Here is a 57,671-nt window from a genome sequence, read left to right as displayed (position 1 = left end):
AAGTAACGAGTCTTGAGGTAGTGCGCTCAGCTTTCCTAAATTATTGGTTGATGAAACACAATCTCCCAAAATTTTTAACTCACCACTAGTTGGCGAAATGAAGCCGCAGAGTAAGTTAAAGAGTGTTGTTTTTCCGGCTCCGTTTGGACCTACAAGTGCAACAGGTTGACCTGACTCAATTTCAAAGCTGACATTATCGAGCGCTAATTTATCACCGTATTTTTTTGTAAGGCCATTACATTGAATGAGACTCATAGCGCTCTCCTTTGCATATAAAGACACCCAAGTGTTAATAACACGACAGTCTGAAAGATTGGGATGAGCGACTGATGTAAGATACTGATACCACTACTGTTCAACATTGTAGGGATTTGTACACCAGGTTTTGCCAATTCTAGTAAAGAAATTTGTGGAACATAGAAACCCAAAATTCCAATAACAATTGTTAGCACTACCCAATAAAAAACAGCGAGCATAGAAGCTTGCCTTGCACCATTTGCATAAAGAGAAAGTAAAGACATCAATGCGGTGTATGGAAGTAAATTTATAAAAAGTGCAAACCAAACTAAAGATGCAGTAATAAAGACGTCGCTGAAAGAAGTCGCTTGGTTATAAATAATCAGACCGATAGTCGCAATAATTGAAATCAAGATGAGTAAACCTTGAATTATCATTTGCGCTAAAAAACGACCAAAAAACAAGCTGTTTCTGTTCGTTCTCAGCAAGAAAAATCTCAGAGTGCCACGTTGTCTATCTGAAGAAAACTGGTCAGCTGTAATAATTAGGCTAAACATCGGGAAAAGGTACAGAGCAAAAAACCAATACACAGCGAATTCAGGAGCATCCCAATTGAGGAGTTCAGCAGCATTAGATGCATTTGCAAAACTATAGACAAATTCTTTAAAGCCCTGAATAGACATTAGCTCGACAGCACTTTTTACTGGATAAGCTAAAATAAGTAACCAGACTAAAGTAAAACAGATTAGAGCGATGATACCCCGTTTTTGGAGCAACACTTTTTGGGTATCATAACTTGCTATGTGTAATAAATTACGCCAAAAATTAAATGGCTGAGTTTGTGTCACAATACATTCCTTGTGCATCTATAATTAAATACACCTTACCTACTTATCTGGATAAGTAGCAAGCAGTAATTTATGGTGGTATGACTATGAATCGTAACTGGATATTATTTGTTCTTTATTTGCTTGTAGTGGCTTGTTCATCCAAAGCGCCCATCAAGAGTAGTGAGTGCGCACCGCTGTCAAAATTGGACTTCTCTAAACAACCCAAAGACATCATGTCGGACTTAAACACCTGCATGAATGCTAAGAAGTTTAAACGAGCTGCAGAGCATTTTTACGCATTAGCAAGTAAGAGTTCAGGTGAGAAAGTATCGAACAACCCAGCTGATGAATTGCGTGAGTTGCAAAATGTGATTAGAAAAAAACACCCACAAGCAGCCGTTGATGCATTAGATAATGAAATTAAGAAGATTCATAAAGATAATGCAGAATTGTGTGCCCGAATGAACTTATTTGGTAATGACGATTATCAGAAAGCGATATCAAACAGCAATGATAAAACACTCATTGACGAGATTAATAAAACATTCGAAAAAGATGATCAGTGGAGAGCATCCTTTAAAAATCTACTCGACTGTAATTAGGCTAAAAAATAACTGGACGTTTAGGTGTTTAGATGGCTAAAATGCTCTCATGAATAATCATTGAGGTCTTTTTATGCCAGTTCGTATTCCAGACAAGTTACCAGCGACACAAGTCCTTGCGTCCGAGAATATTTTTGTTATGTCTGAATCACGGGCTATTCATCAAGATATTCGTCCATTAAAAATTCTTATTCTTAACTTAATGCCTAATAAAATTGAAACCGAAACACAGTTACTTAGGTTATTGGGGAATACACCGTTACAAGTTGAAGTAGATCTTTTACGAATCCATAACCGTGAGTCAAAACACACACCCAAAGAGCATATGGAGTCGTTTTATTCTGACTTCTCACAAATCAAAAATAATAAATATGATGGAATGTTATTTACTGGTGCGCCTTTAGGAAGACTGGATTTTGAAAGTGTACAGTATTGGATATGTATTAAAGAGGTAATGGATTGGTCACAACAAAATGTGACGTCAGTCATGTTTTTCTGTTGGGCTGCTCATGCTGCGTTATTTCATCTATACGGTGTGAAGAGAAAAGTGCTTGAAGAAAAACGGGTCGGTGTCTTTAAGCATAAGATCATAAAGCAACATGAACCGCTAATGCGTGGCTTTGATGAGGAATTTTATGTTCCGCATTCTAGAAATGCTGAAATTGATCTTAAAGGTATTCAAGGTAGTTCTAGTCTTTCTTTGTTAGCAACCTCCGATACAGCTGGAGCATATTTAGCTTCAAATGAAAGCAAAAAGAATATTTTTGTGTTTGGACATCCTGAGTATCAGAAGTATACACTCAGAGACGAATATTTAAGAGAGATAGAGCAGGGGATACAAAGCCCAATGCCTCAAGGGTATTTTCCTGAAGACGACATTGAGTGTGAACCGAAAGTGAACTGGTTTGGACATGGACATTTACTCATCAGTAATTGGCTTAACTATTACGTTTATCAAATGACACCATATAAATTGTAAGTTTTCCGTTTAGGTCAATTTATAGGTATAATGTTAATAATTTACGTTTTTCAGATCGAAAGAAACGATCGGGATCGATTAATTGCAATTTATTTAAGCGTTGATTGCTTGTTTAAGGGCCGTTGCTTAGGTAAAATTCCGCTTCCGTTAATTTCAATGCGATGATTTGAAAAAACACCAAATTGCTTTGTGTGATGCGTGTGTGAAATTTTTCTTTGACTCAAGCGTTATCAAACTATAATATGCGCGCCTTATGCAAACAGTAAAGATACCGGTTTCAATCGATCCGATACGTGCTGCTCAAAGCTGCCTTGATTACCAAGGAACGATTTTGGGAAAGCAGTTAAAAAGATTGAATGAATTATGTGCCGGCGACTGTTCCAATGTATCAGTGTCATTGGAATGTGGTGTAGATATACAGGGGATAGTCTACCTGAAAGGGAAGGCTGTGACGGAGCTCACTCTGGAATGTCAACGCTGCATGACACCTTATAATACAGAGGTTACGGTCGACTTTTGTTTTAGTCCTTGTAGGGCTCAAACAGAAATCGATGAGCTCCCGGAAGCGTATGACCCGATTGAGTGCAACGAAATTGGCGAAATACGGTTACATCAATTGATCGAAGATGAATTGATAACTGCCATGCCTCTCATTCCTATGCATGATGATAAATCATGTCATCAAGGATCGAAAGATGTGGTTGTAGGCGAGATTAAGGTAGTCCAAGAAGAGGAAAAACCAAATCCGTTTGCAGTGTTAGAAAAACTGAAGAGCAAGTAATCTAGGAGACAGGCAATGGCTGTACAACAGAATAAAAAATCACGTTCAAAGCGCGGTATGCGTCGTTCACATGATGCATTGGGCACAGCTCAATTATCAACAGATGCTACTACAGGTGAATTACACCTACGTCACAACGTGACTGCTGACGGTTTCTACCGCGGCAAAAAAGTTATCAACAAGTAATTAGTTGATAACTTATGACTAATCTGACGCTTGCGTTAGATGCTATGGGGGGCGATTTCGGCCCTCAAGTCACAGTGCCTGCAGCAATGCGGGCATTGCGGCAAAATCCTTCTTTAAAACTCATTTTAGTTGGTGATATTGCTAAAATTGAGCCCTATCTTGATAAATCATCTACGCTAGCTTCACAAATAGAGATTCTGCATACTGATGAAATTGTCACTATGTCAGACAGACCTGCTCAAGCTTTACGAACTCGTAAAAAAAGCTCAATGCGTTTGGCGATTGATTTAGTTCGAGATAAAAATGCCGATGCTTGTATCAGCGCAGGTAATACTGGTGCACTGATGGCAATGTCAAAGGTAGTATTAAAAACCTTGCCAGGCATTGACCGTCCTGCATTGATCGGCCGTCTACCTACATCCCTAAATAAACCTGTTTATGTTTTAGACCTTGGTGCCAATGTTTCCTGCTGCTCCGAGACATTATTTCAATTTGCAGTAATGGGTTCTGTAGTGTGTGAAACCGTTGAGAATAAAGCTCACCCACAGGTTTCACTATTAAATGTCGGTATTGAAGAAATCAAAGGTAATGATCAGGTCCAGCAAGCAGGTTTATTGTTGCAACAATCTGCGCAAGTAAACTATTCAGGTTTTGTTGAAGGTCATGATATGTACTCTGGCAGTACAGACGTCATCGTTTGCGACGGCTTTGTTGGTAATATCACATTAAAAACTTCAGAAGGAATAGCTAAACTATTAGTCAGTCGTTTAAGACAGGGACTAACCAAAGGGCTATTCGTTCGAATTCTCTCCAAGTTTCTAAGCTCACGAATCCATTCTGTTTTTAACCAGATGAACCCCGACCACTACAATGGTGCAAGTCTGGTAGGATTGCGTGGTGTTGTTGTTAAAAGCCACGGCAATGCTGATGAAACTGCTTACTTAAATGCAATTAATTTAGCTATCACCGAGGCTCATCGTCGACTTCCAGAACTGATCAATGATAGATTGGAGTCGATTCTTTTAGACATTAATAGTTAGTTTCTATTTTTATGCATACAAAAATTCTTGGTACTGGTAGTTATCTACCCGTACAGGTGCGTAGTAATCAAGATCTAGAGCAGATGGTTGAAACCTCAGATCAATGGATTGTTGAACGCACAGGTATCTCCGAAAGACGAATCGCAGCAACCGATGAATCCGTTGCAACTATGGGTTATCAAGCCGGGCTTAAAGCACTCGAAATGGCAGGTATGTCAGCAGAAGATATTGATATGATCATCTGTGGCACAACCAGTGGTGAGAATGCTTTCCCTGCCTCGGCCTGTGAAGTTCAAGCCATGTTAGGTTTGCACACCATTCCTGCATTTGATGTTGCGGCTGCATGTTCTGGTTTCGTTTATTCTCTTTCAATCGCAGACCAATTTATCAAGGGTGGGGCTTATAAGAACATTCTCGTGATTGGTGCAGACGTATTATCTCGTTTTTGTGAACCAGAAGATCGTTCAACCATAATTTTATTTGGTGATGGAGCTGGTGCTGCTGTAGTTGGTGCATCAGAAGAACAAGGTATCATCAATACTCATATATACGCTGATGGCCGCCAAGGTGATCTTCTTAAATGTGCTTTCCCTGCTCGCCCACACGAAACAGAAAAAGCATTAAGCTACATGACAATGAAAGGTAACGATGTATTTAAGGTCGCCGTAACAAAGTTATCTCATGTAGTACAAGAGACGTTACGACTGAATAATATTGAAAAGTCAGATATTGATTGGTTAGTACCGCATCAAGCAAACTTCCGAATCATCAATGCCACTGCAAAGAAATTAGGTATGAGCCTAGATAAGGTTGTACTTACACTTGCGAAGCACGGAAACACATCAGCAGCATCGGTTCCGATTGCATTAGATGAAGCTGTGCGTGATGGGCGAATTAAGCGTGGCCAAACTCTGCTTTTAGAAGCATTTGGTGCTGGATTTGCTTGGGGCAGTGCACTGGTTAAGTTTTAATTTTCGATTAAACATCTTATAAAAATAATTAGAGGAAATCGCCATGTCTAAAACGGCATTTGTTTTCCCTGGGCAAGGCTCTCAAGCGGTCGGCATGTTGTCTGACCTAGCAGAGCAGTATCCAGTTGTTTCTGAAACCTTTACCCAAGCAAGTGAAGCATTGGGTTATGATCTTTGGAAGCTTGTACAAGATGGTCCGGCAGAAGACCTAAATCAAACCGATCGCACACAGCCAGCATTGCTTGCCGCAAGTGTTGCGATTTGGCGCACATATGTAGCTTCAGGTAAGGAACTTCCGCAAGTTGTCGCAGGTCACAGCTTAGGTGAATACTCTGCATTAGTTTGTGCTGGTGTTCTAGATTTCGTTGAAGCGATTAAACTAGTTGAACTACGTGGTCAACTTATGCAACAAGCTGTTCCATCAGGTACAGGTGCTATGTATGCAGTTATCGGCTTAGCTGATGATGCTATTGCGCAAGCTTGTGAAGAGTCAGCTCAAGGTGATGTAGTTAGCCCTGTTAACTATAACTCCCCTGGACAAGTTGTCATTGCTGGAGAGAAAAATGCTGTTGAAAGAGCTGCTGTAGCTTGTAAAGATGCCGGAGCGAAGATGACAGTTGCGTTGCCTGTAAGTGTGCCTTCTCATTGTGCGTTAATGAAATCAGCAGCAGATAAATTAGCAGAAGCTCTAAATGCTATTGAATTCAAATCACCAGCGATTGAACTCATTAATAACGTTGATGTAGCTTTACCAACCGAACCTGCTGCAATTAAAGATGCATTGGTTCGTCAGTTATACAGCCCAGTTCGGTGGAGTGAAACAGTATCTAAAATGGCTGAAATGGGTGTTGAGAGCTTATATGAATTTGGCCCAGGTAAGGTACTCACTGGTCTAACAAAACGAATTAATAAATCAATAGCAGCGAAAGCTGTAAATGATTCTGCTTCAATGGCAGCTCTTACAGAATAAGGAATCCAAAATGGGTATTACTCTCAATCTTGAAGGTAAAGTTGCATTAGTTACTGGTGCAAGCCGAGGTATTGGACGTGCAATCGCTGAAACATTAGTTGAAGCGGGTGCAAAAGTTATCGGTACAGCTACTAGTGAGCGTGGTGCAGCAGCGATCCAAGATTACTTGGGTGAAGCAGGATTAGGCTTAGTACTAAATGTGACAGATTCAGAATCTGTTGCAAATATGTTCACCCAGATCAAAGAAAAAACAGGTGACATAGATATCCTTGTAAATAATGCAGGTATCACTCGTGATAATTTATTAATGCGTATGAAAGATGATGAGTGGGGCGATATTATCGACACTAACTTGAATTCTTTATTCCGTCTTTCTAAGCCAGTTTTACGTGCAATGATGAAAAAACGTGCTGGGCGTATCATTAATATTGGTTCGGTTGTGGGTACAATGGGTAATCCTGGACAGTCTAACTATTGCGCAGCAAAAGCAGGTTTGATAGGTTTTACTAAATCTCTTGCTAAAGAAGTTGGCTCAAGACAGATCACAGTTAATGCGATCGCTCCAGGGTTTATCCAAACGGATATGACTGATGAGTTGACGGAAGAACAACAAAAAGCGATTATGTCTCAAGTTCCAATGGAGCGTCTAGGACAAGCGCAAGAAATTGCTAACGCTGTATTGTTTTTAGCTTCAGACTCAGCCGCTTACATCACAGGGGAAACCTTGCATGTGAACGGCGGGATGTACATGGTTTAACCGAGTTTCAACAGGGAACTTTGATTTATTGAGTGGTGATAAGTTACGCATTTTCCTCGCTTTCGTGGTTAGACCACGAAATCGGGGGTTGCAATGTTAGCTGAATCGAATAAACTACTCCCAATCTTACGCAAGTGCGTAATTTGAATAGGAAAGAAAACTAATGAGCAACATCGAAGAACGTGTAAAGAAAATCATCATTGAGCAACTAGGCGTTAAAGAAGAAGACGTAAAGCCGGCAGCATCTTTCGTTGATGACTTAGGTGCAGATTCTCTAGACACAGTTGAGTTGGTTATGGCTCTAGAAGAAGAGTTTGATACCGAGATCCCTGATGAAGAAGCTGAAAAGATCACGACTGTTCAAGCAGCGATCGATTATGTTTCTGCGAATCAGTAATACTGAATTCTAGAAGACAGGCGGCATTTATGCCGCCTGTTTTTGTTTTAGGCCTCCGAAAACCTTTCTGGTTTTACCAGTTTTAATTCTTCCATTCTTTTGCTTTTCGGTCGCCAATGTTTAGAGGAAAATATTGTGACTAAACGCCGTGTTGTAATTACAGGTTTAGGACTTGTAACTCCAGTTGGTAATACCGTTGATAGTACATGGAAAGCATTGCTATCAGGACAAAGTGGTATTGCACCAATTACTTCTTTCGACGCAAGCGGATTGACGACTCGTTTTAGCGGAAGTGTAAAAGACTTCGATATTGAACAATATCTATCTAAGAAAGATGCTCGTAAAATGGATAAGTTTATCCAGTATGGTATGGCGGCAAGCATTCAAGCCTTTGAAGATTCAGGCTTAGACATGGACAAAGAAAATCCAAGCCGTGTTGGTACAGCTATCGGTGCTGGCATGGGAGGCTTACCACTGATTGAGCAAAATCATTCAGCTATGCTGAAAGGTGGAGCTCGCAAGATCTCACCATTTTTCGTACCAAGTACCATTATCAATATGATTGCGGGCCACGTATCCATTAAATACGGTATGAAAGGTCCTAACTTTGCTGTTACAACAGCTTGTACAACGGGCGTTCATAATATCGGTTTTGCTGCACGTACTATTGCTTACGGTGATGCCGATGTCATGGTTGCAGGTGGTGCAGAAGATGTAACATCTTCAATGGGCGTTGGTGGATTCGCAGCAGCTAAAGCACTTTCGACACGCAATGATGATCCAACTAAAGCGAGTCGTCCGTGGGATAAAGACCGTGATGGTTTCGTTATCGGTGATGGCGCAGGCGTTATCATCATGGAAGAGTTTGAGCATGCTAAAGCCCGCGGTGCTAAGATTTACGCTGAGTTAGTGGGTTTTGGTATGAGTGGTGACGCCTTCCATATGACTTCACCTCCAGCAGATGGAGAAGGTGCAGCTGCAGCAATGGAAAATGCCATTAATGATGCGCAGTTACCTAAAGATCAGATTGGCTATATCAATGCTCACGGTACATCGACTCCTGCTGGCGATAAAGCTGAAGCAGCAGCAGTTAAATCTGTATTTGGTGATCATGCTTATAACCTGATGGTAAGCTCGACCAAATCGATGACAGGGCATTTACTCGGTGCAGCAGGGGCGGTTGAAGCAATTTTTACAATTTTGGCTCTGAAAGATCAAATTGTACCACCAACACTAAATCTAGATAATCCTGATGAAGGTTGTGATTTAGACTTTGTCCCACATGAAGCACGTGAAGCAAAACTTGATTTTGCACTGTGTAATTCATTTGGTTTTGGCGGCACTAACGGTTCGTTACTGTTTAAAAAAGCCTAACACAATATTTGTTAAGACAGTAAAGCGATGTTTTCAGATGAAGCATCGCTTTTTTATTCACTCAAAGAGACAGAGTTCCTTTCAATTAAATACGGTTGATAGCAATATTCAGAGGGTAAATTGCTAAACTCGGTATTTGCGCCACTGAGGGAAAGTGATAACAAGGCAGCATGTTTCGCCATTTGATCAATCGGATATTTCAATGTAGTGAGCTTCGGTTGGCAGACTCGGGCAAATAACGCATCATCAAAACCGATAATTGAAATATCTTCAGGAACACGAATTCCTTTTTCTGACAGTTTAGAAATTACACCCACCGCCATTGCATCATTGTAAGCAAATATTGCTGTAACTTTGTCTAAGTATTCAATAAGTTTGAGTGCAGCCTCTTCTCCGCCATCAAATGTTGGTGTTGCTTCAAAATACAAATTTTTCGTTAGCAAGGCATTTTCAAAGCCTTTCTTTCTCAGAAGAGGATCATCAATCTCTAAGCAGCTATTTACTATTGCTATCTGCTTATGTCCCTTATGGATCAAATATTCAGCAGCTAGCTGTCCTCCATATTCATTGTTTAACCAAATACAGCGTGATTGGTATTCAGCTATGAATCGATTAATGAGGACAAGTCCAGGTAACTCATTCAGGTAGGTAGAGAGTGTCTCATCACTCATTTTTTTTGAATGAACAACCATAGTGTCACAATTTTGTGAAATAAGGGATTCGATGGCTTGTTGCTCCGAGCGCTCATCTTGGCCACCAATACTTAGGAGTAGCTGCATATTTGTGAGACGAGTTATCTGTTCAACAGAAGAGGCGAGTTGCCCAAAGAAAGGGTCGCTGACATCAGGAACTACCAGTCCCAGAGTCGTGCATTTTTTAGATGCAAGGGCTCTAGCTACTGTATTGGGCCGATAGTTAAGTTGTTGCATTGCGGACTTAACTTTACTCTGCGTTTCTTTATTGACCAAGCCTGAGTTATTTACCACTCTCGATACAGTAGCGGTAGATACTCCAGCTAATTTTGCAACGTCTTTAACAGTAGTCATATAGCCATAATTTTCTTTATCTTAACTTAAGTATCTTTTTTTAGTGTGCAAATTGCAAGCTAAACTCCTTGATTTTACTTGATGTAAGCGTTTACACTAATTTCAGTAAAATGACTCATGGATAATGAAATGACAAACGCTTTTGACCCTACAGAGCATCCGCATCGTCGCTATAACCCTTTGTTAGATGAGTGGGTTTTAGTCTCGCCTCACCGTGCTAAGCGTCCTTGGCAAGGACAAGTTGAAACCCCAGATTTTGAGGTTCGATCTGCTTATGACTCCGAATGTTTTTTGTGCGCAGGTAATACTCGTATCAACGGTGAGATAAACGAAAACTATAAATCTACCTACGTTTTTACCAATGATTTTGCCGCTTTAAGAACAGATTCTCCAAGGTATAGTGAAGATGATCCTTTATTTAAAATGGAAGTTGAACAAGGTGAAAGTCGAGTCATTTGTTTTTCTCCGGATCACAGTAAAACGTTACCGCAAATGAGTTTGCCTGCCATCGCTGAAGTCGTAACTACTTGGCAGCAACAATATGCAGAGCTCGGCGAAAAGTACTTATGGGTTCAGGTGTTTGAGAATAAAGGGTCAATGATGGGGTGTTCTAATCCGCATCCACATGGTCAAGTATGGGCTCAAAACCATCTACCAACATTAGTGACTAAAAAACACAATGCTCAAAAAGCTTATTTTGAAAAGCATGGCTCTAATTTACTTAATGATTACGTGAAGAGGGAGATTGAAAGTAAAGAGCGTGTCGTAGTTGAAAATAGCCATTGGCTCGTGGTCGTTCCATACTGGGCTCAATGGCCTTTCGAAACCTTGGTTTTACCCAGATTTCCAGTTAACCGAATGACAGACATCACTGGCGAAGCTAAACAAGCATTAGCAGATATCATTCAACAAATCACTATCCGATATGACAACCTGTTCAATTGCTCTTTCCCATATTCAATGGGTTGGCATGGCGCCCCCTTTGATGATGAAGAGCACCCAGAATGGACGTTACATGCGAGTTTTTTCCCTCCGCTGTTGAGAAGTGCCACTGTGCGTAAATTTATGGTCGGGTACGAAATGATGGCGGAATCTCAAAGAGATTTAACGGCAGAGCAAGCCGCAGAAAAACTAAGATCATGCAGTGAAAAACATTATACGGAACAATAAAAATGAATAACAAAGTTCAAGGTCTATTTGAAGCTCATTATAAACACGCCGCCAGTATTGTTTGTCATGCACCAGGGCGTGTAAATTTGATTGGTGATCATACTGACTATAATGATGGCTTTGTTTTACCTGCAGCGATTAATTTTGGTACAGATATCGCAGCAAGTAAACGAGAAGACAACGAAGTAAAAGTTGTTGCCTATGACATTAACCAAGAGCAAGTTACTTTCTCTCTGAGTAATATTGAGTTTGATACTCAGCATAGTTGGAGTAACTATGTACGTGGCGTTTTGAAAATGCTACTCGTGGAGTTTCCCCAAATTAATGGCGCAGAGTTAATGGTTACGGGTAATGTTCCTCAAGGGGCGGGTCTGAGTTCCTCTGCGAGTTTTGAAATTGCGGTTATCAAAGCATTTTCAGAATTGTACGAATTACCGATGGGTGGTGTTAAGGCGGCACTAATCGGTCAAGCTGCTGAAAACAATTTTGTTGGTTGTAGTTGTGGAATTATGGATCAACTAATATCTGCAATGGGAAAAGAAAATCATGCGATGCTATTGGATTGTCGCACACTAACTTTTAAAGATGCGCCATTGCCAGCGGGAATGGCCATTTTAATAGTAAATTCTAACGTCAAGCGTGGACTTGTTGATAGTGAATATAACTTAAGGCGTGAACAGTGCGAGAGTGTCGCAAAACACTTTAATCGTAAAGCGTTGCGAGATGTATCACTTACTGAGCTTGAAGAGCAAGAAAGTGCCCTAGACTCTACTCTTTTTCGTCGTGCTCGACATGTGATCACTGAAAATAATAGAACTCAGGAAGCATTAAAATGTTTACTTGATAGTGATGTCACTCGTTTAAGTAAACTCATGATTGAATCTCATCAATCATTGAAAGATGACTTTGAAGTAACAACGCCTGAAATGGATTTTTTAGCTGATTTCTTAAACGAAAAGCTTGGTGGAGATGGAGGTGCTCGTATGACTGGCGGTGGCTTTGGCGGCTGTGTAGTGGCAATTATACCGGAACAACGTGCTGATCAATTGATGTTGGATGTAACCGAGGCGTATCAGGAAGAGTATAAGTTATCTGCTTCATTTTACATTTGCAAGCTTACTTCTGGAGCATTTAGAAAACATTTTTAATAAGTTAGAACTAATCGTTTAAAGTGCTTTTATCTCCGAAGAGTGGAAGCGCTAATTTATCTTCCAAAAGATAAAGTTAAGAATAAATTAACTTCTGTTCAAAAAGGAAGTTATTAATTTATAGACGCTATAATTGATTTTCTAGTCATATCTTAGAAACTTGTTATGGCCACTAATTGCCCTCCAGTTGATAGTTACTTAGTTCCACAAACTGAGTGGAATCAATATTCCTATTATCAATTAATGCGATTAGAAGGTAAGGTTTTAGAAACTTTAGACTCCAGTAATCAACCTATTTATTATCGAGTTATTCGCAAAGATGTGAATTGGTCTTTTGAACAATTTCACCAAAAAGCACCGTGTGAATACATACCTGCTACAGAACATTTATTACCTAATTTCGAGCGTCAGACAATAGATGACGTGACTTCCAAGCTTACCATTATAGAAAAAGCATTTTTTAAAGTAGAAGCATCTTCACGTGATAAAAAACTTGATGACTTTCTTGATTTAGATAAAACAGCCGATTATGAGTTGCTTGTTAAATGTTTGAATAAGGATGGCAAGAGCTTAGCTCATGTTTCTGCTGAACATTTAAAAGAAAATAACAAATATATGGCTTTTTGGGTAACTCATTCTGCGAAATGGGGGGCACCAATTAACCGACCTGATAATAAAGGTTATACGTCGTTAGATTATCTTTTTAATAAAGGGTATATGGTTGCAGCTGAAACGGTAGTGAATGAAAATTCTGGAGCCAAATTGTCTGAAACTTTTGCACTTGAAAGGGGGCAATTTAAAGAGGCTATAGAGCAAAAGGATTACAATACTTTGATGCGTTTGTTAGTAGCTATTGAGCATAAACCTAATGCTCAATGTATGAACGTTATTGCAGAGCTAGAAAAGCTTGTTACTCCGTCTTTAATAATCAAACTTCTTGATAATCGGAATAAGAAAGATGAACGTAAATTAGGAGGATTAATTTTAAAAAGATGTCACAAGGTTCGATTTATCGCAGATTTATTAAATCAATTGATGACTATGAGAGATAGTTTTGCATTTGAACTAGCGATAAAGACAATCCCTGCTGATTCTCTAAAAGATTTAGGCAGGCAAAGTGTCAGTATTCAACAGTTATTGTTAAATAGCTCAAGGGTTGAGTTCCTTGAAGCATATGTAAGAGCAAAATTAATTGGTTTAAAAGATAAAAATGGAAAAACAATATTTCAACTGGCAGTAGAGAAATTGAATTGCCATAAAATTAGTTTTTTTATGGGTGAAAAGGAAAGTTTAGATAATCTAACAGAATTAGAAAAAGATACACTGATTACTGACATTATTAAGAAGTATGGCACTATTTCTAAGTGTCTTTTTCAGACTTTTGATGAGAAAGTTCGAGATAGATGCGCAAACTTTATTCGTTGGCTAGTGCTTAATCAAGCACAAGATATTGCTAAAGATAAAAAATTTTTCGAACTGCTTTTTAGTGGTCAGCGTCGAAACCTTCTTCATGAAGTTTATTGCGCGGTACTGGATGATCCAAAATTGTTTCCAAGATCATTCACTGATCAATTCATTTGCTTTTTATACCAGGAACGAAAATATGCTGGGTATTTAAAAAGTTTAGTGAGTAGGAAGATCGATTGTAATGTATTTCTTCCCTATAGAAATACGACGTTACTCGGCGCCGTATGTGAAGATTCTGACTGGGAGTTGTTCTGGAAAATGACTCGAAATGAAGCATTAGAATATAACTTACCTGATAATAAGCGAAGTGCTTTAGCCCCAATTATATTAGCCGTAACGCATGAAAGGTGGGAGATGATTGAACATTTTTGCTCTGAAGGTGTTTCAGCAAAAGTTGATTTTGGAGTGACAGATCATCAACAAAATACTGCGTTAATTATAGCTGCTAAATCTGGTGACTTTTATATGGTCAGTTTACTTTGTAACTGTATGGAGGCTGAATCTATTATGCAACAGGGACGATCCAAAAAATCGGCCATTAGTTATTTAGTTTCAAAAGTAGATACTGAAAAAATTGATCTTCAATGTAAAGCTCTATTTCAACTTATAAAGCGAGGAGCAAAGTTTGATCTTCGTACCGAGAGTTTGAACAAGAAAGGGCTTAGAATGCCTAATGAACTGAGAGTTGCATTTGCTGTATATTGGTGCCGTAATTCGGAACATGATGCGCAGGGGATCTGGAAGTCGGTTGTTGATGGTTTAAGCCCCCATGAAACTCTCCAGATCTTAGAGTCACTGGTTGATACTTGGTCTCAAACAATGCCTATGTATTTTGACCGTATGATGTATAGAAATCATGCTGTAGCAAAACTCATTAATGGGTCTAAAAATCAGACATCTCTATTACATAAAGCAGCAGCGACAAACAATCGTTTTGCATGTGAGTTAATGCTAGATGCGGGAGTATCTTGTGATCTCGTTGATGAAAATGATAATAAGCCACTGTTTTCAGCAATTGCAACTCGAGAGAAAGGGGTTTTTGAGTATTTAATAGAAGATGATAAGTCATTCGATGCAACTAACATTGATGAGCTTTTCCTATTACAGTCGAAAATACAACGTTTAGCACAGGAGGCTGAGACAGAGGATGTATCATTTGAAAAATTATGCGAAGACAGAGCTGAACTATTAGGGAAAAAATATAGAGAGAGAGTCCCAGCTACAACAAGTAGGCAAAGCCAACAAAAAACTGAAGTAGATAAAACGTCTAGCACGGATAGTAAAGAAAGCTTGAGTGATGGTAGTTCTGAAGATACCGAAGTAGAGCTTTTAACAATAAATGCAGATTCTGTTATGTCTCAAAATAAAGCTCATAAACGAGATCGGGGGCAAACTTTGTCAATGTTGGGTGTTAGTGCTTGTCAACTAGAAGCTAGAGAACCAGCTTCAATTCCAATGGAGCATCCTGAGTATTCGACATCTAAAACAGCAAAATGTGCAGAATCACCTGTTGAAAAAAGTGTTGAAGTTGATAATAGTCTTAAGGTCTTAGACGTCACTCCGGCAGTTTCATCAACGTTATCAAGAAAATTAAAGTTAGCGTCTGATACGAAGTATAAAGAAGGTTGTAGTACTTTATTATCAGATTTTGACCCAACTGAAACTACTGAGGAAATACGCTCTAATTCCGAGGCTTGCAAAGTTGTACCAACAGACCCTGAAAATATAGTTACTTTAGTTTTTCCTCATTTAGACTCTGATAAAGAACTCGAAATTGCAGAATTTTCCTCAACATCATACTTAAAGCATAATCAGCAAGAAGCTCAACCAGATGAACTTTCATATAATGTTTTACCTGATTTGAATCAAACCCTAACCACCAGTTTTAAGTCAGAGTTAAAAAGCGCACTCATGCTTTCGACAACGGTTGATAATCAAGGGCTTGAGCTCGAATCAGGTAAGGCTTATCACGAAGTATTACCAGACTCAAAACAAACCCATGTAGAAAATTTTGAATCAGAAAAAGAAGATATGTTCATAGCTCAAGGAACGATTGAAAAAAATGGAGCCGAATTAAAAGAAGAAGTAACCTCAGAAGAAAAAAATAAGGCACTATTTAGTAAACTTTTATGAGAAACTGTCGATATAACAAGAAATAAAAGAGATTCATAACAGGTCTCATTAAGCAGTTTTCTTTTGGGGTTCTATTCATGCCAACTTTGTTTTCATTCGGAATAAATTTGTTTAACCGTCTTTGTTTTAAACGAAAATTCTCTTTACTTGCCACCGTTACGCTTATTCCTCTGATGTTTGGTGCATGTTGGATTGTTGAACAACAGCTACATGAGAGAGGAATACTGGTTAATAAGTTAGACGGAAAGCAGCAGATAGAGCAACTCAGGCCGTTGCAAACAAAAATTTTAAACCTTAGAAGCTCACTAAGAGTTAATAAAAGTCAATTGCGTTCGACGCTTTCATTTTGGCAAGCATCGTCTTTTAAGTATCCAAGAAGTCAAACTCAGTATATCGAACTTGAATCTGCCATTTCTACGTTTTCAGGTAATGCAGACGACGTTACTCAGTTATCAAATTTACTTTCCGAGTTTAAACAAGCGATAGCAGCAGAGAGTGGTTTAACTTTAGATTCAGATCCACAGGATTTTTATCTCGCTAATTTATATGTTAATAGGATCCCTGATGTTATTGAGTTTAGTTCTTTAGACATACAGGTTGCTAAAAACATTTTAACAGCTCAACGCTTTACTCCTGAAACTTATACTCAGTTAGTTGCAGTAAATAAGAGGTTGTCAGAACTATTGTTATTGCAAGATAAACAAGCACAGAAATTGTCAGAAGTGCTAAGTCATGACTCGAATTGGTTGTCTGCGGCGAAAAAAGCAAAGCAGAGTACTCAAACATTAATTGAAAGAATCCAAAGCAGCCTTATTGATCCAGATAGCTTCCAAATAACATTGTCAGAATTTAATTCTTTAGTACGTGTTCAACAAAAATCTATTTTAGAGCTAGACAAACTTGCGAGTAAGTTGCTCAGTCAGAGTCTTAACAGTAAGGTTGAGCTTCAGCAAGACCATATGTACTTTGTTATTTCATTTGTTGGTTCTGTAGTGCTACTGAGTCTTTACTTCTTTTTATCGGCTTATAAGGCTATCAGCCAAAATATCGCATCTATCCACAAAGCAACTACCCTTGTAGCTGGTGGTGATTTAACTACCGATCTTGCTATGCAAAGTAAAGATGAGTTTAAAGAGATTGCGGGCGCGTTTAATCAAATGTTGCGCAATATGCGTGAATTGATCAGTGGAGTTCAAGAACTAAGTCATGAAGTGGTGGACGCAAGCCAACAAGTCCAGGTTGCGACAATGGATGTCGAAACAAACTTAACGAATCAACAGCAAGAAACACACGTTGTGGCAACCGCAGTAAGTCAGCTTGTAGCATCAGTTAATACGGTTGACCAAAACACACAGCAAGCAACGAATATTACCGTTTCAGCTCAAGAAGATGTCAATCAAGGGCAAAAAGTGATTTTGAACACGGTTGAAGGGATTAATCATATTGCGCAAGAAGTTCAGGCTGGTGCAGAAGCAATAAATCAATTAGCCCAGCATGCTGATGACATTGGTAAGGTGGTTGATGTCATCCATGAGATTGCAGAACAAACAAATTTATTAGCACTTAATGCTGCTATTGAGGCCGCTCGAGCTGGTGAACAAGGTCGTGGTTTTGCGGTTGTTGCAGATGAAGTGAGAACATTAGCAAGTAGAACTGCATCATCGACTGATGAGATTCGTCGCATGATTGAATTAGTTCAATCAGCAACATCAAAAGCAGTAGAAACTATGAACTCTGGTTCGCAGCAAGCCAATGAAGGCGTTGAACAAGCTAATGAAGTGAGCGAGACCATCGCAAACGTCACAAGAAGAGTCTCTGAAGTTGTTCAATTGAGTGCGCAAATTGCAGGTATTGTATCTGAACAACGACAAGCTACAACTCAAGTTGATGAAAACACTCAAGCGATTGAAAGTGGCGCTACGGTTGCTCTCAAATCAGCTCAGTCGGCAACTCAAGTTGGTGAGTTATTAGCAATAGATGCGAAAAAGTTATCTGAACAAATTAGTGGGTTTAGGGTTTAGTACTCTATGCTTCTTTTTATTATTAGCTATGGCTGACAGTCTATTTATTTTTAGAAATTTAAATAAAGATTAACTTTGCATTCACTCTCTATTCATTAGAGTTAGATAAAATTAGAAGATAGATTCATTTTACTATTTTTTATCGATGGAAGTTAATACCAGTCCTCAAATTAGAAAACACATAGACACAGCTGCGCAAAGACCAGCTGTGATGAGTGCTGGTGCGTCTTCAGAGCTAGGAGGGTTTAATGTCGATGGACGCCAGCCATCAAAGAAGGTGCATAAATTTCATTCAAAAAGGAAGGCTCTCGAAAACGACAGTACCCCCTCAAAACGCCCAAAAGAATTAAACTTCACGCAAACTGGACAAAGTAATAAGAGAGGTTATGAACCCAAAATAGCTCGGATGCTCAAAGAACAAGATGCTGTCAGTCGTGTTCGTAAATTAAAAGATAGATCTCAAGTAGTTTATGATACATCTAGAAACGACTTTCCAGCCTCTCGAGCTAAACAGTTATATTTACACCAACAATCATCCGTTGAAGTGCTGGATGATCATATCGCACGTATTGATCAACAAATTTGTGAGTGGGAAGTGAGCAATGACCCTGAGCAAGCGGAAAACAGAACACGAAGGTTAGAACTTGATATTTTATTACAATGTCGTGATTGGGTTATTAATCGCTATAGACAAATAAAGCATAGTTCTGAAAAGCCGCTCCCTGAGGGAAAGTTTGTTCCTGTCAGGTATACCGCTGAACAATGCAGAAGTGATTTCCGGTTATGTGTTAAAAAAGCTGAATACTGTGGTGACGTTGGCGTAAATGACGATGACATAACTGTATCTCAATGTTTGGATACTGGTGAAGAACGCCTAACACATGCAGCCAGAAGTCAAGCAAGTGGTTCAACTGAAGCTCAAGTAGGATTAGCGAGTTTAGGCGTTAATTTTCCTAATGGTATTCATGAAACAGTTTTTTATTTACTTCACGATTTAATTGAGGACAAACTTGCTCAGCGTCAGGAGGTTGTGAAAGGTAATAGAGATTTTGAATTATATGTGGTCAGTGACGATACTCCTTCATGCATAAAGAAAACTGGTAAATTAACTGGTTTACAACTATTAGCAACATTGAAACCAAGTAAGCATGTAAACTTAGAAATGCAAGATCAAGAAGTTAGAGCCAGTTTACTAACAGAGGATAGTTCGACAGAAGCCGTATACCCAGAAGCTAATGAGCTACTTAATGATGAAGCTACTGCTGAAAAATATGAAAACCTTCCTGCTGGTGCCGTGGGCATGGCATATGAACAACCTACTGTCAATTCAAACAAATCAGGTAAAACTAATTCAAGCTCTCAGTTGAACACTACGACAGACTCTTTAATACGTCCGCCAGCTGTTCCCCCAACACAAAAGCAACGATTCAAAACTGTTCAGACCTTAAATAGAAGTACTAGAGATTATAAAGAGGATTATTCAAGACAGCCGCCTGAAGATAGGGTGTATTCAAGTATTCGTACAAGAATAAAAGTGGGGGGTAGTGATATTTCGGGATCTCTATTAGTCGAAGCAGCACCTCCAGGAAGACCTGAACGTCCTAAAGAAGCAGTTAAAACCGTTGACGTTGGAATAGAAAATCAAGGTACAGAGGATAGTGAAGTTCAAACTGCTCAGGCAGGAAAAGAGGAATTACTCACTGAAGATAAACCTAATGAGGAGCCGTTACAAGCTGATTTTCAAGGTGAAGGGGCTGATGAAGTTGCACAAGAAGTTAGTGTAAATGTAGTGGAGTCAACCGAAAGTCCTACAGTACTCCCTAAACCTGATGGGGCGAGTGATGAAAAGGAGCGAAGTGAAGCTCCGATACCCGTTGCGACACCTACAACTGAAGGAAACAGATTAGACGAGTCACCTGAACCCCAAAAAACGCCAGAAGAAGTAGCAAAACTTCTAAAGAAAGCTCTGAAAGAAAGAGATCTTGATGCTATAGAAAAATACTCTATGGGAGTCGTAGTTGAGTTAGATCCTATCAAATCGGTCGAAGCGAGTCGTAAATTACAAGAAAAAGTTGATGTAACTAGTATTACTGATTCAGAAGGTAAAGGAGATACATTAGAAAAAACCGCTGTAAGTGAACCTGAAGTTAAAAGTTTCGATGGCTGGGTAGAAGTGCAAGCAGCTCAAATTCCGTTATCAGGAATTTTTGAAAGTGTGTTAGAGCATACCGATACGGAAGCAACTGAAGTGTTATTTACTAAAGGGATCCTGAAAAGAGAAGATGTATTACATGAACTACAAAAAGATCAAAGCCCTGCTAAACAGGCTCATAATAAAGGAAACGAGACAATGACTCGGTATTTTATTAACAAAGAAGCTGAGTTAACAGGTTCAAATGCGTTTAAAGTGTCAATGGTTAGAGGCTTTTTTAAAGAGTTGTTTACAAAGTTTTTCAAATTGGTGGGATTAAGTAGCTCCAATGAAAGCAAGCCAATTTTCGATGAAAAAATAACGCCAAAAATAATGCAGGAAGCACAAGTCTCTGGTAAAAGGGCACTGGAATACGCAATCGATAAAGGCGAAACAGAAGCCGCTTGGCAAATGATGAAAGCACTAAAGTTCGATTTTAAAGGACATTTTAGTAAGAGCGATGATATTTGGACATGTATCTTCAGAGCTAAAAACTTGGAATTATTTAAACGAATGCTCAATGAAAATAGAGATAAGAACCCTGAAGTTTACTTCTTCGGCTCAAAAGTGTCTCTGAGAGAGTACCTAGATAGCTCTATTGGAATGGCTATTGATGAAGCAGAACGTGCCGAATGGAAAGCGCAATTAGTCGATACTTTTGAGACCAAACATAATCATATCTAAACTAGTTATAAACACACCTTTGAAATATCAATTTATATAACTAACACTTGATATTCTTCTATCTTAATAACCTCATTCTAAAATTATCTTTAATTTAACAGTGAACAAAAATTAAGCTCACTAATATCAAAGGTCACTTACAATGATTAGAGTGATTAATTAAAAAATGAGGTAACTGTGTCTTCTTCTCTATTGAGTATGGTTGTCCACTGCAACCCTATAACGGCAACGGAGCCTTCCAATATTAAACAAAAACCAGCAGGGCAAACTGATGATATGTTTATTAAAGATTTTGGGTGCTTTCCGAGTAAAAGTAACGAGCACGAAATATCAGTCCTATATTTTCATACATATGAATTGAAAGTTAGATCTAAAATACCTCTTGGAACAGAAGGAAAAGAAAAGGCACTTGCGCTCAAAGCTCTATCTGTTGCACAACCACCAATACTTAAAGGTGACTTATCATCAAAAAGACAAACTGAACTAAAAGAAATAAGCTGTTGTTATAAGCCTTTTATTGAGTCTATCCAGAATGTTGATGATGAGCTATCAAAGCTGGATGATTCTTTGCATTATCTTGATGCTCGTCAAGGTACGAAAGAAAATGAATTGTTTATTCAGTTTGAAATACTTGTAGGGTTTAGACGCTGGCTTATAGATAAATACAATGCTTTCATGGAAGAGAGTAAAGGACTTGAAAGTTTAGATGTCAAAGAAAGAAAATTCACCCTAAAAAGAGAAGTTGATGAGTGTGATTTTGCTACGGATAGTAATGGAGAATTAACAGGTTTTGATGACTCATTAATCGGTCATTTAAATCAAGTTAGTTCTGAGGTTTTGAAAATTTTGGGAGAAAACCACACCAATGATAATGTTCAAATAAATTCAAACCTTATAGGTCTTTCAATCTTCCCAAAGGACATCCAAGTAGTTATTTTTAATGAGTTAGTTAAGTTTGAAAGTATTTCAAAACAAAAGCTAGAAGAACAAAAAGAACAGGCTGACCTTGATGAATTAATTAAGGCTTTGGATTCTCTAGGAGAAAGTGCAGAACTTTACAGTAAGGAAATTACACACCAACTCGCAAAAGTTGTAGTTGAACAAAGCCCAATTCAGCCAACTGTTAAATCTACCCCGATAACCGCAGAAAAATACTATTCAGTACGAAAGAAAAGGATGTTAGCAGACTTACTAAGCGAACAATAAGTAAGTCTTTCATAATTCAATAACTATTAAATAACCAACTCCTTGTAACTTTTGTGTTAGGCCTAAGTCCACATTAAATTAATTTAAGCCAGAGTAAACCTTTAATTAATCTCTATCAATTAAAATTAATCCTATAGAGTTATCAACATAGGTAATTTAATGGCTTCACCAACCTCGTCTTCAGAAAAAGCACACTTTCCAGCAGCCATGGAAGTGAAACCATTACAAGAACAAGCGAAAAGCGAAATGACATTGAAAGGAGCTGTCGTTTCTCCATCTGTTTCGGATGGAAAAAATAAACAACAACAAGATTTTTTTACAGCTAAACCCCAAAGTGAACCAATAGACTCTACTTCTATACAAAAGTATCAAGCAGTAGAAGAAGTAAAACCAAAATCATTTCTTGGAGCAGCCTCCCTTAGATACAAAAGTTGTGCACATTTACCAAAAAGATATCAAGGTAACGTTGCTAAAATTGACAAGAAACTGCAGGAAATTTCGGAGCAGATACTTGAAGTTGAAGAGGGAATTTATATGAAGAAGGAAGAGTCAGCTGAAGGTAAAAAATTAGAATTTGAGCTTTTATTAGCATTTAGAGATTGGTTTATAGAGAGTGTAAGTAAAACATGTAATGATTCTGAATATTCAACTCCTAAAGATATAGAAAAACGACATAGAAAACTATGGCCCCGCGGAATTAAGTTCAAGCCTGAAGGGAGTGTTGAGCAAGCATTTAAGCTCGATAAATCAAACAGGCCGGAAGGGATAGATAAAACACCTTGTGAATGTTTTAATGAATCAATTCAGTTGGTTGAAAGTGCTTTTGACTCTGACTTGCTCAGTGATTATATGGTGCTTTCTTCAGAAGATTTAAATTTAAACAAATTTTTTGTTTCGTCTAGAAGCGTAATTGCTGGGGCATTAATTGAACTATGTAAGCTTCATCAGCGAGATAAATTGGCTTTTCCTAAAAAATATAGAGAGGCTTCTGTCAAAGAGGGGGGAGAAGGGAGTGTTAAAGAGTCACTAGGAGGGAAGGGTTTTACTGGAGCAATATGGAGCAGGCAAGAAGAAGGGCTCGTACCTCCTGAAGTAACTTTATCTACTCCAATAGAGGCTGATAGAAATAAAAAAGAAGTAAAAGAAAGTTCTGATTTAGAGTCAAAACTGAAGAGTTTAGGTTTAGTTCAATTTTCCGGCCGACTTGAAAATATTGGTAGAGCTTTATCAAAAGAAGAGTTAGAAATTTCGACTTCAATTGATTTGCAATTAATAAGTAGAGTTGAGAAGTATTCCCAATTGCAATCTCACCCCCTTAAAGCTGCCTTCGCAACTGCACCTACAATAGATAACGGAGCAACAAGTGAAAGCCTTGTAGAAGATTTAGAGAGAGAAATTACTACTTTAATAGGTTTGAGAAATTGGCTACATGAGAATATAAACAGCTCTACACCATTTAGAAAACTAAAACTGGGAGATGCAAAGCGCCTTAGTAAATTAACGGTTCATTTTACGCCTGAAAAAGCTTTTTCATTTTTTGATGGTTTCGATGAAAGTGATGCAGATATAAAGGATAAAGTTATTAAAAAGCTTATGCAGAAGGCATACAGCGTCATTACAAAAGCTCTTTGGGCTGATGCTTATAAGACCAGTGAAACGAGAGAGGGCTCAGTAAGCGAAATCAAAGCTGATTCAGTTTATTTAAGCGGTTTTCCTTTAGAGGTACAAGCAATTATTTTTGAAACAATACTAAATTTCGAGCGTCTTCGCACTGAACAAGAATACAAAGCACAAAAAAGTAGAATTGAGCTACAAGAAAAAAGAAAAAGCCGAGCTAAATAAACTTACTAGCCTCAGTTATAGTCGTTATAGCTAAGTAGAAATTAATGATGTTTCAAATTTGTACTTTGATTAAAGGCTCGCTTCCTTATCCCTTACTGGTAATAGCCCTAAGTTCAGACTGAAACTCCAGAATCAATATAAGCTATATACCTAGTTCGTACAACAAGACTAATTAATTCCTTGGGTGTATAAAAATTAATCTATTTTCATCCCTAATTCCGTTTTTATTGTTTAAACTTATAAAAAAACATTTTTGAGAACAAACTATGAGTTGGTCGAACCGTTTAGATAGTTCAAATTCGCAAGGCCTAGCTTCAGGCCAGATTAATATTGAACTTGAAGAGTTATCTTCTGATGATACTCAGGTTGTTGGTGGGCATAACGTTATACAGACAAGTTCAACTGATAATCACGGTGCTATCGTCGAGCAGTTTTTAAGTGAGCCTCCAGAAATTGCTCAAAGTGTAACGCTCCAAAATATTGGTCAACAATACTCCGTTCAAGATCCGGAAGTAGTTCATTATCCTTTATTAAAAGGTAAATCATTAAAAAATATGGAATTGATCGAAAGGGCTGAGCTTGTATTAACCGAAGATAATATTTTATGTAACAGTCAGGCCGAACACCTCAAAGAGCTCGATGAAGATTTAATTGGGCTTGAACAAAAATATGATGAAGCCTCTGAAAGTGACTCGCCTTTAGCGGCAAAAATTGAAAGAGAAGTCTTAACTGATTTCGAAATACTATTACGACTTAGAGAATGGGTCTCCTGTTGTTATGAAAGTGAAGAAGGTGAAGGGCCAGCTTTTACTGCTAAAATGAAAGCTAAGAAGATAGAGCAAATAGCCCTTGAGTTAGAAAAAAAAACTATGGAACTAGATGAATCAAATAGGCCTGCGAATTTTGTGATTGAAGAGGGCGAACAGGAATATAGTGTTTCAAATAATAAAGTATTCCATAAGAAGGATAGAAATGCTTTAAGTGATTTAGAAGAGGATGCCAAGTTCTTAACTGAAAATATTTTAGAAAAATTAGATACTGCTTTAGATTTGTATAGAGGTAGAGGTTGTAATTCTGATTGTAGCTCTTCATCAATTGAGATAGATATTTTTCCTAAATCAATACAGCCAATCATGCTATTGAGTCTTGATAAAATTGCAGCTGCATTTAATGCTGCCGATGTTTTTCATAAAAATCGGCAAGAAACCGCAGAGTTCCTGCGTGGTTTTAGTTCTCAAAACTCGTAAAGTTTTGTATGAGTGAATATTTGAGCTATTCCAACAAAGGGTGTTTATCAGGTAGTTGTTTAGTAATCCAAAGCACGAGCTTATGTTTCATATTTAAGCCGTCTTCTTTATCTTTGGCTAAAGGTTGCACGAGTTTATCTTGCACAAGTAAACGGTATACACATTCAACTTTTTCTCTTTCTGACGTGCCTTTCCCAAAAGAAGCAAACCCACGTTTTACCGCATAACCTTCGCCAATTTGAATGGCTAATTTCAGTAGTTGTGGTTCATTTTTCTGCTTCTTCATGCATGTAGCTCCAATGGTTTAAAGGGAATGAACCGTTTCGTTTTAAAACGATTTGAATTTACCTAACGGTTAATACTGACATAAAATATCACTGAACATCAATGCAGTAAGTTCAATTTTTAGAGATTGTTTTTAATGTCATTATGTGGCTCTATATTAAGGTTTAAATATGGAGGTTGTCTAATGAAATGGAATTATTTTTTATTCAGTATTTTGGTGATGACTGTCAATGCATCACCAACGTCAGTTTACAAGTGTGAGAGCAATGGCGAACTGATATTTTCAGATAAGCCTTGTTCTGATAAGGCATTAAAAATTACTGTTGTCCCTAAAAATGTGATCAAAAATGACAATGCGCCAACTAAAAAAGAAACTTTAGATATTCAGCAGCAAATATCAAAACACATTAATGACGAAAATGTTGATTTAAGAGTCGCTCATTTAAAAGCGCAAATAGAAAAGGTAAAAGCGGATCGTGACAGCAAGCTTTTAAAGCTAAAATCAAACAAAGAGCGAGCTCAAAACAACTTGGCAGGTGCGACTTGGCAATCAAGCCTTTCTCAAGAAATGACGGCTGTAGTTGAGGGTGCAGATACTGAAATTAGAATATTTGAAAATGAGATTAAACGGCTACAAAACTTAAAAGAGTAATGTGAATCACCCTTTTAAGTTTAGCTGAACACTATTTTTAGAATTCACTTTCAATGATTGCTTTGATTGAATGGCTATGAAGTTTCACGCAGATGTCAGCTTTTTTAAGTGCAATGGTTGGGTTTGGTAAACGTTCTTTCTCACCTTTTGGACTGCTCAGTTTTAATTTTATATCCGCCAGCTGTCCGTTGATTGCTTTTTCAATTTTAGGCATAGAAGTAATTGATGATTCAATAAGAGATTCAATCGTTCTTGCTTTACCCGGGATGACTAATTCGATGTGTTCCCAGCCTTCGGAAGGGTATGTTTTTTCACTTGGGTAAGGTAACTCAACATAAGGCACTTGAGTGTGATTTAGCATTAACGGCTCGTTTAACTCAATGATTAAGATTGGGCGACCGTTGATAACATTTTCAGAAATTACTTTTCCTTTGGCTTCGAAAAACGCTCTTAATTGATCAGCCTGCTTCTGAGAGTTTACTCGTATAGCGGCATGATCACATTCAAACTCATCTTTCTCGATCCCTAACTCATCCATGAAGTTATTAATTTTTAAAACAAAGTCATCCCAACTTTGAGTGAGTAAAAGTTCAGTATTCATTTTATGCGTATATTAAGGCCAAATTTCGATTGGAGTGCCAGGTTCAATGACTTGCCAAAGTTCGTCCATTTCTTTGTTAGTGACTGCAATACAGCCATTTGTCCAGTTGTATCTTTGGCGTTCTTTTTGACTGAGATTCGATTCAGGATCTTGACCGTGTATCATGATCAAACCTCCAGGATTTACTCCTTTTGCTTTAGCGGCGAGTATATCAGCTTCATTTGGATATGAAATATGAATTGAGCGATAGAACGCACTGTCTGGCTTTTTATAGTCTAAAATGTATCTTCCTTCAGGAGTTCGCTCATCGCCTTCTTTGACTTTATGTGATTTTGGGTTCTCGCCCATCGCAATATGGAAGGTTTTAATCTTTTTTCCGTTCTTGAAGAGAGTCATCTCGCGTAAGGATTTCTTAACGACAACTAAGTCGGCTTGTGGCATTGAAAACACCGAAATAGAGAAAAAAAGAAAAAATATCGATGTAAGACAGCGGAAAGAGACCATATACATTACTAAGTAGACAATAAAATTAAAGTATCACTTAAATGTGTCTGTTTCACAACTGAGCATTGAAAGTGACATTATATAAGCGTTACCCTAAGTTATCTAAAATTGATCAGCTTACTTATTGTGGAACAACAAAAAAATGATTCCGGTTCGAGAGCATTTATTCGAAGTGTGATTTTTGGAACTGATACAACCTCTGGGCGATTTTTTGATATTGGCTTAATTGTCTGTATTATCGCTAGTGTCTTTTTAATCTTGTTAGATACCATTGTCGAAGTGCATCAAGAGTATGGGGAAGTTATTCGTATCCTAGAGTGGGGGTTTACGTTTCTTTTTACTGTTGAATACATTCTTAGGCTTTATTCAAGTGCCAATCCTTTATTATACGCTCGTAGCTTCTACGGTATCGTTGATTTACTGGCGATATTGCCAAGCTTCTTGATTTTGTTGTTTCCAGGTGCACAGTTTGCGCTGATGATCAGAGTATTTAGGTTGTTTAGAGTCTTTCGGGTGCTCAAACTCTTGCGTTACTTGAGTGAGGGGAATCTGTTGTTAAAAGCAATGGTTCACTCATCTCGTAAAGTGTTTATTTTTTTCTTTTCAGTAAGTTTAATCATAATGGTTTTAGGCTCAATCATGTATGTGATTGAAGGCCCTGAAAATGGTTTTTCTTCAATTCCTAAATCGATTTATTGGACCATTGTTACTATCACGACTGTAGGATATGGTGACATCACACCACATACAGCGCTTGGGCAAGGCATTGCTTCTTTAACGATGTTATTGGGATATTCCATAATTGCGATACCAACAGGTATTTTAACCGCTGAGATTTCGAATGAGATGGGTAGACAGCGAGACTTAAGGCGTTGCAGCAACTGCTCGACTTCAGGCCATGACCCAGAAGCTAATTATTGTTTTGAGTGTGGAGCCGAATTACAGCAAGAGATTTGATGGTGAGGGTAAATACTTTAATTACTAGCCATCACTCCCTGATGAAAGTTTACAATCAAATTATGTTGGAGTTCGCCCTGAAATTGTGATTCAAAACCCTGCGGGTTCAGATCTTTGTATCAAAAATTGTCAATTTGATAATCGGGTTCGATTAATTCACTTATTTGGGATAGAGTCTCCAAAGTTAACGGCAAGTTTAAGACTTGCGAAGCACCTTTCACGTTTATAGGAAGTTTATGCCACAGGCAAAGTTTGTATCTGGCTCAATTATGCGCCATATCTGGGTAATGACGTCAACGGCTGCCATTGGTATTTCAGCGTTATTTTTAGTCGACCTGTTGGATATCTTTTTTCTGAGTTTGCTGGGCGAAGAAGAACTTGCAGCTGCAGTTGGTTACGCCGGCACGATTACGTTTTTTACAACTTCTATTGGGATAGGCTTAGCGATTGCAATGGGCGCCGTTGTATCAAAAGCCATTGGAGCCAAACAAAAAGATAAAGCCAAGCAGCTGCTCCTCAATGCGAGTCTGATCACCTTCATAATTAGTATTGTTGTTGCAGTTGTCGTTACAAGCTTAATACCTCAATTGGTGGCACTAATTGGTGCAACAGGGCGAACCGCTGAGCTTGCAGAAAGTTATCTTTATATCATTTTACCTTCTATGCCAATTATTTGCTTGGCGATGGCTTTAGGTGCGGCATTAAGAGCGGTCGGCGATGCAAAGTTGTCAATGATGTCGACATTGGCTGGTGGTGCGGTTAACGCAATTTTGGATCCAATCTTTATTTTTACTTTTGCTATGGGTATCGAAGGGGCCGCAACAGCTTCAGTGATTGCTCGTCTTGCTGTGCTCGTTGTATCTGCAAGAGGTGTGTTCATCAAACATGGCCTAGGTACTCAATTTAAACTTGATAATTTTAAACGCGACTTAAAACCTGTGTTTGCGATTGCATTACCTGCGATGTTAACGAATGTAGCTACACCTATCGGTAATGGTTATGTTACTCGTGAAATAGCTGAGTTCGGTGACTCATTCGTTGCGGGATGGGCAGTATTAGGTCGAATTATCCCTTTTGCTTTTGGGATGGTATTTGCACTTTCTGGGGCGATAGGTCCAATAATAGGGCAAAATTACGGTGCCAAAAACTTTGATAGAGTTCGATTGTCGTTAACTAACGCAATGCAATTTAATTTTGCCTATATTTTTGTAGTTTCGATACTCATATTTTTGCTTCAAGGCTACATTATTTCAGGATTTGACTTACAAGGTGACGGTGCAGATATTGTGATGTTTTTCTGTACTTTTATTGCGATTACCTTTGTATTTAATGGTGCCCTTTTTGTTGCAAACGCATCGTTTAATAACTTAGGTAAGCCAAAGTATTCCAGTTTTTTCAATATTGGCAAAGCCACATTAGGAACAATTCCATTTGTGTACATCGGTGCACAATATTACGGTGTTTATGGTGTGTTAATTGGCCAAGCCGTCGGTGGTATTATATTTGGTGCTGCAGGTGTGTGGGTTGCTTATCGGCTGATTCATAAAGTTGAGCTGAAAGAAAGTATTGAAGACGAAGCAGAGCTTGAACTTACGCCAACATCATCAAGTCCTTTATCTTCTTCATGTTCGCAAATGGAACAGCTGAATAAAGAAAAACTAGTTGAACAAGATTAACTTATGGGGTTAGCACGCTCCTAACCCTTTTGAGTAAAGCATTAGGAGCGTTGACACTTACTCTTCAGTGTTACTTATTTCAGTGTTTTCACTCTCGACCTTAGCTTTCTCTGCTTCCATTTTTTCACGTTCAGCTTTCGATATATAACCTGAGCGTTTTGCGTTTTCAGCAGCTTGACCGCACTTAACTTTATTTTGTTTTGCTTTCGCTTTTTTTGCTATTTTTTTAGTAATCTTTTGTCTTTTATTCATAACTCTTCTCTCGCTTTTAATAAGCAAGCTGTAATTTCTTCAGCTGTTTTAAAGATACGTAAGTCTCTAAACAACTCTTTAGCTTCTGGATATTGGCGGTTTAAATAACTGAACCATTGTTTAATCCTTGATGGATAATAACAAGATTTTCGTCCCGTTAACTCTTTTTCAGTATACCTAAGCATTAAGTCTAATGCTTGTTGCCAATTCATTTCTGGTTTATCGGTTTTTATTACTTCAGCTAAGTTAGGCAGTGATATTGCTCCGCGACCTACCATTACGGCATCACACCCGGTTTGCTGCATACATCTTATTGCATCTGCTTTGTTCCAGATTTCACCGTTTGCGATAACAGGGATCGGAAGTTTCTGGTTAATATCTGTAATGTAGTCCCAATACGCAGGTGGCTTATATCCATCCGCTTTACTTCTCGCATGTACGGCAAGTTCACTTGCACCAGCTTCATAGATAGCGATAGAGTTTTCCATATACTTGGATTTATCTTCAAACCCTAATCGGATTTTAGCCGTGACTGGGTATTCATCAGAAACGGCTCTTCTCACAGCTTTGACGATATCGTGAACTCTATCTGGCTCTTGGAGTAAAACAGCTCCACCTTTACTTCTATTAACGATTTTTGCAGGGCAGCCAAAATTTAAATCAATACCTTGTGAGCCCAGCTCGATTGCTCTAGTTGCATTTTCAGCTAAAACATCAGGATGTTGCCCCAATAGTTGCACTCTTACTGGCGTTCCAGCCAAAGTTTGTCCATTATTAAGGAGTTCAGGGCATAGCTTTGTGAAAACACGCTCAGGCAAAAGCTTATCGACTACTCGAACAAATTCTGTAACCATTAGGTCGTAAGGGTTAATCGTCGATAAAATATCGCGCATTAGATCATCTACAACGCCCTCCATAGGGGCAAGAATTACACGCACGGGAAAACCTTTAAATTATTTTAGAAAAAGTTGAGAGATGCGAATTGTACCTGTAGAAAACTTTTTAAGGTAGTTTTCAAATTTGGTTTTTCACGTAGAGAAAAGGTAAATATTTCATTATGTGAATGAAAAACATTATTTTTATTTTGAATTTTATCTGATCTTGACGTAATTTTTAGACGTACTTCAAAATTAAATTAGCTTTTGTGAAATAAACTTTGTAGACACTAGGTCTATTTCAACAAGACTGACTGATGCCACAACGGCATGCGAGAAAGTTTCATAATTAAACGTTAAAGAGGGAAGACACTATGAACACTGTTAAGAAAACCACTGTAGCTTTGGCTCTAGGTACTGTAGTAATGGGTCATGCATTTGTTGCACAAGCTGGTTCTTTTGGCTTTGAGGAAATGAAAGCTGGCTACCAACTTGTTGGTGGTGAAGGTAAGTGTGGCGAAGGTAAGTGTGGTGGCGACGCTAAGAAGCACAAAGGTAAAGAAGGTAAGTGCGGCGAAGGCAAATGCGGCGGCGACGCTAAGAAGCACAAAGAAGGTAAGTGCGGCGAAGGCAAATGCGGCGGCGACGCTAAGAAGCACAAAGGTAAAGAAGGTAAGTGCGGCGAAGGCAAATGCGGCGGTGACGCTAAAAAGCACAAAGGTAAAGAAGGTAAGTGCGGCGAAGGCAAATGTGGTGGCGACGCTAAAAAGCACAAAGGTAAAGAAGGTAAGTGTGGTGAAGGCAAGTGTGGTGGTTCTAAGTAATCACACGGCTTAAATGCTTATCATACACCTAGGCCAGCTTATGCTGGCCTTCTTTTTCTTAACACACATATGCTGTACTATTTCGAAGGTATACTTTTAAGAGAGTATCTTCGAAATAATGCAAAGCCATTGGAGGTATCACAATGAAGAATAATAATCTGGTCGGCCTAGGCTTACGCCGTGAAATGTTAGATGAGCTTTGTGAAAGCACACCTGAGCAAATTGATTTTTTTGAAGTGGCACCTGAAAACTGGATGACACTTGGTGGTAAATTTGGGCGTCAATTTAGGGAACTCGCTGAAAAGCATACCTTCTTTTTACATGGACTCTCATTGTCAATTGGTAGCCCAGAAGCACTGGATGTAGAGTTTGTAAGTAATATCAAAAAGTTTATGGACTTACATAAAATTGATGTTTACTCAGAGCACTTAAGCTATTGCTCAGGAGCAGGGCATATGTATGACTTAATGCCAATCCCATTCACCGAAGAAGCCATTAAGCATACTGCTGCGAGAGTTAAGCAAGTTGAGGATATTCTTGAGCGTCCGCTTATCCTAGAAAATGTATCATTCTATGCTGCACCGGGTGCACAAATGTCAGAGCTGGAGTTTGTGAATGGCGTTTTGAATGAAGCCGATTGTAAAATGCTTCTGGATGTAAATAACATTTATGTCAATTCCGTGAATCATAAATATGACGCAGCTGAGTTTTTAAAGCAGATGCCAACAGAGCGTATTGCTTACATTCATGTCGCAGGTCATTATGAAGAAGATGTGGATTTAATCGTAGATACGCATGGTGCAGACGTGATTCAACCAGTTTGGAAACTGCTTGAAGACTGCTATCAAATTCATGGCGTTCACCCAACGCTTTTAGAACGTGATTTCAATATTCCTTCGACGGAAGAATTACTTGTTGAGATCGATCAAATTCATCGCTTTCAGCAACAAGCGATTGCACTACAAAAAAGGAGTGCATAATGTCGTTTGTTGAAATTCAAAATGAATTTATGGATTACATTAAAAATCCCGCTAACCCTTTACCTGAAGGTATTGAACAGCGACGTATGTCGGTTTACCGAGAGTTGTTCTTCAATAACGTTAAAGGCTTTGTTTCTAATGCATTCCCAGTATTAGAAACACTCTATACAGAAGAGCAATGGGATACTTTAGTTCAAGAGTTTTTTGTTACTCATGATTGCCAAACACCAATATTCGTTGAGATAGCTCAAGAATTTTTAGTATTTCTTCAATCTGAATATCAATTAAAAGAGTACGATCCAATCTTTATGCTTGAGCTTGCTCATTACGAGTGGTTGGAGTTAGTTGTTTCAGTTGCTCAATCTCAGCGAAACTTAAAAGCGTTGAATACTGATGATATTGAATCTTCAACTTTATGCTTATCAGAATCAGCGAAAGTGGCACAATACTCATTTGATGTTCAGCATATTAGTGTTGATTATCAGCCAATTGAGCCACTAGAGTCGCCAAGGTTTTACTGTGTATACAGAGATTCAGATGAGGAAGTGAGCTTTTTACAGCTGACACCGCTTTCTGCGCAAGTTTTATCATTTATAGACCACGAAGTAGAGACTTCTTTCGAAGCCATTACCAGTTGGTTACATCAAATGTATCCACAAATGAAGTTAGCGGACATAGAGCAGGGCTGTTTGCAGTTATTGCAGCAGATGACTGAGAAGAAAATTGTACTTAGTATTTAAAAGACATTTCTTAAGTCTTGGTGGTTTTAAATGCTTACCGTTAATAATGACTGTAAGCATTTAAATATATATCCAATGATTCAAAAGTTTCTAAATCAAATTAGTTCTTAGGTATTAAACACCCATTCAACTTGTTTCCTTCCAAAAGCCGATTAAACAAATTTCATTTCCTTTTTATATGAAAATAAATAAATTACTTTAAAATTAACCCTTTTAATTACAGTTAGTTAAGTTTTTTTGCCTCAAGGTTAATTTCTTATTAATAACAACTGAAATCAAATTAACGGGTAGCTCAACACCCAAGGTTGTAAAGTTGTTTACAAATAAAAATAAATGTTTTGTCTATATTTAAATAAACCTAATTACAGGAAAAGAGTATTATGGCAGGAAAAGCTAGCTTGATTCAGCCTCAAGTATCTTACGTTAAAGGTGATGGATATGACCATACCCCTGGCGATGTAAAAAGTGCAGATGATAAGATTGCTGAAGCACGTGAGGAAAAATGGCCGACTCTGCTCCGTACTGATTTTTCCTCTTTAGGTATATATGATCGGGATGGTATAAAACAGCAGATTTCTGAGAGCGGTGATAAAAGTTATCATGGTTCTGATATAGGTAAATCCCAGCATGTTCATTTATTCGATTTATTAGATAAAGATGGATCCGATAATCCAACAGCAACTAAAGCTGCATCAAATGTTCTGGCCTCTCAGATTTCAAAAAATTCAGATGGCACTAATACTAGAGCCAAAGCCGTTAGGCACGCCTTAATTGTTTATAAACTAACAGCTTGTGGTTTGGGTCCTAAGCTTGAGACTGCGCTCTCGAAATTTCTCGATAAAGAAATACAAGAGTATGAAAAGTGCTATCCATGCGATCCTGTTTTGAATGAGTCACAAAAAGGCTTTATTAAGCAAGAGCTTCTAAAAAATTATGGTTTATGTCCTAAAACAAGAGATGCTGTAGCAAACCCTCCTTTAGATTCTGAATGTTTAAGTGCTCTCAAAGATATTGTGAATATCAAATTAACAGCATCTACGCTTGCAAATGCTGTTTCTTCAGAACTGGAACCGGTTTTAAGTGAAAAGACATCAAAGGAAGCAATAAATGTTCGTGACAAATTAAGAGCTTTAACTAAGAAAGCTGACTATGATCCAGCAGTAAGAATGCTTTCTAGCTCCAGCCCAAAAGCAAGGCAAAATGGATTATGTGATGATATTAAAAGGTATTGCTGTGGAAATATAAGGGCTTTCGAAGAAAAGGAATTTGAAAGTTCAGGAGAACGTTGCAGGCTGTTTACATCAGATGGGGTAGATCATAGTTTAACTACTGAACACGGTAAAGTAATTGCTCCCACTCCAGAAAACATAGCTAGATTTCCTCTCGCTAAACTTCCTACTGATGCCTGTTTGAATTTCGGGATGCAAATTATTGCTAACAGTGAGAGTTACGAAGACTTGAAGCTGTTTAATGAACAATATTTGCAAGATCCTGATATGTCAGAATCGATAAAAACAACTTTAACTAATGAGCTCCATAAAAGATGCTTTGAAATTTCTTCTAAGAAGTCAGGAAAGTTAGATCATTTCTCTTGGGCGAAAAAAGGCCTTGCTTCTATATCAACACCTAAAATGCTTGCTGACTTGATGAGTGAGTCGCAAGTTCAATCTATGACAACAGATTTGAAGGGTAGATTAGAAGAGCTACCTAAAGTGAGCAAGGAAAGTCAAGATTCTGAAGAGCGTCGTACTGAAAAAAATAAAGTAAATTTAGGAGTATTAAGAAAGCAGACGACTAAGCTGGTCACAAATACAGAGCTTAGTACAACAACTTGCGAAGCTCGAGAAAAGCAACTCTATCAAGCATGTGAAATGTGTTTAGATTCTGAAAAACTTGATTATTTAACGACCAAACAACAATTAAAAAGTCGCAAAGAAAGTCAAAGCTCGGCAGATAAAGTGATTGAGAAGCAAATTGATCGTGCAATGGCTCAAAGTTTATTATCAGAAGCTGAAGCAATGGAAACAAAATTTTTGGGCGGGCAAAGTGCTCCCGAACCTCATGAGCAGGTGACACAATCTCACAAACTACTGGCAGTAATCGCTTTCATAGAAAGACCAGAAGTCAAAGCCGTTGGTAATGACCTTAACGAGTCGACTGGTGCTTTAAGAGCCCTTGACCGTATTTTGCTGACGACTGATGTTGATGAGTGGGGTAAGGGAGATTTAGATTATTTTGATAAATACTATAAGCGAAGAGCTACTCCTGAAGCTATGAAGCTTAAAGTATCGATAGAAAATAAACTCATTGAGTTAAAAGCCACCGAAGAACCTGAAGAAGTTACCCCTTCCCCACAAGATACTGCTAAAAATGCTGCATCTATCCTTGTATCAGAATTGACATCAAAGATACAGAACACCAAAGATTATAAAGTCTTAATCAGTGCCATACACGAAATGAAAGGGCTTCCAAAGAATGAGCAAGAAAAATTAAAATCACTAATTTTAAGCACACTAGAAGGTTCGACTAAAGATAAAAGCTTTAGAGCAAATGAGATTTCATTCGTCCCTTTTGATTCGAAATATAATGAGCGATTAAAAGAACCTGGATATGAAAAGATAACTTCAGTTGAGGGTGATCAATTAAAAGTAAATCACTATAAACTAATGCTTTCAAAGCTAGCCGTTACAAAAGAACCGTTAGAAGTTGCGATATATTATCATGCATTTTTAGATCACCCTGAACTGGAAGTAGTTTGTGCTAAAAAGTTATTAGAATTAAAACGTGTTGATGTCCTTCCTCAAATGACTCAAAAGCTGGCCTTTGTGAACTCTCTATCCGTAGAAGACCTGAAAAGCTATCCACAATCCATGCGAGATAGTATTTTATTAAACGCAGTTGAGCACAATGATATTGATCTAATGAGAAAGCTAACTGACGCTGGAGCTAATTTAAATGCGCAAGATGCTCAAGGACGAACAGCATTAATGTTGTGCGCAGAAAAGGGAACACCTGAAGTTGTTAGGTTTATTATTGAGAGTCAACAATACGACTTTGTAACTAAAGATAATAAGGGAAGAAACGTCTTCCACTATGTTGCAACAACATCAAAACAAAATCCGTTAGCTAAAGTGCTTCTTGCTGGGAAAGGCATAAATTTACCTTATGAAGAACCGCTTCAGTCGAAAGATAAGGATGGTAATACTCCATTTCAATATGCAGCAAGCCAGCTCGAGTTGGAAGGGATGAAGCTCTTAGTTGAGCTCGGTTCAGAGAAATCGAGCGTATTTATGACTAATTCAGGCGAACAAAGGAGGGTATTGGGACACGCTATTTATAAGGGTAGAACGGATGTTTTCTTATATCTGCTCAGTAGTAGAATTGTAACGCTACCTGATAATATGGCTGGATTAAATAGCCATCTTCACACTGCAGCTAAATACGGCCGTCATGAAATTTTCAAGATGCTGGTTGAATCATCAAACTTTGACTTAAGTGAGCCATCAAGCGATGGTCAGTCTTTATTACATTCAGCCGTTGAGATTGGAAATAGTGAAATCGTAAGCTATTTAATGGAGTCTTCGAGGGCTAGAAATGAGGCTCAAACAAAAGATAAGTTAGGTGAAGATGCTGTCATGCATGCTATCAGGAATAGGAATTCAGAAGTTGCAGTGAGAATGATTAAGGCCGGTTTATATGATGAAACACAGTTCAATACAAGCGGCTTTAATATTGTTCATGCTTGTATAGAAAATGAAGATTTTGACAGCTTAAAGGCTTTAGCTGACCGTGGTGCCAATTTAGAAGTAAAAGTAAGGCTTGGAACAGAGTATTTAAAAACTGAAGATGATGGTAGTAGTGCTGATTTAAAAGTAAAAGCATGGAGTGGAGAAGATTATCGAGGCGCAACGCCATTAATGTTAACCTCTTTCTTTGACGATAAGGAAACAAAGCAAAGTTATATTAAAATCAGGGAGTTCCTCGAGGAAAAAACCGGGCATGAGCGTCACACTATTGCTATTCCGAGTGTAGGGGAGCCTGAATACAGTGAGGGTAGAATTAGCCCTATTATCGATAAAGCATCTAATCCTAAATCTAAACCTAAACCTAAACCTAAATCCCCTAGCACACAGAATATTCCAAATAATGGACCGAGTTCGCCACCATCTCCAATACCGCCTCAAAAGCAGAAGAGCGAGGTGTTAGAGCTAGATAGTCTTAAGTTTCCACCCGGTAAATCGGGTGAAGTTCAAGAAAGTACATCGAATAGTAATGACGCTCCGTTAAGAAAAAGTGAGAATTAATTTAGATGTAGTAGTTTAGACCCTGTTTGTTAAATGTGCTGAGTCGTTTTAGCTGTAGCTTTTCAGACATTGAATACTACAGCTAAGCTTGCATGTCTTTCTTGGGAGCTTCTTCTTGTGTTAAAAGTTGCTGTTTACGTTTTGCTAATTCAGCTTCTTTATCTAATTCTTTTTTTGCTAGATAGTGATACCAAGGACTTTTCTCTTTAAGAACATTTTCAATATGGACACTAACTTTTTGTGAATATTCAGCAGCTGATGTTGTAAGAGAATCATATTTGACTGCTTCTTTATACAAGTAAATTAAAACATCAGTATTAATTGCTTTGATGTCATCAGGTTTTGTTGTTATCAGAGTTTTAAGTTTTACCCAGAGTTCTAATAAGCCTTGACTTGATATAGTCTCAAAAAGTTCTTTGAAGTGATTTGAGTAAGCACCAATATCAATGCCTTGCATTGTTTTGTAAAAGAGATTTTTGAAATAAACACGGCTTTGCTTGTCATTAGGTTGTTGTATCACATTTCTGTCTGGAACTTTCTTATCAAAGGGGTTAAAACACTTTTGACCTTGCATGAGTAAAATTAAATTTAAGTGTTCTTCAAACGGTCACAAGTAATCAGCTCAAGCCTCAATGTGGTGACTTAACTTAACTCGCCAACGATGAAGATAGTTACCTTAATTTCGCTGCAAAAATTGGTGATTCAGGCATATTTATTTATCTTTGGGGCTCTAATGAGTTTGATGTAGCTGGTAAAGGTTCAAGTGAGCAAGCGCTGATTCACTCAACAGCAGATGCAAAAAAAGCAGATGTCGTTAACTGATTTAATTAAGCAAGAGAACTTTGATGTTAATAGATTAAACCGTCCTACAGCAGTCGATACGCCAATCGATACAGTAACGGCTGATGAGCTACCGGCTCTATCAGAGAGAAAAGATGAGAAAGTTGGAGTTATAAAAACAGGTAAGCTTGTTGGTGGAGACGGAGTTGAACTAAAGGTTATGCCTGGAAAAACAAGCAGATTGTAGCTTTTTTATTCTGTTTTTAGTTGTATAAACCCCTTTTTAGTATAAGCCACGCATTACTTTCGGGTTGAGTGACAGGTATCAGCATAAGTGATAGACATCGGCTTGTTAAACATCTTTTTCGACAGAAATCCATTCATCGAAAGAGGATGAAGTTTTTTCTGAAAAAAATGCATTCGCATCTTCTGTAGAGTCACATTTTTTGGTGATAATGTGTTTTAAAACTTTATTAAATTCGATTTTCTCTTGATCTACTTCAATGAGAAAATTCTCAGATGGACTCTGTCGATACAAATATTTTAACCAGTCAAGAGGTAGGCCATACAATAAAATAAATGATTTTTCTATGAACTGTTCATCATCCGATTTTACTTTTACATACTGGGTTAGTTCTCGTGACCGAACAGACAAGTCTTGCACAAAGCTTAAGAGTTCACCTTGGTTATCACCTGTTGAAAAGCCTAGTATTTTTTTACCTAATTCCTCTGAATATCCTTTAGGCTGAGATCCTGACCTTAACGTTTGACAAAAGCTGCGGCAAAAGACTCTAGAATTTGCTTTACTTTGTTCACCGGCTTTGTTTTTTGGTTCTGGGTTATGTTGCGAAACTTGTGAATGTCGCAGGAGTTTACTTTCAATTTCTAGTTGACACAACTCGGTTGCTTTTTTTGAACTGAGATTCTCAAAAATACTTATCCTTTCAGACTTTGAAACATTAATTAGAACAGCTTTAATAGAGTCTCCTGAACTTAATTCCATTAAATGAAAATATTTTTCTGGTTCATGTTGCTTTAATTGTTGCAACATGAATTGATATAAACTTGAGTAGTTACCAGTCGAACAAAATTCAGGGTTTGCAACAAATTGAGAAATCCTCTCTTTAGAGAGAGATATGATTAGTTCAACTTTGGGGTAATAAGGTGGTGTTGAAGCTATACTAGTAGAGGGCATTCTTGATAAAGTTAAAAGTGCAACGTCAGCAGGAACATGCTTACTTCTAATCAAAGACCCAATGAGCTTCTTGCTTGTTATGTGTCTTGGTTTTTCAAATTCTACATCCACATCCTCTTCTACTTGGCTGAAAAACATTTTTCTTCTTATTATCAAGCCTTTGTTGCAGTCGACCCTGACAAGATATTCATGGGTAAAACTTTCAGTGGAAGTCGATTGTTTATAGGTGATTAGGTCCGTTTCATCTTGGCCGTCACTAGGAATGCGGATGCTTATTTGGCCTGAATTTGGAGTGAGTTCGGCTAATCGACTTTTGTAAGTGTCATCTAAGAAGTTTTCTCGTAAATGTTGATGAAACTCCTTAAGTGCAAAGGTGTCTTTTAAGTAAGGGATTCGATTATGGAGTTTGTACTCTATCCCCAATGAACCAAAAGTTATCAAAGTCTGAGTCAGTGTGTAATAAGCATCAATAAGTTTTGGGTGAACTTTATGTTCTGTAGATGTTGCAAGAAGAGTCGCCATTGTTTAAACCTTATCAATAAGTAAGGTTATGATATAGAAGAGTAAATAGTTAAAGTTGTAAATTAACAAAAATTAATCAAAATTTAATGAATAAAATTATTAACGATAACCATACTTTTTATGGGTTTTTAAGGGGAGTAATTGTAGGTAGAATGCGGCAATTTTGTGACTAATGTCACCATAACTGAGAGCAGAGTAGGACAATCAATGAGTAGTGAGCCGTTCAAAGACCCTTATAACATTCTTCATTTTATCGGATTTATTTTAGTTATGTTGATCCCAACACTTCCAGCTTCACTCTCATGGCTAAAAGTGATGGGCGTTCTTTAATTTTCAAACTAAAGAATTAAAAAGCTCGAAAGTACGATTATGTACCTTCGAGTTTAAAATCATACAGACTTATCTTCATAACCTTTTTGATGTACATCAAACATTGCACGACCCGACGGATCTGCATTCATCGAAAACTTCTCATCCCAAGCTAAGGCTTCAGGTGTTGAACAAGCAACAGACTTACCTCCAGGAACGCATCTAATTGCTGAATCAAGAGGGAACAGTTCTTCAAAAATAGAACGGTAGTAATAAGCTTCTTTTGTTTCAGGTGTGTTATGAGTAAAACGATGATCTGCGCTGGCCATCATTTGGTCAGACACTTCATGAGCAGCAACTTCAGCCAATGAATCAATCCAACTGTAGCCTACGCCATCTGAAAATTGCTCTTTTTGACGCCATAACACTTCATCTGGAATGTAACCATTAAAAGCTTCCCTCAGAATGTGTTTTTCAGCTTTACCATTTCCACACATTTTTAACTCAGGACTGATTGACATCGCCACATCTAAAAAGGTTTTATCTAGAAATGGCACACGAGCCTCGATTCCCCATGCCGACATCGCTTTATTGGCTCTCGCACAATCAAACATATGCAGTCTATTAAGTTTACGAACGGTTTCTTCATGAAACTCTTTGGCGTTCGGTGCTTTGTGAAAATACAGGTAACCACCAAATATTTCGTCCGCCCCTTCGCCTGAAAGCACCATTTTTATACCCATGGCTTTGATTTTTCGAGCCATTAAATACATTGGCGTTGAAGCTCGAATCGTCGTCACATCGTAGGTTTCTAAATGGAATATCACATGACGTAGGGCATCAATTCCTTCTTGAACGCTGTAGTGCATTTCATGATGAATTGTGCCAATTGCATCAGCGACCTTTTTGGCTGCAATTAAATCTGGTGCACCTTCTAACCCTACTGCAAATGAATGTAATTGCGGCCACCATGCTTTTGACTGTTCTTGATCTTCAACTCTATTTTGAGAATATCGCTGGGCAATTGCTGATATTACTGATGAATCTAAACCTCCAGACAAGAGTACGCCGTAAGGTACATCAGACATCATGTGAGACTTCACGGATTCACACAATGCATCGTGAATATCAGAAGGCGTACCTTTATTATCTTTTACGTTGTCATAACTCATCCAATCACGCTGATAATAAGGTGTAATTTCATCGGCGTGGCTATCCCAGTAGTGACCGGGAGGAAATTCTGTGATTGATGAACAAACAGGTACTAACGCTTTCATTTCTGAAGCCACATAAAGCTGACCTAGAGCATCATAACCATAGTAAAGCGGAATTATGCCCATATGATCACGAGCAATGAGGTAACGCTTTTCTTCTACATCATAAAGAATAAAAGCAAACATACCTTGAAGTTTGTCTATGAACCCGCTGCCTTCTTGTGCGAATAAATCAAGAATGACTTCACAATCAGAAAGCGTTTGATATTGATATTCAGAGTTAGAACTTGCCTTGAGTTGTTGATGATTATAAATTTCACCATTAACGGCTAAAATATGATTTCGATTTCGATTATATAGAGGTTGTGCGCCATTCTCTAAGTCTACAATCGCAAGTCTTTCATGCGCTAAAATAGCGTCATCGTTTGACCAAATTCCTGACCAGTCAGGTCCGCGGTGCCTAAGCAAACTTGATAATTCTAATGCTTTATGCCGAAGTGATGTTGAGTCAGTCGTTATATCTAAAATTCCAAAAATTGAACACATGAATTGAATACCTCTTATTAAATCGAAATCAACGCATTAAGGGGAAAATGGCGCTTTTGCTCAAAATGCGGTCTTTCAACTTGTCATAAAGTCTTCGTTTTGCCAAGAAGTTATGTAATTTATTTTCATTTTTATATTATCTTTGCCACAATAAGTTTTTTGTAATTAAGTCGTATACAAAGATGGATTCACTACTCAGCCAGATTTTAAATGATGTAAAGCCGTTAGTAGGAAAGGGGAAAGTGGCCGATTACATTCCTGCGCTTTCATTGGTTGACGCCGAAAAATTTGGGATCGCTATTTGCAGTAATGATGGTGAGATTTATAAGATTGGCGATGCAGACTTACCCTTTTCCATTCAAAGTATTTCGAAAGTATTCAGCTTAATTCTGGCTATGGAATTTTATGGTGATGATATATGGAAACGAGTAGGGCACGAGCCGTCAGGATTACCATTTAACTCATTGGTCCAATTAGAACATGAACAGGGTATACCGCGTAATCCATTTATAAATGCTGGTGCACTTGTCGTCAGTGACTTAAATCAGTCAAAGTTTGCTGCTCCTGATATCGCTATGCGCGAGTTCTTAAAAAAATTATCTGGTAACTATTCTATTCAAGTTGATAAAAAAATCGCTGACTCTGAATATGAGCATCGAGCAAGAAATGCCGCCGCCGCATATTTGATGAAGTCCTTTGATAACTTTGATAATGAAGTTGATGATGTGCTGTATAACTACTTCTGTAATTGTGCGATTAAAATGTCTTGTGTGGACTTAGCTAAAGCGGCTAACTTCCTTGCTAATAAAGGATATAGCTTTATCACCGGTAAAAAAGTATTGACTGAAAATCAAACCAGTCAAGTGAACGCACTGCTTGCTACAAGCGGGCTTTACGATGAAGCTGGAAGTTTTGCTTTTAGAGTTGGTTTACCAGGGAAGAGCGGGGTCGGTGGCGGAATCATTGCCATTGTACCAGGCCAATTTTCAATCTGTGTTTGGTCACCAGCACTAAACGACGCTGGTAATTCGCTTGCTGGAATGGCAGCATTAGAATCTCTGACTAAGCATATTGGTTGGTCAGTTTATTAATTTAAGCCGAAGGAGTACTCAGCGAAGATGTATTTAAAAAAAGGCTTTTTTTTAGCAGTTGGTTTGCTTTCGGTTTTTTTAGGTACGCTGGGTATATTTCTTCCCCTATTGCCAACGGTCCCATTCATTTTGCTTGCGGTATTTTGTTTTGCAAGATCCAGTGAACGATTGCATCATTGGCTCGTTAATCACCCTTGGTTTGCTGTCGCAATTGCTGATTGGCAACGAGAGCGAGGCATCCGAAAAACCATTAAAAAACGAGCGATGATCTTGAGTGCCGCTAGCTTTATAATCAGCATTTCAATTGTTCCATTATTTTGGGTTAAAGGCCTACTTTTAGTCATGATGGGAATTTTATTAACTTATCTATGGCGGCTGCCAACCCTGCCGGATTGACTGTAATTATCCCTTCAAATTCCATTTTGTAGTTTATTTGTCCGATTTGTGACTTAACCCCAGCATTATTGTCGAAGTTTGTTGCAACTGCTTTGATTCCACCGTAAGATTCCTCGGCATTTTTGAGAGCCCTATAGCGGTCTTATTGTATCCAGATTTTGATACGACACAGAGACTGATGAATTAGGGCTTTTTTATTTTTAAGCCATGAACGGCGACAGATAAAACAAAGTGAAATTAGTTATGACTACTGAAACCTTAGCCCTAATCAAGCAAAGCATTAAGACAATCCCTGACTATCCAAAGCCGGGTATTATGTTTCGCGATGTAACCAGTCTTTTAGAAGATGCTAAAGCTTATCAGGCAACCATCGCATTATTAGTTGAAAAGTATAAAGCAATGGGTTTCACAAAGGTTGTTGGTACAGAAGCTCGTGGCTTCTTATTCGGCGCACCTTTAGCTCTTGAATTAGGAATTGGATTTGTACCAGTTCGTAAACCTGGTAAATTACCTCGTGAAACTATCTCTCAAGATTACGAACTAGAGTACGGCACAGATACTTTAGAGATTCACACAGATGCTATTGTTGAGGGTGACAAAGTACTTGTTATCGACGACTTGCTAGCAACAGGTGGCACAATTGAAGCAACTGTTAAACTTATTCGTCAACTTGGCGGCTCAGTTAACCACGCTGCATTCGTGATTAATCTACCTGAGTTAGGTGGCGAAAAACGTTTAGTCGCATTAGATTTAGATATCCTATCTCTTTGCGAGTTTGAAGGCGAATAATCACCTTTTCAGCACCATATAGCTCAAATGTGGTGCTGTTAAATTCTCTCCTCTAGTTTATCCATAACGGACATGATATTGTGCTACTATTCATAGAGTAGAGGAGCAGTCTCGAACAGAATCGAGGCGAATTAGGGAATTACATGTCATATCAGGTGTTAGCCAGAAAATGGCGCCCTGCCAAGTTCGAACAGGTAGTGGGTCAATCTCACGTCCTTCACGCACTCACTAATGCATTAGAGCAACAACGCCTTCATCACGCCTATCTTTTTACTGGTACTCGAGGGGTCGGTAAAACCAGCTTAGCTCGATTATTTGCGAAAGGTTTAAACTGCGAAACAGGTGTTACAGCCTCTCCGTGTGGAAAGTGCTCAAGTTGTGAAGAAATTGCTCAGGGCCGATTTGTTGATTTAATTGAAGTTGATGCAGCCTCACGCACTAAAGTCGATGATACTCGTGAGATTCTAGATAATGTTCAATATCGTCCTACTCGTGGACGTTATAAAGTGTACCTTATCGATGAAGTACACATGCTTTCTCGTAGCTCATTTAATGCGCTGCTTAAAACATTAGAAGAACCACCAGAGCACGTTAAATTTCTACTTGCGACAACCGATCCTCAAAAGTTACCAATCACAGTGTTATCTCGTTGTTTGCAGTTTAACTTAAAAGCGTTAATGCAAGACGATATTGCTAAACAGTTAAACTATGTACTTGAACAAGAGCAGCTTGAATTTGAACCTGCAGCATTAACCTTATTAGCTAAAGCTGCTAATGGCAGTATGCGAGATGCGTTAAGCCTAACAGATCAAGCTATCGCTTTTGGCGCTGGTCAAGTAATGCTTGAGCAAGTTCAGACGATGCTTGGTAGCATTGATGAACAACACGTTATTAGCTTACTGTCAGCATTATGTTCGGGTGACATTGCTACACTCATTCCTGAGTGTCATAAGGTTATTGGTTTTGGTGCTGAACCTGAAGAAGTATTGAGGAGTTTACTAGAACTTCTACATCAAATTACTTTGACCCAATTTGCTCCAGCTGCTGCTCAACTGTCTAAGTTTTCAGAACAAATTCATGCTTTTTCTGAGCAATTAACTCCAGAACAAGTTCAGCTTTATTATCAAATTTTGTTAACAGGTCGAAAGGAATTACCCTTTGCACCAGATCCTAAATCTGGTCTTGAAATGGCACTTTTAAGAGCAGTTGCTTTTGTTCCGCAAGCGTCTATTGAAAAGTGGGAAACCCCAGCGGCTGAAAAAAAAACGCTTGAGATCCCAGAAATAGAAAACGAGCCTGCAGTTGAGCAAAAACCTGCTATTCAACAAGTGGATGCAAAAGCTGAAAGCCAAGAACCGGAAAAATTAGCTGAAGAGACAAAAGTAGAACTCAAGCCAGAAGCAGAAGAAACAGATTTAAAGCAAGAAGACCTACAGGCACTAGAAGCAGAGCAAGCTGTATTGATGAGTCAAGCGCAAAGCCAAGGTTTTGTTGCAACGCCTATTGACGATTCTCAACCACCATTGAGCTCATATGATGTGCCTTATGAAGTTTCAAATGAAGCTGATGGTTTTGATTTTGTAGCTTCAGAGTCCAGTCCATCTTCGAATGACAAGTTAACAACTGATTTGGCAGTTGAAAATACAGTTCAACCATCTAAAGCTGAAGCTTTACAAGTTGATGATCTGTTAGACGCGGTTTTAACATCGAATCAGGGTTTGCTATCAGACATTAGTAATTTCGAAAACGATGCTGACAAGGCTAATAGCCCAAAAAAGTCTAAAGCAACTTTTGAACGAAGAGCTCCTGTGAAACAAGACTCCTCTCCTGAGTTAAAACAGGATGTTTTGGAAGTTGCTGAGGTTATTTCAAATGGACTTGAGGCCGAGATTTCTGAAGTTAAAGATGATACTCCACCTTGGGAAGAGAAAGCTGAATCTACCGTTTTACCAGAAGTTGCTGAATCCGTCGTTAATGTAGAAGTTCAACCTACAACAGAACAAACCAAAGCAGTTGAGTCTCCACAATCGCCTCCTCAAGTTGAATCGCTAAAGCAACTACCGAGTGTTATTAGCGGTAATCAGGTGGATTTATATTGGTATAAGTTAATGTCTGAACTCGACTTCGGTGGTCGTGTGCGTCAGTTAGCAGTGAACTCTGTTTGTAATGAAATCTCTGAACCTATTCACCTTTTGTTGAAACCAGATCAAAAACATTTAGCAGCAGACATAGCTGTTGAACAATTAGAAGCCGTAATTGAAAAGCGTTTTGATAGACCAATTGAGGTTCAAGTTGAAATAGGCATTAATAAAAATAGAGAAACACCTCTAGAGATCAGGCAAAGGTTTCAAAATGAATTGCATAATGAAGCTGAGCATAAATTATTAGCTGACCCTAATGTTCAGTGGTTATCTGAGCAGTTGGGAGCAAAATTAATCACAGATTCCATTGCATACCCGCCATCAAATTTAGCGGATAGAGCAAAGCGAATTGAAGATGTTGAATTTAGTGTGCCTGCGTAATTTTAATTCTGTTTAAAATTAAGTAATATTGGCGCAAAATTTTTACCCTTATTTGACCAAAAGTAGAGAAAGAACATGTTTGGAAAAGGCGGTATGGGCAACCTAATGAAACAAGCCCAACAAATGCAAGACAAAATGCAAAAAATGCAGGAAGAAATCGCACGTATGGAAGTGACGGGTGAATCTGGTGCAGGTCTTGTGAAAGTCACTATGACGGGTAGCCACAACGTTCGTAAAGTAGAAATCGATCCAAGCCTTTTAGAAGATGACGATAAAGACATGCTAGAAGATTTGATTGCTGCAGCATGTAATGACGCGGCACGCAGAGTTGAAGAAACTCAAAAATCAAGAATGGCTGAAGTTACAGGCGGCATGCAAATGCCTCCTGGTATGAAGATGCCGTTCTAATAATTGCGAGCTATAAAATTATATAGACGTTGTTCAGTTAATAGGCTTCTACTATTGATTATGAACAGCGTCTTTTTGTTTATTGATACTTTTAGGTAATACATGAAATTTAGTCCATTGGTTGATGACCTCATTCAAGCGTTAAAATGTTTACCTGGCGTTGGACCTAAGTCCGCTCAGCGAATGGCATTTCAGCTGCTTGAAAATAACCGAACGCCAGGCATTAAGCTAGCCGATACACTTGGTAAAGCAATGAGTGAGGTAGGGCACTGCAAATCTTGTCGTACGTTTACTGAAGAAGATTTATGCCCGATTTGTGTAAGCAGCAAGCGTGGTAATTCTGATATTATCTGCGTGGTTGAAACTCCTGCTGATGTATTGGCTGTAGAAGCTGGTGGACATTTTTCTGGTCGTTATTTTGTATTACTTGGTCATTTATCACCGTTAGATGGTATTGGTCCTGATGAGCTTGGCTTATCCCTTTTAGAGCAGCATCTAAAAAGTGGTGACATTAGTGAACTTATTTTAGCGACTAACCCAACAGTGGAAGGTGATGCAACGGCTCATTTTATTGCAGATATGTCTGCAAAATATAAAGTGAAAGTTAGTCGAATTGCTCATGGTGTGCCTGTCGGTGGTGAGCTTGAGTATGTCGACAGTACAACATTAGCGCTCTCGTTTAACGGGCGAGTTCAGTTGTAAGTTTTGCTTCGAAATATCGACGCTTAACAAGGTTGCATTTTGCAACCTTGTTTCTTATTAGTCACTTCAATATTAGTGTTTTAATTTTCCATCCCATGATTATCAATCATAACTCCGTCTATTAAAAAAGCGGGTTCTACAAGCTTTGAGTCGATAAGTGGGTAATATTGCTTTAACTTTTCTATTGATTTGGGGTAATCAAAACTAAGTCGATCAATTCCGAAAACGGCAATAAATTCAACACTAAATGCGAAAGGTGGAAAGCCATTTACAGTATGCTCTTTGTTGTATGAAATACTTTTGAAATCACCTAAGTAATATGTCTTACCTTTTAGCAACTCGAAAGGCTGACTGACCACTCCTAAATCTTTAGGAAACGGGAGGTGTCTAATGTCGTACTTTGTTAATAGAGACTGATGACCAATTAAGGGGGTACTAATTAGTTCATGTAATTGATAATTCCCCGAGGGAACAGCAAAAAGATAAGTTTCCTCATCATGTTCGAAAGGCAAAGAATGAATTTGCCCTGTTTTAATATTTTTTAAAACTATCCAATGAAATGAGCCTCTGATGTTTCTTCTCTCATCATGTTCAAACTTGCCGTATACATATGCTACATCATTTCTTAACGTTTCATCGTTATCTTCGGGGGTTAAGCCATTGATACTTACACACCCACTACAGAAAAAAATAGTGAATAATACAATTAATTTTAAATGATTCATTATAATCCTTTACTTCTTATGCTCTGCTTTAAAGCAGAAACAAAATTGTAACATGAATACAGGAATAGTAGGTTTAGTAGCATAGATTTCTTGAAAATTACTCGAGACAAATAAAACTGGAATAAACTCTCTGTTTTGTTTTTGAGCAAATCTTTCTAGTTTTTTACTTTTATCCTTGAAAAGCCATTTTCTCACCCCATTTATAAATTAACAGTATGAAACGGCGCTATTGCGCATAGTTAGTTTTAAAAGGGTATCCCCATGTCACAGCAAGAAACTCATGGTTTCCAAACCGAAGTTAAACAACTTCTTCATTTGATGATTCACTCTTTGTATTCCAACAAAGAAATTTTCCTACGTGAGCTAGTTTCTAACGCTGCTGATGCGGCAGATAAACTTCGCTATGAAGCACTCACCAACGACGCACTGTATGAAGGTGATGGCGAATTACGAGTTCGTGTAAGTGCAGATAAAGAAAAAGGTACCGTTACTATTGAAGACAATGGTATTGGTATGACTCGAGACGGTGTAGTTGAACATCTAGGTACGATTGCGAAGTCAGGCACAGCAGATTTCTTTAAGAACCTTTCAGGTGATGATTCAAAAGATTCTCAACTTATCGGTCAATTCGGTGTTGGTTTTTATTCTGCGTTTATCGTTGCGAAAAAGGTAGAAGTAAGAACCCGTGCAGCAGGTCAAAATGCTGATGAAGCGGTATTGTGGACTTCTGAAGGTGAGGGTGACTTTACAGTAGAAGACATCACTAAAAATGGTCGTGGTACTGAAATCGTACTGCACCTTCGTGACGATGAAAAAGAATTTGCTGATGATTGGCGTTTAAAGTCAATTATTACTAAATACTCGGATCATATCTCTGTTCCTGTTGAAATGTGGGAAGAAGGTAAAGAGGAGAGCGAAGGTCCTGATGGCGAGAAAGTTCCTGCAATTGAAGGTGCTTGGAAAGGCATGAACAAAGCGACAGCGCTTTGGACTCGCAATAAGTCAGACATTTCTGATGAAGAATATAATGAATTTTATAAGCACATTTCGAACGATTTTGCAGATCCTCTATTAAAAGCACATAACCGTGTTGAAGGTAAGCATGAATACACAAGCCTACTGTATATTCCTGCAAAAGCACCTTGGGATATGTTTAACCGTGATGGTAAACAAGGATTAAAACTGTTCGTTCAGCGTGTATTTGTTATGGATGATGCTGAATCATTCATGCCTTCGTACTTGCGCTTTGTTAAAGGCTTGATTGACTCTAACGATTTACCGTTAAACGTGTCTCGTGAAATTTTGCAAGACAATAAAGTGACTCAGTCAATGCGCAGTGGTATTACCAAACGTGTGTTGGGAATGTTAGAAAAACTCGCGAAAAACGACGCAGAAAAATACCAGAGCTTTTACGCTGAATTTGGTCAAGTGTTAAAAGAAGGGCCTGCTGAAGATTTTGCTAACAAAGATAGAATCGCTGGTTTATTGCGTTTTGCTTCAACCAATGAAGCATCAGCTGCACCAACGACTTCATTAGATGCTTATATTGAGCGTATGAAAGAGGGTCAGGATAAGATTTACTACATCGTAGCAGATAGCTACGAAGCCGCAGCTAACTCTCCTCATTTAGAGTTACTGAAAAAGAAAGGCATTGAAGTAATCTTAATGCATGAGCGCATTGATGAATGGCTAGTGAATCATTTAAACGAGTTCAAAGAGAAGAAACTACACTCTGTTACTAGTGGCGACCTAGATTTAGGTGAGTTAGAAGATAAAGAAGAGAAAGAAGCGGCTGAGAAGTTAGCAAAAGACTCTGAGAATCTTATTACTCGTGTTAAAGAAGCGCTCAATGAGAAGGTCAGTGATGTTAAAGTAACGACTCGCCTAACTGATACTCCTGCTTGCGTAGTCACAGGTGACGGTGAAATGTCTACTCAGATGATCAAACTGATGGAAGCTGCAGGACAGAAAGTACCTGAAAGTAAGCCTGTGTTTGAAATCAACCCTGAGCATCCATTAATGGCACGTTTAGACAACGAGCAAGATGAGCAAGCGTTTGCTGATTGGGCACACTTATTGTTGCAACAAGCACAGTTATCAGAAAAAGGCAGCTTAGCTGACCCATCAAGCTTTATTAAATTAATGAACCAGATGCTGGTTAAAGATTTAAAATAAGTTTGCAATAAAAAAGCGGGATTTTTCCCGCTTTTTTATACTCATTACTTTAGATTAGTCGTCACTTATTTAACGTAATTGGTATCGAATTGAGAGAACCAATGTCAAATATTCTAGATTTAACAAAAGAAAATATTCAGCAGGTCGTTGATGCTTCTGCTGAACACATTGTGGTGATGACGTTTTCATCGCAGCAACAGCCAGAAAGTGTTGGCTTTGCGCAAGAAATGGAAACGATTGCTGCTGAAAACACAAGCCGCTTTATTCTTGCAAAAGTAAACTGCGATGAACAAATGGAAATCGCCCAATATTTCCAAATTCAAGCATTACCTACCACTTTATTATTGAGTAAAGGTCAACCCATTGATGGCTTTGCGGGTGTTAAGCCTAGAACTGAAGTCATGGAAGTGCTTGAAAAACACTTACCAGCTAAATGGATGTTAGCCCTCAAGCAAGCTAAATCAGTTCTTGCTAGTGAAGAGCGAACTGCCGATGAATTGAATCAAGCTTTTGAATTGCTGAAGCAAGCGTACCAAGACTCTCAAGTTGCAGAAGTGACATTGGCGTTAGCAGATGTGAACTTATTATTAGGTAATAATACTGAAGCAGAAACGCTTCTGGAAAAGATCGGTCTTGCGGATCAGGACAGTTATTATCAAAGCTTGATGGCAAAGTTAGATTTAGCGAAAGATGCAGCAGACACACCTGAAATTCGTGAATTACAAATTAAGTTAGACACAAATCCAGATGATTTTGATGCACTGGTAAATTTGGGTAAAGCTTTGCATCAAGTTCAACGTAATGAAGAAGCACTTGAGCTTTTATTTAATGTATTACGTAAAGATCTATCAGCACACGATGGAAATGTGAAAGCAGTATTTATGGAAATTCTTACGGCGATAGGTCAGGGCAACTCCCTCGCAAACCAGTATCGACGAAAGTTGTATACATTATTGTACTGATTTCAGTGTATAGTTTTCTGGGCTTTGGGATCTTCTACTCTTCTATTAAGAGGTCAGATATGCGAAGATCCAGCCTTTCGATTTTAACCAGTGCGGAAGAGGATTCTTGAAATGCGCATTATTTTATTGGGCGCTCCAGGTGCCGGCAAAGGCACTCAAGCTCAGTTCATCATGGAAAAATATGGTATTCCACAAATATCAACTGGTGACATGCTACGTGCAGCAGTAAAAGCGGGTACACCATTAGGCTTAGAAGCGAAAAAAGTGATGGACGCAGGCCAGTTAGTTTCTGATGAGCTTATCATTGGCCTAGTTAAAGAGCGTATTACACAAGATGATTGTGCAAAAGGTTTTTTATTAGACGGGTTCCCACGTACGATTCCACAAGCCGATGCAATGGCTGAAAATGGTATTGATGTTGATTATGTGATTGAGATTGATGTACCAGACGAAGAAATCGTAAAGCGTATGAGCGGTCGTCGTGTTCACCCTTCTTCTGGTCGTGTTTATCACGTGGTGTACAATCCACCGAAAGATGAAGGTAAAGATGACGTAACAGGTGACGAACTTGTTATTCGTCCTGATGATGAAGAGTCAACCGTTCGTAAACGTTTAGATATTTACCACAGTCAAACTAAACCATTAGTTGAGTACTACGGTAAGGTCGCTGCTGCAGGTAAAACTGAATACCACAAGTTTAACGGTACTAAGTCAGTTTCTGATGTGAGCGAAGAGTTAGCTACAGTTTTAAAGTAAAACTGAAATAACACACTCAAAAAACCTGCTTTTGCAGGTTTTTTTGTCTCTGAAATTTGAAAAATTATGATAGAATCCGCTGCAATTCAGAATCTAAGCAGTTGACCATAAGTTATCGTATATTTTTGACGTCCATATTTAGCACTATACTTGGTTAAAACGGCAGTTATAAAGCTATGGCTATATGCCTATGTTTCGCCTCACTTAGTACTAAACCTGAACGTTAAAATTTATAAAAAGCTTATCAACAACAACTTTGAGTTCTGTTATCACGAATCTATCCAAATGTTTACCAGCATGGAAGCTGGATTATGAGAGCCTGTTATGAAGTTTCCTGGTCAACGTAAGTCTAAGCACTACTTTCCTGTAAAAAACCGAGATCCGCTGTTAGAGCAGCTTACCAATCAAGTTAAGCAACCGACAAGAACTTACGTTTGTGGCATTGACCAAACACTTGTAGATATTGAGGCTAAAGTCGCTGATGAACTATTAGAACGTTATAGTTTACCGAAAGGTAACTCAACACTCATCAACGATGAACAGGCGCATGAGCTTTATCAAGAGCTGAAAAACAATAAGATGATCAGCGATGAGTTCGCTGGTGGCACAATTGGAAACACTGTCCATAACTACTCAATCCTAGCGGACGATCGTTCTGTTCTGTTCGGTGTGATGAGTAAGAATATCGAAGTAGGTAGCTACGCTTATCGCTACTTATGTAATACCTCATCGAAAGTTGACCTTAATTATCTAGAACCAGTAAGCGGCCCAATCGGGCGTTGTTTTACTTTAATTTCAGATAATGGCGAAAGAACGTTTGCCATCAGTAAAGGTTCGATGGACAAGTTAACACCTGAATACATAAATAAAGAAGTCGTTCAGAACAGTTCTGCGCTTGTTATTACCGCTTACCTAATGCGTGCCAGTAAAGAAGACCGTATGACGGATGCAGCGCTTAAAGCGATAGAATATGCGAAAGAAGCGGATGTGCCAGTTGTACTTACCTTGGGTACTCGATTTTTAATTGATGAAGATCCGCAATGGTGGCAAGCGTTTATCGAAGAGCACATTACGATTCTAGCGATGAATGAAGACGAAGGTGAAGCGCTGACCGGGTTATCAGACCCACTGCTTGCGAGTGAAGCCGCACTAGAGTGGTGCGATATGGTGCTTACGACAGCTGGACCACTGGGTTTATATACGGCTGGTTACACCCAAGATTCAGAGAAACGTGAGACTGCTCACACTCTTCTTCCAGGTGCGATTCCTGAATTTAATCGTTACGAATTCTCTCGTCCAAAACGCAAGCGTGACTGCAAAGAACCTATAAAAGTGTTTGCGCATATTTCGCCGTACATGGGTGGCCCTGAAAAAATTCGCAATACGAATGGTGCCGGTGACGGTGCTTTATCAGCGTTACTACATGATTTATCTGCTAACGGTTTCCACAGAGTTAACGTGCCAGGTTCAAGCAAGCATCTTTCTGACGGTTTATGTTATTCATCGTTTTCACAAATCTGTAAATACGCTAACCGTGTTGCATATGAAGTATTGGCACAGCATAGCCCTAGACTTTCTCGCGGCTTACCTGAGCGAGAAGACAGCTTAGAAGAATCTTATTGGGAAAGATAGAGAGCATCATTCGTTAAAGGTTGTTCGTTTTTAACAAATTAATTGAAGTTTTAACTAAAGACTTAAGTAATGGACCTCTCAACGTCAAATTTGGGAGGTTTTCTTTTTATTGAGGGTTTGGTTAAAAGGAGTTTAATTCTCATCGCAGAGGCTTTGAAATGGCTAAAGCGGGTACTTCAGAGCATGTAACTTGTCTTGACCATGTTCCCTGTAGCAATATCTAGTGGGTTCAAGACTAAGATAAGCAGCCCCAAGTGAGTAAAAATACGCATTGTAATTTAGAGTGACAAGGTATTAATCTGAGTGCGGTAAATGTGCCGTAGATAGAACTCTACGGCACATACGAGAATTTATTCAGCGTTAACTTGTTCGGTTAAGTTATCTTTTAGCTTCCCTGCATCAGGGTCATTAAACTTATCTTCGTCAAATTCATTTTCAGAACGGGCAACAATCAAAGTAATTGCACTGTCACCTGTTACATTGACGGCCGTTCTTACCATATCTAATAGTCTATCTACACCAATAATTAAGGCGATACCTTCAACAGGTAAACCAACTTGATTCAGTACCATGGCTAACATCACTAAACCAACGCCAGGAACGCCAGCTGTACCAATAGAGGCTAAAGTAGCAGTAACGATTACAGTTAAGTAGTCAGTTAAGGTTAAATCAATAGCAAATACTTGAGCGATGAATACTGTCGCAACACCTTGCATAATCGCCGTACCGTCCATATTAATGGTGGCACCGAGAGGAAGAGTAAAAGAAGCAACTTTGTTACTCACACCTAAACGATGTTCAGCTGTTTCAACTGTCACAGGTAAAGTTGCATTAGAACTTGCTGTGCTAAAGGCAAACAGTTGTACATCGCGTAGTTTGGCTAAAAAGGTAAAAGGGCTTAAGTTGGTAAATAGCTTGAGCAGTATCGGGTAGATAATTAAACCGTGTACAAGTAGAGCACCTAGTACAACGAGGAAGTAATAAATAACTGACTCAAAAGCTTCAGAATCAAGCGTTAATGCAAGCTTGGTGATAAGAGCAAAAATACCGTACGGTGCAAGCTGCATTACTAAAGTTACGACTTTCATAATGACTTCATTTAAGTCATCAAACAGCGCTGAAATGCGTTTGCCACGTTCACCTAAATGAGAAATCGCTAAACCAAATACAACAGCAAAGATGATGATTTGTAGCATCTTACCTTCAGCCATTGCTTTTAATGGGTTTGTTGGCACCATGTCGATGAATACTTGGCTTAAGCTCGGGGCTGTTTTAGCCGCATATTCCAAGTGCTCTATATGCATACTCCCGTTTCCTGGATGAATGACAACAGCAGCAAAAATGGCTAATGAAATAGCGATGGCGGTGGTCGCCATGTAAAAAATGATCGTTTTACCACCTAAGCGCCCTAAGCTGGCAGGGTCACTTAACGAGCAAGTACCACAAACGAGAGAGATAAAGACCAGAGGAACAACAAGCATTTTTAATGCATTGATGAAAACTGAACCGACAACGTTCATTACCCCGTTAGTAATATAACCATCGATAAACTGACTTTCTGGGAATGCAAGACGTAGTGCGCCGCCTATTAATAGGCCTAAAATCATACCGATAAAGATTTTGCTTGTGAGACCAAGCTTTTTTGAGTTACTCAAAACAATGCCCCTTATTTTAAAAATTTGTTAAGGCGTATGCAGGAAATTGAACGAATGCTAACAAGAATCGGTAGTAATTGGAAATATAGCCATTGATTTGAGCTTTTTTTAATCAAAAGTTAAGGTTAAAAAAACGTTTAAAAAGTTGCGTTAAATTTATGTAGTGTTAGCCTATATGTCACGAGTCAATACTCTAGCTAATTAACAATTATAAGACAGGGAGTCTGGCATTATGAAGTCAGGTTACAAAGTTATATTCCTTTTATTTTCGACGTTACTATTATGGGCTTGTGGTGGCGGAGGTGATGGTGGCATTAAAGATGATGGCTCCAGTGGCGGTGATAACGGCGGAGGCAATGGTGGTACCGATGTCACTTATGCTATTTCTCTAGAATCCTCAACTACAACTATTTCTAAATCTGCTCCAGCTACGCTCACAGCAAAAGTTGTGAACAACTCTAATGAAGTCCAAGCAAATCGAGTTGTTGTATTTTCATTAAGTGATGAAAATATGGGGGCCTTTAGTGTTGCAAATAATAAAGTTGCAACGAACAGTGAAGGTATTGCGAGTATTGAGCTTTCGACGGGTAATATTGCAGGTGCAACTACGGTATCGGCAACTCTTGAAGGTGATGACTCTGTTACAACTGATATTGTCGTGACAATGGTCGGTGATGGTGGTGATGCCGGTTCAGGCATCCAAGTATCTGTTTCAATAGTCGATAGCGAAGGAGAGCCTGTTGAGTCTATTACCTCATTGTCTCCAGCTACTGTTGTTGCTACAGTAACTGGGGGAAATAATCCGTCAATCGTTACGTTTTCTACATCAATAGGAAGGTTGATCCCTGATGCCGCAGTAACTGATTCAGAAGGTATGGCACGAATAAGCATTTATGCTGATGATGAACTAGGAGCCGGAGAGGTAACTGCGACTACATCAACAGGTGAGTCAGGTACTGCAATTGTTGTGGTTGGCGCTACGAACCTAGTTATGGGAGGCGGTACACCTTTTGTTGAAGGTGTTGCTGATGTGAGTGTGCAGCAGTTATCGGCTGGAGGCACTGCTACTATTTCTGTGAAGGTCCAAGATGACAGTGGTAATCCATATACTCAACCAATTGACGTTACTTTCACTTCAAGGTGTTCAACAAGTAACCCTCAACAAGCACAAATAAGCTCTCCAGTAGCTACAGTTGACGGCGTTGCTACTACAACCTATCTCGCTGAAGGCTGTGTTGGTGATGATCAAATAAATGTGACTGCGAATGCTGGTGGGTTGAATTTATCTGCAACAGGTTCGTTGAATGTTTTACCTGCAAATGTAGGTAGTATTTCTTTTATTTCTGCAACTCCTGAACTATTG

At 38.6% G+C, this 57,671-nt stretch carries 51 protein-coding genes (2 of these 51 cut by a window edge); 38 read left to right on the top strand and 13 right to left on the bottom strand.

Features of this window, described 5'->3' with window-relative positions:
- Positions 1 to 255, bottom strand: the beginning of a protein-coding gene (locus AC1EU2_RS13685; protein WP_480298833.1) for an ABC transporter ATP-binding protein. The gene continues 648 nt to the left of window position 1, outside the view; 255 of the gene's 903 nt are visible here — the first part of the coding sequence; it begins with the start codon at positions 253 to 255; its stop codon lies off the left edge, out of view.
- Positions 252 to 1,085 carry an ABC transporter permease gene (locus AC1EU2_RS13680; RefSeq protein WP_480298832.1) on the bottom strand — a complete coding sequence of 278 codons (834 nt, stop codon included), beginning with the start codon at positions 1,083 to 1,085 and terminating at the stop codon, positions 252 to 254. The genes AC1EU2_RS13685 and AC1EU2_RS13680 overlap by 4 nt, the downstream gene beginning before the upstream one ends.
- Positions 1,086 to 1,171: 86 nt before the next feature.
- On the opposite strand from AC1EU2_RS13680, the gene AC1EU2_RS13675 reads away from it, so the two are divergent.
- From AC1EU2_RS13675 to fabF, 10 genes are all read left to right on the top strand, one after another.
- Positions 1,172 to 1,669: a hypothetical protein gene (locus AC1EU2_RS13675; RefSeq protein ID WP_480298831.1), complete on the top strand. Its 498-nt coding sequence runs from the start codon at positions 1,172 to 1,174 to the stop codon at positions 1,667 to 1,669.
- Between the two features lie 73 nt (positions 1,670 to 1,742).
- Positions 1,743 to 2,648 carry a homoserine O-succinyltransferase gene (locus tag AC1EU2_RS13670; protein WP_480298830.1) on the top strand — a complete coding sequence of 302 codons (906 nt, stop codon included), beginning with the start codon at positions 1,743 to 1,745 and terminating at the stop codon, positions 2,646 to 2,648.
- Positions 2,649 to 2,901: 253 nt separating this feature from the next.
- Complete coding sequence (gene yceD / locus AC1EU2_RS13665) at positions 2,902 to 3,429, top strand: 23S rRNA accumulation protein YceD (protein ID WP_480298829.1); 528 nt, start codon at positions 2,902 to 2,904, stop codon at positions 3,427 to 3,429.
- Between the two features lie 15 nt (positions 3,430 to 3,444).
- On the top strand, positions 3,445 to 3,615 hold the full coding sequence (rpmF, locus tag AC1EU2_RS13660) for a 50S ribosomal protein L32 (RefSeq protein WP_480298828.1): 171 nt from the start codon (positions 3,445 to 3,447) through the stop codon (positions 3,613 to 3,615).
- A 14-nt stretch (positions 3,616 to 3,629) separates the two neighbouring features.
- On the top strand, positions 3,630 to 4,655 hold the full coding sequence (gene plsX, locus AC1EU2_RS13655) for a phosphate acyltransferase PlsX (RefSeq protein WP_480298827.1): 1,026 nt from the start codon (positions 3,630 to 3,632) through the stop codon (positions 4,653 to 4,655).
- An 11-nt stretch (positions 4,656 to 4,666) separates the two neighbouring features.
- On the top strand, positions 4,667 to 5,626 hold the full coding sequence (locus AC1EU2_RS13650) for a beta-ketoacyl-ACP synthase III (protein WP_129945974.1): 960 nt from the start codon (positions 4,667 to 4,669) through the stop codon (positions 5,624 to 5,626).
- Between the two features lie 43 nt (positions 5,627 to 5,669).
- Positions 5,670 to 6,596, top strand: coding sequence for an ACP S-malonyltransferase (fabD, locus tag AC1EU2_RS13645; RefSeq protein WP_480298826.1), 927 nt, complete (start codon positions 5,670 to 5,672; stop codon positions 6,594 to 6,596).
- A gap of 10 nt (positions 6,597 to 6,606) precedes the next feature.
- Positions 6,607 to 7,353 carry a 3-oxoacyl-ACP reductase FabG gene (gene fabG, locus AC1EU2_RS13640; protein ID WP_480298825.1) on the top strand — a complete coding sequence of 249 codons (747 nt, stop codon included), beginning with the start codon at positions 6,607 to 6,609 and terminating at the stop codon, positions 7,351 to 7,353.
- Positions 7,354 to 7,516: 163 nt separating this feature from the next.
- Positions 7,517 to 7,750 (top strand): acyl carrier protein, encoded by a 234-nt coding sequence (gene acpP, locus AC1EU2_RS13635; protein WP_129945971.1) that lies wholly within the window; start codon positions 7,517 to 7,519, stop codon positions 7,748 to 7,750.
- 135 nt (positions 7,751 to 7,885) lie between these two features.
- The gene (gene fabF, locus AC1EU2_RS13630) at positions 7,886 to 9,124 is read left to right on the top strand and encodes a beta-ketoacyl-ACP synthase II (protein ID WP_480298824.1); all 1,239 of its coding nucleotides are present in this window, start codon (positions 7,886 to 7,888) and stop codon (positions 9,122 to 9,124) included.
- Between the two features lie 53 nt (positions 9,125 to 9,177).
- Here the strand turns inward: fabF and AC1EU2_RS13625 are convergent, their stop codons facing one another.
- A complete protein-coding gene (locus AC1EU2_RS13625) occupies positions 9,178 to 10,170 on the bottom strand; it encodes a LacI family DNA-binding transcriptional regulator (RefSeq protein ID WP_480298823.1) in 993 nt (330 codons plus the stop codon).
- A gap of 129 nt (positions 10,171 to 10,299) precedes the next feature.
- Here AC1EU2_RS13625 and AC1EU2_RS13620 point away from each other — a divergent pair, with 129 nt between their 5' ends.
- The 8 genes from AC1EU2_RS13620 (at position 10,300) to AC1EU2_RS13585 (ending at position 25,279) form a co-directional block, all read left to right on the top strand.
- Entirely contained in the window at positions 10,300 to 11,340 is a 1,041-nt protein-coding gene (locus tag AC1EU2_RS13620) for a UDP-glucose--hexose-1-phosphate uridylyltransferase (protein ID WP_480298822.1), read from the top strand.
- Positions 11,341 to 11,342: 2 nt separating this feature from the next.
- Positions 11,343 to 12,488: a galactokinase gene (gene galK, locus AC1EU2_RS13615; RefSeq protein WP_480298821.1), complete on the top strand. Its 1,146-nt coding sequence runs from the start codon at positions 11,343 to 11,345 to the stop codon at positions 12,486 to 12,488.
- A 165-nt stretch (positions 12,489 to 12,653) separates the two neighbouring features.
- The gene (locus tag AC1EU2_RS13610; protein ID WP_480298820.1) at positions 12,654 to 16,088 is read left to right on the top strand and encodes an ankyrin repeat domain-containing protein; all 3,435 of its coding nucleotides are present in this window, start codon (positions 12,654 to 12,656) and stop codon (positions 16,086 to 16,088) included.
- Between the two features lie 77 nt (positions 16,089 to 16,165).
- Positions 16,166 to 18,109, top strand: coding sequence for a methyl-accepting chemotaxis protein (locus AC1EU2_RS13605; protein ID WP_480298819.1), 1,944 nt, complete (start codon positions 16,166 to 16,168; stop codon positions 18,107 to 18,109).
- Between the two features lie 211 nt (positions 18,110 to 18,320).
- A complete protein-coding gene (locus tag AC1EU2_RS13600; protein WP_480298818.1) occupies positions 18,321 to 20,984 on the top strand; it encodes a hypothetical protein in 2,664 nt (887 codons plus the stop codon).
- A gap of 177 nt (positions 20,985 to 21,161) precedes the next feature.
- Positions 21,162 to 22,190, top strand: a complete 1,029-nt coding sequence (locus AC1EU2_RS13595; RefSeq protein WP_480298817.1) for a hypothetical protein — start codon at positions 21,162 to 21,164, stop codon at positions 22,188 to 22,190.
- A gap of 159 nt (positions 22,191 to 22,349) precedes the next feature.
- Entirely contained in the window at positions 22,350 to 24,032 is a 1,683-nt protein-coding gene (locus tag AC1EU2_RS13590) for a hypothetical protein (RefSeq protein ID WP_480298816.1), read from the top strand.
- A 266-nt stretch (positions 24,033 to 24,298) separates the two neighbouring features.
- On the top strand, positions 24,299 to 25,279 hold the full coding sequence (locus tag AC1EU2_RS13585) for a hypothetical protein (RefSeq protein WP_480298815.1): 981 nt from the start codon (positions 24,299 to 24,301) through the stop codon (positions 25,277 to 25,279).
- 25 nt (positions 25,280 to 25,304) lie between these two features.
- On the opposite strand, the gene AC1EU2_RS13580 is transcribed toward AC1EU2_RS13585, so the two are convergent.
- Complete coding sequence (locus tag AC1EU2_RS13580; RefSeq protein ID WP_480298814.1) at positions 25,305 to 25,565, bottom strand: DUF5062 family protein; 261 nt, start codon at positions 25,563 to 25,565, stop codon at positions 25,305 to 25,307.
- A gap of 183 nt (positions 25,566 to 25,748) precedes the next feature.
- Between AC1EU2_RS13580 and AC1EU2_RS13575 the strand changes: the two genes are divergently transcribed.
- A complete protein-coding gene (locus AC1EU2_RS13575) occupies positions 25,749 to 26,216 on the top strand; it encodes a hypothetical protein (protein ID WP_480298813.1) in 468 nt (155 codons plus the stop codon).
- Positions 26,217 to 26,253: 37 nt separating this feature from the next.
- Here the strand turns inward: AC1EU2_RS13575 and AC1EU2_RS13570 are convergent, their stop codons facing one another.
- A complete protein-coding gene (locus tag AC1EU2_RS13570) occupies positions 26,254 to 26,817 on the bottom strand; it encodes a VOC family protein (RefSeq protein ID WP_480298812.1) in 564 nt (187 codons plus the stop codon).
- 12 nt (positions 26,818 to 26,829) lie between these two features.
- On the bottom strand, positions 26,830 to 27,321 hold the full coding sequence (locus AC1EU2_RS13565; protein ID WP_480298811.1) for a L,D-transpeptidase family protein: 492 nt from the start codon (positions 27,319 to 27,321) through the stop codon (positions 26,830 to 26,832).
- Positions 27,322 to 27,444: 123 nt separating this feature from the next.
- On the opposite strand from AC1EU2_RS13565, the gene AC1EU2_RS13560 reads away from it, so the two are divergent.
- Entirely contained in the window at positions 27,445 to 28,278 is an 834-nt protein-coding gene (locus AC1EU2_RS13560; RefSeq protein WP_480298893.1) for an ion transporter, read from the top strand.
- A 236-nt stretch (positions 28,279 to 28,514) separates the two neighbouring features.
- Positions 28,515 to 29,954, top strand: coding sequence for an MATE family efflux transporter (locus tag AC1EU2_RS13555; RefSeq protein ID WP_480298810.1), 1,440 nt, complete (start codon positions 28,515 to 28,517; stop codon positions 29,952 to 29,954).
- Between the two features lie 57 nt (positions 29,955 to 30,011).
- On the opposite strand, the gene AC1EU2_RS13550 is transcribed toward AC1EU2_RS13555, so the two are convergent.
- Both AC1EU2_RS13550 and dusC read right to left on the bottom strand, forming a co-directional pair.
- On the bottom strand, positions 30,012 to 30,206 hold the full coding sequence (locus AC1EU2_RS13550) for a DUF2986 domain-containing protein (protein ID WP_480298809.1): 195 nt from the start codon (positions 30,204 to 30,206) through the stop codon (positions 30,012 to 30,014).
- Positions 30,203 to 31,144 (bottom strand): tRNA dihydrouridine(16) synthase DusC, encoded by a 942-nt coding sequence (dusC, locus tag AC1EU2_RS13545; protein ID WP_480298808.1) that lies wholly within the window; start codon positions 31,142 to 31,144, stop codon positions 30,203 to 30,205. Before dusC ends, AC1EU2_RS13550 begins: the two co-directional genes overlap by 4 nt.
- A gap of 311 nt (positions 31,145 to 31,455) precedes the next feature.
- Here dusC and AC1EU2_RS13540 point away from each other — a divergent pair, with 311 nt between their 5' ends.
- The 4 genes from AC1EU2_RS13540 (at position 31,456) to AC1EU2_RS13525 (ending at position 37,929) form a co-directional block, all read left to right on the top strand.
- On the top strand, positions 31,456 to 31,905 hold the full coding sequence (locus AC1EU2_RS13540; RefSeq protein ID WP_480298807.1) for an HvfA family oxazolone/thioamide-modified RiPP metallophore: 450 nt from the start codon (positions 31,456 to 31,458) through the stop codon (positions 31,903 to 31,905).
- 143 nt (positions 31,906 to 32,048) lie between these two features.
- Complete coding sequence (locus tag AC1EU2_RS13535) at positions 32,049 to 32,885, top strand: HvfB family MNIO-type RiPP peptide maturase (protein ID WP_480298806.1); 837 nt, start codon at positions 32,049 to 32,051, stop codon at positions 32,883 to 32,885.
- The gene (locus AC1EU2_RS13530) at positions 32,885 to 33,625 is read left to right on the top strand and encodes an HvfC family RiPP maturation protein (protein WP_480298805.1); all 741 of its coding nucleotides are present in this window, start codon (positions 32,885 to 32,887) and stop codon (positions 33,623 to 33,625) included. Before AC1EU2_RS13535 ends, AC1EU2_RS13530 begins: the two co-directional genes overlap by 1 nt.
- 380 nt (positions 33,626 to 34,005) lie before the next feature.
- Positions 34,006 to 37,929 (top strand): ankyrin repeat domain-containing protein, encoded by a 3,924-nt coding sequence (locus AC1EU2_RS13525; RefSeq protein ID WP_480298804.1) that lies wholly within the window; start codon positions 34,006 to 34,008, stop codon positions 37,927 to 37,929.
- Between the two features lie 82 nt (positions 37,930 to 38,011).
- On the opposite strand, the gene AC1EU2_RS13520 is transcribed toward AC1EU2_RS13525, so the two are convergent.
- Complete coding sequence (locus tag AC1EU2_RS13520; RefSeq protein ID WP_480298803.1) at positions 38,012 to 38,503, bottom strand: hypothetical protein; 492 nt, start codon at positions 38,501 to 38,503, stop codon at positions 38,012 to 38,014.
- 219 nt (positions 38,504 to 38,722) lie between these two features.
- Between AC1EU2_RS13520 and AC1EU2_RS13515 the strand changes: the two genes are divergently transcribed.
- Complete coding sequence (locus AC1EU2_RS13515; protein WP_480298802.1) at positions 38,723 to 38,956, top strand: hypothetical protein; 234 nt, start codon at positions 38,723 to 38,725, stop codon at positions 38,954 to 38,956.
- 105 nt (positions 38,957 to 39,061) lie between these two features.
- On the opposite strand, the gene AC1EU2_RS13510 is transcribed toward AC1EU2_RS13515, so the two are convergent.
- A complete protein-coding gene (locus AC1EU2_RS13510) occupies positions 39,062 to 40,345 on the bottom strand; it encodes a hypothetical protein (protein ID WP_480298801.1) in 1,284 nt (427 codons plus the stop codon).
- A gap of 288 nt (positions 40,346 to 40,633) precedes the next feature.
- On the opposite strand from AC1EU2_RS13510, the gene AC1EU2_RS13505 reads away from it, so the two are divergent.
- Entirely contained in the window at positions 40,634 to 40,756 is a 123-nt protein-coding gene (locus AC1EU2_RS13505) for a hypothetical protein (RefSeq protein WP_480298800.1), read from the top strand.
- 59 nt (positions 40,757 to 40,815) lie between these two features.
- Here the strand turns inward: AC1EU2_RS13505 and asnB are convergent, their stop codons facing one another.
- On the bottom strand, positions 40,816 to 42,495 hold the full coding sequence (asnB, locus tag AC1EU2_RS13500) for an asparagine synthase B (protein WP_480298799.1): 1,680 nt from the start codon (positions 42,493 to 42,495) through the stop codon (positions 40,816 to 40,818).
- Between the two features lie 182 nt (positions 42,496 to 42,677).
- Here asnB and glsB point away from each other — a divergent pair, with 182 nt between their 5' ends.
- From glsB to recR, 6 genes are all read left to right on the top strand, one after another.
- The gene (gene glsB, locus AC1EU2_RS13495; protein ID WP_480298798.1) at positions 42,678 to 43,586 is read left to right on the top strand and encodes a glutaminase B; all 909 of its coding nucleotides are present in this window, start codon (positions 42,678 to 42,680) and stop codon (positions 43,584 to 43,586) included.
- A gap of 27 nt (positions 43,587 to 43,613) precedes the next feature.
- Positions 43,614 to 43,982, top strand: a complete 369-nt coding sequence (locus AC1EU2_RS13490; protein ID WP_480298797.1) for a YbaN family protein — start codon at positions 43,614 to 43,616, stop codon at positions 43,980 to 43,982.
- 243 nt (positions 43,983 to 44,225) lie between these two features.
- Positions 44,226 to 44,771 carry an adenine phosphoribosyltransferase gene (apt, locus tag AC1EU2_RS13485; protein ID WP_480298796.1) on the top strand — a complete coding sequence of 182 codons (546 nt, stop codon included), beginning with the start codon at positions 44,226 to 44,228 and terminating at the stop codon, positions 44,769 to 44,771.
- Positions 44,772 to 44,914: 143 nt separating this feature from the next.
- Positions 44,915 to 47,293, top strand: a complete 2,379-nt coding sequence (gene dnaX / locus AC1EU2_RS13480) for a DNA polymerase III subunit gamma/tau (protein ID WP_480298795.1) — start codon at positions 44,915 to 44,917, stop codon at positions 47,291 to 47,293.
- A gap of 75 nt (positions 47,294 to 47,368) precedes the next feature.
- Entirely contained in the window at positions 47,369 to 47,701 is a 333-nt protein-coding gene (locus AC1EU2_RS13475; RefSeq protein ID WP_205000413.1) for a YbaB/EbfC family nucleoid-associated protein, read from the top strand.
- A 102-nt stretch (positions 47,702 to 47,803) separates the two neighbouring features.
- Positions 47,804 to 48,403 (top strand): recombination mediator RecR, encoded by a 600-nt coding sequence (gene recR / locus AC1EU2_RS13470; RefSeq protein WP_480298794.1) that lies wholly within the window; start codon positions 47,804 to 47,806, stop codon positions 48,401 to 48,403.
- 80 nt (positions 48,404 to 48,483) lie between these two features.
- On the opposite strand, the gene AC1EU2_RS13465 is transcribed toward recR, so the two are convergent.
- A complete protein-coding gene (locus AC1EU2_RS13465) occupies positions 48,484 to 49,128 on the bottom strand; it encodes a hypothetical protein (RefSeq protein WP_480298793.1) in 645 nt (214 codons plus the stop codon).
- A 261-nt stretch (positions 49,129 to 49,389) separates the two neighbouring features.
- On the opposite strand from AC1EU2_RS13465, the gene htpG reads away from it, so the two are divergent.
- From htpG to AC1EU2_RS13445, 4 genes are all read left to right on the top strand, one after another.
- On the top strand, positions 49,390 to 51,303 hold the full coding sequence (gene htpG / locus AC1EU2_RS13460; RefSeq protein WP_480298792.1) for a molecular chaperone HtpG: 1,914 nt from the start codon (positions 49,390 to 49,392) through the stop codon (positions 51,301 to 51,303).
- Positions 51,304 to 51,404: 101 nt separating this feature from the next.
- Entirely contained in the window at positions 51,405 to 52,265 is an 861-nt protein-coding gene (locus AC1EU2_RS13455) for a tetratricopeptide repeat protein (RefSeq protein WP_480298791.1), read from the top strand.
- Positions 52,266 to 52,376: 111 nt separating this feature from the next.
- Positions 52,377 to 53,021, top strand: a complete 645-nt coding sequence (adk, locus tag AC1EU2_RS13450) for an adenylate kinase (RefSeq protein ID WP_205000410.1) — start codon at positions 52,377 to 52,379, stop codon at positions 53,019 to 53,021.
- Between the two features lie 324 nt (positions 53,022 to 53,345).
- On the top strand, positions 53,346 to 54,653 hold the full coding sequence (locus tag AC1EU2_RS13445) for an inosine/guanosine kinase (RefSeq protein WP_480298790.1): 1,308 nt from the start codon (positions 53,346 to 53,348) through the stop codon (positions 54,651 to 54,653).
- 350 nt (positions 54,654 to 55,003) lie between these two features.
- On the opposite strand, the gene AC1EU2_RS13440 is transcribed toward AC1EU2_RS13445, so the two are convergent.
- Positions 55,004 to 56,314 carry a dicarboxylate/amino acid:cation symporter gene (locus AC1EU2_RS13440; RefSeq protein ID WP_480298892.1) on the bottom strand — a complete coding sequence of 437 codons (1,311 nt, stop codon included), beginning with the start codon at positions 56,312 to 56,314 and terminating at the stop codon, positions 55,004 to 55,006.
- A 226-nt stretch (positions 56,315 to 56,540) separates the two neighbouring features.
- On the opposite strand from AC1EU2_RS13440, the gene AC1EU2_RS13435 reads away from it, so the two are divergent.
- A protein-coding gene (locus tag AC1EU2_RS13435) for an Ig-like domain-containing protein (protein WP_480298789.1) crosses the window boundary here: on the top strand, positions 56,541 to 57,671 show its start. Its footprint extends 1,407 nt past the window's final position; only the first 1,131 of its 2,538 coding nucleotides appear in the window; it begins with the start codon at positions 56,541 to 56,543; its stop codon lies beyond the right edge, outside the window.

The sequence above is a fragment of the Parashewanella sp. 2304DJ23-3 genome (genome assembly GCF_056591695.1).
The sequence above is the reverse complement of the archived record's forward strand: the minus strand, read 5'-3'. Positions and strand labels throughout refer to the sequence as shown.

Bases quoted from the DNA above. Each gene is read 5' to 3' on its own strand.
- AC1EU2_RS13675 (WP_480298831.1), top strand. From the start codon at position 1,172: ATGAATCGTAACTGGATATTATTTGTTCTTTATTTGCTTGTAGTGGCT.
- AC1EU2_RS13670 (WP_480298830.1), top strand. From the start codon at position 1,743: ATGCCAGTTCGTATTCCAGACAAGTTACCAGCGACACAAGTCCTTGCG.
- yceD (WP_480298829.1), top strand. From the start codon at position 2,902: ATGCAAACAGTAAAGATACCGGTTTCAATCGATCCGATACGTGCTGCT.
- rpmF (WP_480298828.1), top strand. From the start codon at position 3,445: ATGGCTGTACAACAGAATAAAAAATCACGTTCAAAGCGCGGTATGCGT.
- plsX (WP_480298827.1), top strand. From the start codon at position 3,630: ATGACTAATCTGACGCTTGCGTTAGATGCTATGGGGGGCGATTTCGGC.
- AC1EU2_RS13650 (WP_129945974.1), top strand. From the start codon at position 4,667: ATGCATACAAAAATTCTTGGTACTGGTAGTTATCTACCCGTACAGGTG.
- fabD (WP_480298826.1), top strand. From the start codon at position 5,670: ATGTCTAAAACGGCATTTGTTTTCCCTGGGCAAGGCTCTCAAGCGGTC.
- fabG (WP_480298825.1), top strand. From the start codon at position 6,607: ATGGGTATTACTCTCAATCTTGAAGGTAAAGTTGCATTAGTTACTGGT.
- acpP (WP_129945971.1), top strand. From the start codon at position 7,517: ATGAGCAACATCGAAGAACGTGTAAAGAAAATCATCATTGAGCAACTA.
- AC1EU2_RS13625 (WP_480298823.1), bottom strand. From the start codon at position 10,170: ATGACTACTGTTAAAGACGTTGCAAAATTAGCTGGAGTATCTACCGCT.
- AC1EU2_RS13620 (WP_480298822.1), top strand. From the start codon at position 10,300: ATGACAAACGCTTTTGACCCTACAGAGCATCCGCATCGTCGCTATAAC.
- galK (WP_480298821.1), top strand. From the start codon at position 11,343: ATGAATAACAAAGTTCAAGGTCTATTTGAAGCTCATTATAAACACGCC.
- AC1EU2_RS13610 (WP_480298820.1), top strand. From the start codon at position 12,654: ATGGCCACTAATTGCCCTCCAGTTGATAGTTACTTAGTTCCACAAACT.
- AC1EU2_RS13605 (WP_480298819.1), top strand. From the start codon at position 16,166: ATGCCAACTTTGTTTTCATTCGGAATAAATTTGTTTAACCGTCTTTGT.
- AC1EU2_RS13600 (WP_480298818.1), top strand. From the start codon at position 18,321: ATGAGTGCTGGTGCGTCTTCAGAGCTAGGAGGGTTTAATGTCGATGGA.
- AC1EU2_RS13590 (WP_480298816.1), top strand. From the start codon at position 22,350: ATGGCTTCACCAACCTCGTCTTCAGAAAAAGCACACTTTCCAGCAGCC.
- AC1EU2_RS13585 (WP_480298815.1), top strand. From the start codon at position 24,299: ATGAGTTGGTCGAACCGTTTAGATAGTTCAAATTCGCAAGGCCTAGCT.
- AC1EU2_RS13580 (WP_480298814.1), bottom strand. From the start codon at position 25,565: ATGAAGAAGCAGAAAAATGAACCACAACTACTGAAATTAGCCATTCAA.
- AC1EU2_RS13575 (WP_480298813.1), top strand. From the start codon at position 25,749: ATGAAATGGAATTATTTTTTATTCAGTATTTTGGTGATGACTGTCAAT.
- AC1EU2_RS13570 (WP_480298812.1), bottom strand. From the start codon at position 26,817: ATGAATACTGAACTTTTACTCACTCAAAGTTGGGATGACTTTGTTTTA.
- AC1EU2_RS13565 (WP_480298811.1), bottom strand. From the start codon at position 27,321: ATGGTCTCTTTCCGCTGTCTTACATCGATATTTTTTCTTTTTTTCTCT.
- AC1EU2_RS13555 (WP_480298810.1), top strand. From the start codon at position 28,515: ATGCCACAGGCAAAGTTTGTATCTGGCTCAATTATGCGCCATATCTGG.
- AC1EU2_RS13550 (WP_480298809.1), bottom strand. From the start codon at position 30,206: ATGAATAAAAGACAAAAGATTACTAAAAAAATAGCAAAAAAAGCGAAA.
- AC1EU2_RS13540 (WP_480298807.1), top strand. From the start codon at position 31,456: ATGAACACTGTTAAGAAAACCACTGTAGCTTTGGCTCTAGGTACTGTA.
- AC1EU2_RS13535 (WP_480298806.1), top strand. From the start codon at position 32,049: ATGAAGAATAATAATCTGGTCGGCCTAGGCTTACGCCGTGAAATGTTA.
- AC1EU2_RS13530 (WP_480298805.1), top strand. From the start codon at position 32,885: ATGTCGTTTGTTGAAATTCAAAATGAATTTATGGATTACATTAAAAAT.
- AC1EU2_RS13525 (WP_480298804.1), top strand. From the start codon at position 34,006: ATGGCAGGAAAAGCTAGCTTGATTCAGCCTCAAGTATCTTACGTTAAA.
- AC1EU2_RS13520 (WP_480298803.1), bottom strand. From the start codon at position 38,503: ATGCAAGGTCAAAAGTGTTTTAACCCCTTTGATAAGAAAGTTCCAGAC.
- AC1EU2_RS13515 (WP_480298802.1), top strand. From the start codon at position 38,723: ATGCAAAAAAAGCAGATGTCGTTAACTGATTTAATTAAGCAAGAGAAC.
- AC1EU2_RS13505 (WP_480298800.1), top strand. From the start codon at position 40,634: ATGAGTAGTGAGCCGTTCAAAGACCCTTATAACATTCTTCATTTTATC.
- asnB (WP_480298799.1), bottom strand. From the start codon at position 42,495: ATGTGTTCAATTTTTGGAATTTTAGATATAACGACTGACTCAACATCA.
- glsB (WP_480298798.1), top strand. From the start codon at position 42,678: ATGGATTCACTACTCAGCCAGATTTTAAATGATGTAAAGCCGTTAGTA.
- AC1EU2_RS13490 (WP_480298797.1), top strand. From the start codon at position 43,614: ATGTATTTAAAAAAAGGCTTTTTTTTAGCAGTTGGTTTGCTTTCGGTT.
- apt (WP_480298796.1), top strand. From the start codon at position 44,226: ATGACTACTGAAACCTTAGCCCTAATCAAGCAAAGCATTAAGACAATC.
- dnaX (WP_480298795.1), top strand. From the start codon at position 44,915: ATGTCATATCAGGTGTTAGCCAGAAAATGGCGCCCTGCCAAGTTCGAA.
- AC1EU2_RS13475 (WP_205000413.1), top strand. From the start codon at position 47,369: ATGTTTGGAAAAGGCGGTATGGGCAACCTAATGAAACAAGCCCAACAA.
- recR (WP_480298794.1), top strand. From the start codon at position 47,804: ATGAAATTTAGTCCATTGGTTGATGACCTCATTCAAGCGTTAAAATGT.
- AC1EU2_RS13465 (WP_480298793.1), bottom strand. From the start codon at position 49,128: ATGAATCATTTAAAATTAATTGTATTATTCACTATTTTTTTCTGTAGT.
- htpG (WP_480298792.1), top strand. From the start codon at position 49,390: ATGTCACAGCAAGAAACTCATGGTTTCCAAACCGAAGTTAAACAACTT.
- AC1EU2_RS13455 (WP_480298791.1), top strand. From the start codon at position 51,405: ATGTCAAATATTCTAGATTTAACAAAAGAAAATATTCAGCAGGTCGTT.
- adk (WP_205000410.1), top strand. From the start codon at position 52,377: ATGCGCATTATTTTATTGGGCGCTCCAGGTGCCGGCAAAGGCACTCAA.
- AC1EU2_RS13445 (WP_480298790.1), top strand. From the start codon at position 53,346: ATGAAGTTTCCTGGTCAACGTAAGTCTAAGCACTACTTTCCTGTAAAA.